35 protein-coding genes and 1 tRNA gene are annotated in these 43,515 nt (G+C 69.8%); 9 read left to right on the forward strand and 27 right to left on the reverse strand.

What is annotated here, in order from left to right; genetic code table 11:
• Positions 1–156: 156 nt before the first annotated feature.
• Positions 157–492, reverse strand: a complete 336-nt coding sequence (locus KHC27_RS19980) for a hypothetical protein (RefSeq protein WP_213341555.1) — start codon at positions 490–492, stop codon at positions 157–159.
• A gap of 202 nt (positions 493–694) precedes the next feature.
• Here KHC27_RS19980 and KHC27_RS19985 point away from each other — a divergent pair.
• Together KHC27_RS19985 and KHC27_RS19990 are read left to right on the forward strand one after the other, a co-directional pair.
• Positions 695–770 (forward strand) — tRNA-Lys (locus KHC27_RS19985).
• A 51-nt stretch (positions 771–821) separates the two neighbouring features.
• Complete coding sequence (locus tag KHC27_RS19990; protein WP_213341557.1) at positions 822–1,505, forward strand: nucleoside triphosphate hydrolase; 684 nt, start codon at positions 822–824, stop codon at positions 1,503–1,505.
• A gap of 30 nt (positions 1,506–1,535) precedes the next feature.
• Here the strand turns inward: KHC27_RS19990 and KHC27_RS19995 are convergent, their stop codons facing one another.
• The 15 genes from KHC27_RS19995 to KHC27_RS20065 all read right to left on the reverse strand — a co-directional run bounded on the left by KHC27_RS19995 (position 1,536) and on the right by KHC27_RS20065 (position 18,447).
• Positions 1,536–3,209 carry an ABC transporter ATP-binding protein gene (locus tag KHC27_RS19995; RefSeq protein ID WP_213341559.1) on the reverse strand — a complete coding sequence of 558 codons (1,674 nt, stop codon included), beginning with the start codon at positions 3,207–3,209 and terminating at the stop codon, positions 1,536–1,538.
• Entirely contained in the window at positions 3,206–4,150 is a 945-nt protein-coding gene (locus KHC27_RS20000; RefSeq protein WP_213341561.1) for an acetamidase/formamidase family protein, read from the reverse strand. Before KHC27_RS20000 ends, KHC27_RS19995 begins: the two co-directional genes overlap by 4 nt.
• A 96-nt stretch (positions 4,151–4,246) precedes the next feature.
• The gene (locus KHC27_RS20005; RefSeq protein WP_425514898.1) at positions 4,247–5,869 is read right to left on the reverse strand and encodes an ABC transporter substrate-binding protein; all 1,623 of its coding nucleotides are present in this window, start codon (positions 5,867–5,869) and stop codon (positions 4,247–4,249) included.
• Positions 5,870–5,929: 60 nt separating this feature from the next.
• Positions 5,930–6,850: an ABC transporter permease gene (locus KHC27_RS20010; protein ID WP_213341565.1), complete on the reverse strand. Its 921-nt coding sequence runs from the start codon at positions 6,848–6,850 to the stop codon at positions 5,930–5,932.
• Positions 6,850–7,707 carry an ABC transporter permease gene (locus KHC27_RS20015; protein ID WP_425514899.1) on the reverse strand — a complete coding sequence of 286 codons (858 nt, stop codon included), beginning with the start codon at positions 7,705–7,707 and terminating at the stop codon, positions 6,850–6,852. The genes KHC27_RS20010 and KHC27_RS20015 overlap by 1 nt, the downstream gene beginning before the upstream one ends.
• On the reverse strand, positions 7,707–8,285 hold the full coding sequence (locus KHC27_RS20020; RefSeq protein WP_213341567.1) for an ANTAR domain-containing response regulator: 579 nt from the start codon (positions 8,283–8,285) through the stop codon (positions 7,707–7,709). Before KHC27_RS20020 ends, KHC27_RS20015 begins: the two co-directional genes overlap by 1 nt.
• Positions 8,282–9,418 carry a transporter substrate-binding domain-containing protein gene (locus tag KHC27_RS20025; protein WP_213341569.1) on the reverse strand — a complete coding sequence of 379 codons (1,137 nt, stop codon included), beginning with the start codon at positions 9,416–9,418 and terminating at the stop codon, positions 8,282–8,284. Before KHC27_RS20025 ends, KHC27_RS20020 begins: the two co-directional genes overlap by 4 nt.
• Before the next feature lie 235 nt (positions 9,419–9,653).
• A complete protein-coding gene (locus KHC27_RS20030; RefSeq protein WP_213341571.1) occupies positions 9,654–10,622 on the reverse strand; it encodes a carbohydrate kinase family protein in 969 nt (322 codons plus the stop codon).
• A 95-nt stretch (positions 10,623–10,717) separates the two neighbouring features.
• The gene (locus tag KHC27_RS20035) at positions 10,718–12,154 is read right to left on the reverse strand and encodes a mannitol dehydrogenase family protein (protein ID WP_213341573.1); all 1,437 of its coding nucleotides are present in this window, start codon (positions 12,152–12,154) and stop codon (positions 10,718–10,720) included.
• A 182-nt stretch (positions 12,155–12,336) separates the two neighbouring features.
• Complete coding sequence (locus KHC27_RS20040; protein WP_213341575.1) at positions 12,337–13,332, reverse strand: ABC transporter ATP-binding protein; 996 nt, start codon at positions 13,330–13,332, stop codon at positions 12,337–12,339.
• Between the two features lie 10 nt (positions 13,333–13,342).
• Complete coding sequence (locus tag KHC27_RS20045; protein WP_213341577.1) at positions 13,343–14,173, reverse strand: carbohydrate ABC transporter permease; 831 nt, start codon at positions 14,171–14,173, stop codon at positions 13,343–13,345.
• Positions 14,174–14,175: 2 nt separating this feature from the next.
• Positions 14,176–15,048 carry a carbohydrate ABC transporter permease gene (locus KHC27_RS20050; protein WP_213341579.1) on the reverse strand — a complete coding sequence of 291 codons (873 nt, stop codon included), beginning with the start codon at positions 15,046–15,048 and terminating at the stop codon, positions 14,176–14,178.
• A 218-nt stretch (positions 15,049–15,266) separates the two neighbouring features.
• A complete protein-coding gene (locus tag KHC27_RS20055; protein WP_213341621.1) occupies positions 15,267–16,580 on the reverse strand; it encodes an ABC transporter substrate-binding protein in 1,314 nt (437 codons plus the stop codon).
• Between the two features lie 221 nt (positions 16,581–16,801).
• Positions 16,802–17,761 (reverse strand): sugar-binding transcriptional regulator, encoded by a 960-nt coding sequence (locus KHC27_RS20060; protein ID WP_213341581.1) that lies wholly within the window; start codon positions 17,759–17,761, stop codon positions 16,802–16,804.
• Positions 17,758–18,447: an HAD family hydrolase gene (locus KHC27_RS20065; protein ID WP_213341583.1), complete on the reverse strand. Its 690-nt coding sequence runs from the start codon at positions 18,445–18,447 to the stop codon at positions 17,758–17,760. The genes KHC27_RS20060 and KHC27_RS20065 overlap by 4 nt, the downstream gene beginning before the upstream one ends.
• 375 nt (positions 18,448–18,822) lie before the next feature.
• On the opposite strand from KHC27_RS20065, the gene KHC27_RS20070 reads away from it, so the two are divergent.
• The gene (locus KHC27_RS20070) at positions 18,823–20,016 is read left to right on the forward strand and encodes an efflux RND transporter periplasmic adaptor subunit (protein WP_213341585.1); all 1,194 of its coding nucleotides are present in this window, start codon (positions 18,823–18,825) and stop codon (positions 20,014–20,016) included.
• Between the two features lie 10 nt (positions 20,017–20,026).
• Positions 20,027–23,158, forward strand: coding sequence for a multidrug efflux RND transporter permease subunit (locus tag KHC27_RS20075; protein WP_213341587.1), 3,132 nt, complete (start codon positions 20,027–20,029; stop codon positions 23,156–23,158).
• Positions 23,159–23,170: 12 nt separating this feature from the next.
• On the opposite strand, the gene KHC27_RS20080 is transcribed toward KHC27_RS20075, so the two are convergent.
• The gene (locus tag KHC27_RS20080) at positions 23,171–25,540 is read right to left on the reverse strand and encodes a PAS domain-containing protein (RefSeq protein WP_343210950.1); all 2,370 of its coding nucleotides are present in this window, start codon (positions 25,538–25,540) and stop codon (positions 23,171–23,173) included.
• Between the two features lie 427 nt (positions 25,541–25,967).
• On the opposite strand from KHC27_RS20080, the gene KHC27_RS20085 reads away from it, so the two are divergent.
• Complete coding sequence (locus KHC27_RS20085; RefSeq protein WP_213341589.1) at positions 25,968–26,516, forward strand: hypothetical protein; 549 nt, start codon at positions 25,968–25,970, stop codon at positions 26,514–26,516.
• Positions 26,517–26,523: 7 nt separating this feature from the next.
• On the opposite strand, the gene KHC27_RS20090 is transcribed toward KHC27_RS20085, so the two are convergent.
• Positions 26,524–28,308 carry a sensor domain-containing diguanylate cyclase gene (locus tag KHC27_RS20090; RefSeq protein ID WP_213341591.1) on the reverse strand — a complete coding sequence of 595 codons (1,785 nt, stop codon included), beginning with the start codon at positions 28,306–28,308 and terminating at the stop codon, positions 26,524–26,526.
• A 311-nt stretch (positions 28,309–28,619) separates the two neighbouring features.
• On the opposite strand from KHC27_RS20090, the gene wrbA reads away from it, so the two are divergent.
• A complete protein-coding gene (wrbA, locus tag KHC27_RS20095) occupies positions 28,620–29,219 on the forward strand; it encodes an NAD(P)H:quinone oxidoreductase (protein WP_213341593.1) in 600 nt (199 codons plus the stop codon).
• Between the two features lie 169 nt (positions 29,220–29,388).
• Here the strand turns inward: wrbA and tgt are convergent, their stop codons facing one another.
• The 8 genes from tgt to gyrA all read right to left on the reverse strand — a co-directional run bounded on the left by tgt (position 29,389) and on the right by gyrA (position 37,349).
• On the reverse strand, positions 29,389–30,522 hold the full coding sequence (gene tgt / locus KHC27_RS20100) for a tRNA guanosine(34) transglycosylase Tgt (RefSeq protein ID WP_213341595.1): 1,134 nt from the start codon (positions 30,520–30,522) through the stop codon (positions 29,389–29,391).
• 9 nt (positions 30,523–30,531) lie between these two features.
• Positions 30,532–31,641 carry a tRNA preQ1(34) S-adenosylmethionine ribosyltransferase-isomerase QueA gene (gene queA / locus KHC27_RS20105; RefSeq protein WP_213341597.1) on the reverse strand — a complete coding sequence of 370 codons (1,110 nt, stop codon included), beginning with the start codon at positions 31,639–31,641 and terminating at the stop codon, positions 30,532–30,534.
• Between the two features lie 128 nt (positions 31,642–31,769).
• Positions 31,770–32,222 (reverse strand): peptidylprolyl isomerase, encoded by a 453-nt coding sequence (locus KHC27_RS20110; protein WP_213341599.1) that lies wholly within the window; start codon positions 32,220–32,222, stop codon positions 31,770–31,772.
• A 57-nt stretch (positions 32,223–32,279) separates the two neighbouring features.
• Entirely contained in the window at positions 32,280–32,852 is a 573-nt protein-coding gene (locus KHC27_RS20115; protein ID WP_213341601.1) for a peptidylprolyl isomerase, read from the reverse strand.
• Positions 32,853–32,899: 47 nt separating this feature from the next.
• Entirely contained in the window at positions 32,900–33,403 is a 504-nt protein-coding gene (gene coaD, locus KHC27_RS20120; protein WP_213341603.1) for a pantetheine-phosphate adenylyltransferase, read from the reverse strand.
• 152 nt (positions 33,404–33,555) lie between these two features.
• Complete coding sequence (locus KHC27_RS20125; protein ID WP_213341605.1) at positions 33,556–33,882, reverse strand: DUF2218 domain-containing protein; 327 nt, start codon at positions 33,880–33,882, stop codon at positions 33,556–33,558.
• Between the two features lie 50 nt (positions 33,883–33,932).
• Complete coding sequence (locus KHC27_RS20130) at positions 33,933–34,514, reverse strand: LOG family protein (protein ID WP_213341607.1); 582 nt, start codon at positions 34,512–34,514, stop codon at positions 33,933–33,935.
• A 90-nt stretch (positions 34,515–34,604) separates the two neighbouring features.
• Positions 34,605–37,349 carry a DNA gyrase subunit A gene (gene gyrA, locus KHC27_RS20135; protein ID WP_213341609.1) on the reverse strand — a complete coding sequence of 915 codons (2,745 nt, stop codon included), beginning with the start codon at positions 37,347–37,349 and terminating at the stop codon, positions 34,605–34,607.
• 1,242 nt (positions 37,350–38,591) lie between these two features.
• Between gyrA and KHC27_RS20140 the strand changes: the two genes are divergently transcribed.
• Positions 38,592–39,218 (forward strand): MarC family protein, encoded by a 627-nt coding sequence (locus tag KHC27_RS20140; protein ID WP_213341611.1) that lies wholly within the window; start codon positions 38,592–38,594, stop codon positions 39,216–39,218.
• Positions 39,219–39,257: 39 nt separating this feature from the next.
• Here the strand turns inward: KHC27_RS20140 and ssb are convergent, their stop codons facing one another.
• On the reverse strand, positions 39,258–39,830 hold the full coding sequence (ssb, locus tag KHC27_RS20145; RefSeq protein WP_213341613.1) for a single-stranded DNA-binding protein: 573 nt from the start codon (positions 39,828–39,830) through the stop codon (positions 39,258–39,260).
• A gap of 282 nt (positions 39,831–40,112) precedes the next feature.
• Here ssb and KHC27_RS20150 point away from each other — a divergent pair, with 282 nt between their 5' ends.
• Both KHC27_RS20150 and uvrA read left to right on the forward strand, forming a co-directional pair.
• Positions 40,113–40,289: a hypothetical protein gene (locus KHC27_RS20150; protein ID WP_213341615.1), complete on the forward strand. Its 177-nt coding sequence runs from the start codon at positions 40,113–40,115 to the stop codon at positions 40,287–40,289.
• Positions 40,290–40,389: 100 nt separating this feature from the next.
• Positions 40,390–43,293, forward strand: a complete 2,904-nt coding sequence (gene uvrA, locus KHC27_RS20155) for an excinuclease ABC subunit UvrA (protein ID WP_213341617.1) — start codon at positions 40,390–40,392, stop codon at positions 43,291–43,293.
• Positions 43,294–43,515 lie beyond the last annotated feature (222 nt).

Genomic DNA, 43,515 nt, shown 5'->3' on the forward strand with positions numbered 1-43,515 from the left:
CTGCGCTTTCACGCCCAACCTATGAAGGTGCCGCCGGGACGACGCTTACGCTGCATGTCTCCCGACGCTTCCATGGGCTCTCCTCCTCTTGTGTGCCGGTCTCTCCCGCGCACTGCGCCGGACAACAGCGGCGGCGTCTTCCCGGTTCCCCCGGCCTCAGCGCTGCATGGTCGGATTGCAGGCCGGATTGGCCCGCGGGCACGGCGGGTCGTCGAGATTCGTGCCGCGCACCGGCGGATTGGCCCTCGACCCCGGCAGGTTGAGCCGCCTTTCCTGGGAATCATGGGGTGGACCGCCCGGTAGGGCGCGCTGCCCCATGCCGCGCAAGGTGGTGGCCGGGCCGGTCGAGAGCGGGCTGCGGGTTTGGGCATACGCGGCATCCACCGCCGGAAACACCGCCAGGCCGGCTGCGACAGCCACCGCCATAGCCCATGCCGCCCGCGCGGAAGGCATCCCCCCCATTCCGCGCGGCCACCTCAGCGCCTCCACCATGTGCCCTCCTCCGCCGCGCCGATCCGGCAACGCCATTCCCCAGAGATAGTGGCCGGACGGCTCTGAAACGAGTCCCCATGGACGGACCGCGCGCGGTTGCGGTCGCTGCGCCCGCTGCAACGAGATGGCGAGCGGCCGCGGGGGGGACGCTGGCGATCCGGCGCTTGCCATCCGCCCGCGAACCCCTTAATTCCCGCCTCGGGAGCCCGTAGCTCAGCCGGTAGAGCACGTGACTTTTAATCATGGGGTCTCGGGTTCGAATCCCGACGGGCTCACCACCTCACCCTCCATGTCGGCGCGTCGGCCGATCCCGGCCGGAGTTACCGGTGATGCCCTCCGACATAGAATGTCCGCAGGCTCATGAAGTGGCCGATCCCGAGGTTGGGGAGCGGCCGATCGCCCTCAGTGAACTGGCCGCCATCCTCGCCCGCCGAGCGCTGGACGCCCGCATCCTGGTCGCCCTGGTCGGTGCGCCGGGTGCCGGCAAGTCCACCCTTGCGGAAGCGCTTGCCCACCAGCTCAACGCCGCGCAGCCGGGCGCTGCCTGCGTCGTCCCGATGGACGGCTTCCACTATGACGACGCCGTTCTCGATGCGCGCGGGCTGCGGGCGGTGAAGGGCGCACCCGAGACCTTCGACGTCGCGGGGCTGCGCCATCTTCTCCAGCGCCTCGGCGGCGCGCAGGAACAGGTCGCGGTGCCGGTGTTCGACCGCGACCTGGAGCTCTCGCGGGCCGGCGCGCGGATTGTCGGCACCGCCGTCCGCTGCGTGATCGTGGAGGGCAACTACCTGCTTCTGCGCCTCCCGCCCTGGTCGGACCTGCGTGCCCTGTTCGATGTCTCGGTGCGGATCGAGGTGCCGGTGGAGGCGCTGCGCCGCCGGCTGGAAGCGCGCTGGCGCCATTACGGCCTGACACCGGAGCGCATCCGCGAGAAGGTCGAGGGCAACGACCTGCCCAACGGGGCGCGGGTGCGCGCGGAAAGCGCACCCGCCGATTTCGTGGTGGAATCCTGAGGTGAGCCGGCGACGCGGTTTCCGGCCGGGTCAGGCCGCATTGGGCGGTCGCGGCGCGCGGCGGGTGGGGTCGGGCACCGGCACCGCCGCCATCAGTTCCCGCGTATAGGCCTCCACCGGGTTTTCGAACACGGCACGCCGGCTTCCCGCCTCGACGATGCGTCCGCCGCGCATCACCGCCACGTCGTGGCACATGCGCTCGATCACCGCCATGTCGTGGGAGATGAAGAGATAGGCGAGCCCCATCGTCTCCTGCAGCTCCAGCATCAGGTCGAGCACACGCGCGCGCACCGAGACGTCGAGCGCCGCCACGCTCTCATCCGCCACGATCAGCTTCGGCTCGAGCGCGAGAGCGCGGGCGATGCAGATGCGCTGGCGCTGGCCGCCGGAGAATTCATGGGGGTAGCGGGCGGCGTGGTCGGGCGACAGGCCGACCCGCCGGAGCAGCTCGGCAGCCCGCTCGCGCCGCTCGGCCGGGGTGCCGATGCGATGGATCGCAAGTGGCTCGGCGATGGCCGCGCCGACCGACATGCGCGGGTCGAGCGAGGCATAGGGGTCCTGGAAGATCATCTGCGCCTTGCGCCGCACCGGGCGCATCTCCCGGGCGGAAAGGCCGGTGATCGCCACGCCGTCCAGCGTGACCTCGCCGGCAAAGGGGACGAGCCCGAGCACCGCCTTGCCGGTGGTCGACTTGCCGGAGCCGCTTTCCCCCACGAGGCCGAGGGTGCGCCCGCGCCTCAGTTCGAACGAAACGCCTTCCACCGCCCGGTGGCCGGGAGCCCGCAGGCCAAGCCAGTTGCGGGGGCCGGGGTAGCTGACCGAGAGATCGCGCGCGAACAGCACCGGCCCTTCCGCGGGCGGCGGCTCGTGCGCCGGCGCCGCGGTGACGCGGGGCGGCCCTTCAAGGCCGGTCCGCGCCCCGAGCCGCGGCACCGCCGCCAGCAGGGTCCGGGTGTATTCCTCGCGCGGCACGGTGAAGAGCGGCACGACGCCGGCGGCCTCCACGATGCGGCCCGCCCGCAGGATGGCGACGCGATCGGCCATTTCCGCCACCACGCCCATGTCGTGGGTGATGAGAATGATCGACGTGCCGAACTCTCCCTTCAGCTCGCGCATCAATGTGAGGATCTGCGCCTGCACGGTCACGTCCAGCGCCGTCGTCGGCTCGTCGGCGATCAGCACCTTGGGGCGGCAGGACAGCGCCATGGCGATCATCACGCGCTGGCGCATGCCGCCGGAGAGCTCATGGGGGTATTGGCCGAGCCGGCGCGCCGGATCGGCGATACGCACGGCATCCAGCATGTCCCGGGCGCGCGCCGCGGCATTCGCCGCCCCCTGATGGGCGCGTATCGCCTCGGTGAGCTGGGCGCCCACGCTCATCACCGGGTTGAGCGAGGTCATCGGCTCCTGAAAGATCATGGCGATGTCGCCGCCGCGCACCCGCCGCATCGCCCGATCCGGCAGAGGCAGCAGGTCGCGGCCCTCCAGACGGATCGACCCCGCCGCGACCCGCAGCGATGCCTTGGGCAGCAGCCGCATGATGGCCAGCGAGGTGACGGACTTGCCGGAGCCGGATTCGCCCGCGAGGCAGAGCGTCTCGCCGGCCCCGAGGTGGAAGCTCACCTCGTGCAGCACACGGTGCGCGCCGGAGGGCGTGCGCGCATCCACGCACAGGCCTTCGACCGAAAGGACGGGTGCGGTCACGAAAACACGATCCGCGGGAAGTAGAAGGAGACCACCCAGTTCGGCATGTCGACGATCTCGCTGATGCGCAGGTCGCCGCACACTGAGCAGAGCATGTAGGCATCCACCGGGTTCAGCCCGTGCTCGGCGGCCAGCAGGTCGACCATCCGCGTCACGGCCTCCCGGGCCCCGGTCATGAGGTCCGGCCCGATGCCGGTCGTCACCTCGTAGCCGGCGGCGTCGAGATGGCGCGTTACCGGGCCCGGCGTGGTGAAGCGCGGCGCTGCCAGCCGCGCGTCCTTCACCAGTTCGAGTGTGGCTTCCACCTCCATCCGGCTTTCGATGGCGGTGCCGCAGACCTCGCCGTCGCCCTGCGCCGCGTGGGTGTCGCCGATCGAGAACAGCGCGCCCGGCACGTCGACGGGCAGATAGAGCGTCACCCCCTCGCCGATGTCGCGAATGTCGAGATTGCCGCCGACGCGGCGTGGCGGAACGATGGAGTGCAGGCCCGGCTCCGCCGGAGCGACGCCGATGGTGCCGGCAAAGGGCTTCAGCGGCACGCGGCCGCCGGGGCCATAAAGCGCCGGGGCGAGAGCGGCGCCGTCATAGGTCCATACATGCAGCGCCGGTTCGGTGAACTGGTCGGCGAGCAGGCCGAAGCCGGGGATGTTCGCGGTCCAGCCGATGCCGGAGGGCACGAAGCGGCGGATCGTCACCTTGAGCGCGTCGCCCGGCTCGGCGCCCTCGACGAAGACCGGCCCGGAGACGGGGTTGATACGGCTGAAATCGAGCGTCCGCACATTGTCCACGGTCGATCCCGCGCCGAGCTGCCCCGCGGAAGAGTCCATGCATTCGAAATGGATGGTCTCGCCGGGCCGGGCGGTGAGCACGGGAGCGAAGTCCCGGTTCCAGCCGAAATGGTGGCTGGTGCGGTGGATGGTGTGGTTGCAGGCCACGCACATGGTCGTTCTCGCGAATGGACGGGCGGGGGACCGGCGCCACGGTGTACCCATGGCGCCGGCGGTCAGACGCGCGTGAAAGCGGCCTCGGCCGGGGCGTCAGTTCTTCACGAAGATGGCGTCGTAATTGATGACGCGGGTCGGATCGATGTAGATGTTCGGCTCGCCGCCCATGCGCTTCGACTTCGCCACGACGCGGCGTTCGTTGAAGATCGGGATCCACGGGGCGTCGGCCATCACGTCGATGAAGACCTTCTTCCACGCCTCGACGCGCTCGGCGGACTTCGCGGGGTCGGACATGGAGTCGGCCGCGACCGCGCGCTTCTGAAGCTCCTCATTGCAGTACCACGACCAGTTCCAGCCGCCCTGCACCGCGCCGGCACAGCCGAGGATGGGGCCGTAGAAGTTGGAGGGATCGGGGAAATCGGCGATCCACGCCATGCCGCCCGACCAGATCATCGGCGCCTCGCCCTCGGTGCCGCCGGCGGCGATGACGTTGGACTGCGCCAGCGCCTTGATCTCGGCCTTCACACCCACCGCCGCGAGGTCCTGCTGGATCGCCTGGGCGATGCGCGGCTGGGGGTCGGTGTTGGTGGAATAAAGAACCGTCGAGAAGCCATCGGGATAGCCGGCTTCCTTCAGAAGTTCCTTTGCCTTGGCGACATCGTAGGCGTAGCCCTTGTAGGCGGTGTCGTAGCCCGGCATCAGCGGCGGCAGCGGCTGGTTGGCGGGAGTGGCGCGCCCGTTGACGATGCGCACGATGCGATCCTTGTTGATCGCCATGTTCAGCGCCTGACGCACCTTCACATTGTCGAGCGGCTTGATGTGGGTGTTGAGCGTGACATAGCCGGTGTTGAGCTGCTGCCCGTCGACGATCATCTCCTTGGCGTCGGGGCCCTTGCTCATCTCGAGGAACTTGGCCGGAGGAATGCCGTCGCCGGCGATGTCGACCTCGCCCTTCTGCAGCCGCAGCAGCGCCACCAGCGGCTCCTGGCCGATCTCGATGGTGAAGCTGTCGATATGGGGCACGCCCTTGACGAAATAGTCGGGGTTGCGGGCGAACACCAGCTTCTGGCCGATCACCCACTCCTTCAGCACGAAGGTGCCGGAGCCGACCGGCTTCTTGCCGAAGTCGCCGGCAGCGGCCTCGACGGCTTCCTTCGGCACGATGGAGGAGAAGTTGATCGCCAGCACGTGCAGGAAGGTGGCATCGGGACGGGAGAGCTTGAACACCACCGTGTCGGCGTCGGGCGTCTCGATGCCGGCGAGGCCGGTCGCCTTGCCCGCGGTGAAGTCGTCGAAGCCGGCGATCGCGCCGAAGAAGCCGGCGCCGGGACCCTGGGTCTTGGGGTCCACCGCGCGCTCGATGGAGTACTTCACGTCGGCGGGCACCACCTCGCGCCCGTTGGTGAACTTCACGCCCTTGCGCAGCTTGAAGGTGTAGGTCAGCCCGTCCGGCGAGACGGTGAAGCTTTCGGCCAGCGAGGGCACCAGGTCCGGCGTGCCGGGGGTGTAGTCCATCAGCCGCGAGAACAGGCTCTTGATGATCGACCAGTTCTGCCAGTCATAGCCGATGGCGGGATCGAGCGTGGCGATGTCGTCCTTGTAGGTCACCACGATGTCGCCGCCCTGCGCCTGGGCGGCGGCCGGGGTCGGCAGCGCCACGCTCAGCGCGGCCGCGGGGGCAAGGGCGAGGGCGGCCGCAAGGGCCGTCGATCGCATCAAGGTCTTCAGCATGGCGTTGGAACCCTCTGTACGGTTGGTCTTACGCGTTTGGAGACATCAGGCCGCGCGGATGCGCGGATCGATCAGTGGCGCCGCAAGGTCGGCGACGAGGTTGCCGAGGACGATGGCGAAGGCCGACACCAGCGTCACGCCCATGATGATGGGGATGTCGACCTGCTGGATCGCCTGCCAGGCGAGCTGGCCGATGCCCGGCCAGCCATACACCGCCTCGACCACCACGGTGCCGCTCATGAACTGGCCGATGTCGATGCCGATCATGGCGATCACCGGCAGAAGGGCATTGGGCAGGGCGTGGCGCAGCACGACCCGCGGCGCGGAAAGCCCCTTGGCGTTCGCGGTGCGGACATAGTCCTGTCCCAGCACCTCGATCATCGCCGAGCGCACGACCCGGGCGTACCAGCCGGCGCCGAGGATGCCGAGCGTGAAGGCTGGCAGCACCAGATGCGCCGGCGTGCCGTAGCCCGACATCGGGAACCAGCCCAGCGTCGCCGCGAAGATGTAGAGCAGCAACAGGGCGACGAGGAACTGCGGGGTCGACACCCCGACGAAGGAAAGCGTCATCACCAGCCGGTCGACCACGCCGTCGCGCCGCAACGCCGCGATCACGCCGAGCGTCAGCCCGATCGCGACTTCGATCGCGATGCCGGCCGCCATCAGCGTCAGCGTCGCCGGCAGCCGGGCGAGGATGAGCGGCGCGACCGCCGTCTTCTGGTTGAAGGAGCGGCCGAGATCGCCGTGCAGTAGATTGACGAGGTAGTTCCAGAACTGCACCGGCAGCGGCAGGTCCAGCCCGAGCTGGTGGCGGATGCTGGCGACGGTGGCGGGCGTCGCGTTGCGCCCCGCCAGCAGCACCGCCGGGTCGGCGGGCAGGGCGTAGAGCAGCACGAAGGTGATGGCGGCGACGCCGAGCAGGATGAGCGCCGCCTGCACGGCCCGGCGGGCGAACAGCGCGAGCATCAGTCCCTCCCCCGCTGGGTCGGGTCGAGCAGGTCGCGCAGCGCGTCACCGACCAGATTGAAGGAAAGCGCCGTGGCGAGGATCGCCGCACCGGGGAAGAAGACCAGCCAGGGCGCGGACTGGAAGTAGCTCTGGCTCTCGAACACGATGTTGCCCCAGGAGGGCTCCGGCGGCTGCACGCCGATGCCGAGGAAGGACAGCGTCGCTTCCAGCAGCACCGTGGTGGCGATGCCGAGCGTGCCCCACACGATGGCGGTGGGCACGAGGTGCGGCAGGATATGCCGGCCGAGAATGCGCAGGTGCCCCGCCCCCATCGCCCGCTCGGCGAGGATGAAGTCGCGCTCCGCCAGCGAGCGGGTCTCGGTGTAGGCGATGCGCGCGACCTGCACCCAGTTCACCATGGCGATGACCATGGCGACGATCCAGAGGCTCGGCTTCAGCAGCGCCGCCAGCACGATGGCCAGCAGCAGGGCGGGAAAGGCGGTCATCAGGTCGGTGAAGCGCATCAGCAGGCCGCCGGGCAGGCCGCCGAAATAGCCGGCGAACACCCCCACGGTCAGCCCGATCAGCACCGCCGTGCCGTTCGCCACCAGCCCGATCAGCAGCGAGGTCCGGGCGCCGTAGATGAGGCGCGAAAGCAGATCGCGGCCGAGCGTGTCGGTGCCGAGCAGGAACTCATGCGACGGCGGCAGCGGCGCGCCTTCCAGCGAGAGCCCGTCATAGATCTGGTTGTCGGGCGCATAGGGCGCCAGCCACGGCGCGAACAGCGCGGCGGCGGCGACGGTCGCGATGACAAGCAACCCGGCCACCAGCACGGGGCGGCGCGCCAGCGCGCGGAAGGTGTTCAATGCCGCCATCACCCCGCCTCCGGCAGGGCGAGCTGGCGCGCCAGCAGCGCCGCGGCCGCCTGTTCCAGCGTCATCCGGCGCCGCATCGCCACCTCGCGCAGCTGGCGATAGGCGGCTTCCTCGTCGATCTGCCGGGCCACTGCGATGGCTTCCACCGCCTTGAGCACCAGCCCGCGCAGCCGCAGCCGCGCCGTCAGGCCGGCAATCTGGTCCCGCGCCGCGCGGCGCTCTTCAAAGGCATGAACGGCCAGCACGAGGGCGGGATAGACCGCCGCCGGCACGACCGGCTTGGCGATGATGGCGCCGGCGCCCTGCTCGATCGCCCAGGCGATGCGCCCGGGCGCTTCCGAGCCGAGCAGCGCCACCACCGGCAGCCGGGCGGCGCCGGGCTCCCACGGCAGCAGCCCGGCCCAGCCCTGGTCGGCGTCCACCAGCACGATGTCGCAGGAATCGTCCGCGGCCAGCGGCGACCATTGGCGCTCGACGGCGAGACCCAGCAGGCCGAGCTGGCGCGCCAGCCGGTCGATGCTCTCCTCGGGACGGTGCAGGATCACGGCGCGGCGGCCGACGAAGCTGGGCGTGCTCATGAGACCACCCGCAGATGGGGACGGGCGCGCCCGTCGCGCAGGCCCGTCAGATAAGGGTCGGCCGCGATGGCCGGGCGCGAGGCGACGATGTCGAAGCCCCCCTCCGCGTTGATGCGGCCGAGATGGAACGGCAGCGCCGCGTGATTGGTCCGTGGATCGATGCGGATCGTGCCCTGCACGGTCGCGTGCGGGCGGCCCAGCAGCGCCTGGCGCACCGCGCCGGGCTCGTCCGTCCCCGCCGCGACGATGGCGCGGGCGCAGAGATCGACCGCGGCATGGGCGGCGGCGAAGAACGTGGAGGCCCGGCGCTCCCGGCCCCAGCGGGCGGCGATATCGGCCTTGAACGCCCGGTTCTCGGCGGTGTCGAGGCTGTCGAAATAGCAGGCGGCCGCGAGCTGGCCGACGGCGACGCCCGGCTCGATCTCGCCCAGCTCGCATTCGGTGAGGTCGCAGCTCACGACCGGGCACACCTCCGGCCGGAAGGCGGGGTCGCGCGCCGCCAGCCGGCTCATCGCCGCGAGAAAGGCGTAGCTCGAAGGGCCGATGAGGTTGTTGAGGATGAAGGAGGGGCGCTGCGCCTCGATTTCCGCCACCAGCCGCTCGATCTCCGTCTCGTCGATCGGCAGGAAGCGCTCGCCCACCACCTCCCCGCCCCCGGCGAGCAGAAGCTCGCGGGCGAGACGGTTCATCTCCCAGCCCCAGACATAGTTCGCGCCGAGCAGGAAGGCGCGGCCGCCATGGCGGGGAATGAGATACTCGAACAGCGGCAGCAGGTGCTGGTTCGGGCAGGCGCCGGTGTAGATCACGCTCTCATTGGCCTCGAACCCCTCATAGGGGCAGACGTACCAGAGAAGACCGTCGTGCTTTTCCACCAGCGGAATCACGTCCTTGCGGCCGGCGGAGAGGATGGTGCCGACGATGTGGCGGCAGCCCCGCTCGCGCAGCAGCTCACGGGCGAGCGTGACATAGCGCGGCCCCTCCCCGCCGGGATCGGCATAGACCGGCTCCACCGCGATGCCGGCGGCGGCGAGATGCTCGATCGCCAGCGCGGCGCCGTCGTGGCAATCCCGCCCCATGGCGCCGTAGGGCCCCTGGGTCGAATAGAGAATGCCGATGCGAAGGGGCGTGACCATGAAGCTCCGGGGACGAAATCCAGAAGCCGAACGCAAAAAACCCCACGAAACCGACTCCGCCGGGCGGCGGGGTTTCGCGGGGCGCTGTTGCCCTCGGCTTCTTCAGCCAATGTCTGCCCCGCCGCAATGACTACGGTATGGGCATGGCTACGATATGGGCTCCCGCGTCGAAGTCAATGCCTCGATGACCTCCGGCCGACAAATCCAGCGCCGCCGTCGCTACCCCGCGGCGCGGTCAGGCCTCCCCCGCCATGTCCTTTCGCCATGGCGGGTCGGCCCCGACCCGCGTGACCGAGAGCGCCGCCGCCCGGGCGGCGAAGTCGAGCGCCGCGCGCAGCGTGTCGGCTCCGATGTCGGCGAGCGCGTCCGCGCTCAGCAGGTCGCGGTCCGCCAGCGCCGTGAGAAAGCCGGCATTGAAGGTGTCGCCGGCTCCCACCGTGTCGGCAACCTTCACTGCCGGCGCCGCGACCTCTACATCGAGCCCGCGGCCGAAGGCGCGGGCGCCACGGGCGCCGAGCGTCACCAGCACGAGCCGCGGCCCCTGCGCCTGCACCGCCCGGGCCTGGGTCGCGAGGTCGCCGGGGCCCATGAGCCAGAACAAATCCTCGTCCGACAGCTTGACGACATGGCTGAGGCCGACCAGCCGGCGGATGCGGCCGCGATAGGCCGCCTCGTCCCGGATGAAGCCGGGCCGGACATTGGGGTCGAGCATGATGAGGCGGCCGTTGCCGTCACCGGCCACGCGCACCGCCAGCGCCTCCATCGTGGAACCCACCGGCTCCCCGACCAGACTGATTCCGCCGAGGAACAGCGCCGCCACCTCCGCCGGGACATCGGGCAGGTCGGTCGGAGCGAGCATGCGCCCGGCGGTGTTCTCATCCAGGAAGAGATAGCGGGCCTGCCCTTCGACCAATGTCACGAAAGCGAGCGTGGTCGGCCGATCCAGCGGCCGGCAAAGCCGGGCATCGACCCCCGCGGCCGCCAGCGCGGCGCGGAGCTGGTCGCCGAACAGATCGGTGGAGAGGCCGTACCAGAACAGGGTCCGGGTGCCGAGCCGGGCGGCGGCGATGGCGGTGTTGAACACGGCGCCGCCGGGCAGCGGCAGGAAGGCCTGCCCTTCCGGCGTCGCCCGCGGCACCATGTCGATCAGGGCCTCGCCGGCGCAGAGCAGAACCGGAGACGAAGGCGGAGCGTGGTCGGTCATCTCTCATGTCCTCGCGGCGACACCCGGCACGTTCCCGCCCGAGCCCGCACGTCCTTTATGCCGGCCTGTCGCACGCGGGAAGACCCGCGAGCGCCTCAGCCGTGCAGATAGTCGGTCAGCACGGCGCGGGCGCCACGGCGCCACAGGTCGTCCAGCGCGGCGGCGAAGGCGGCCACCACCTCGGCGTCGCTGCCGAGGTCGCCATACACCTCTTCCATTGCAAGCCAGAGCGCGGGATTGTCCTTCGCGGCCCGCGCCCGCGCGGTCAGCTCGTCCCAGTTGGGGTCGTTCGGCGCGATCTCGGCGCCGCTGTCGGTCACCCCGGCGCAGTAGCGGCACCACAGCGCCGATTCGAGGATCAGCCCGAGCGGGAGTCGACCGGCGGCGCGATTGTCGCGGATCGACGGGACGATGAATTTCGGCTGGCGGTTGGAACCGTCGAGGCACAACCGGCGGACGGTATCCGCCACGTCGGGGTTGGCGAAGCGCTCGCGGATGATGGCGAGGTAGTCCGCGAGGTCGGTGTCGGGCACCGGTGGCACGATCGGCAGGATTTCCTCGCGCTCGACCTTGTCGAGGAAGCCAGCGATCAGCGGCTCGGCCATCGCCTCGTGCACGAGAGCGATATCCATCAGCCCGCCGGGATAGGCGATGATGGCATGGCCGCCATTGAGGATGCGGATCTTCATCGTCTCATAGGCATGGACATGCTCGGTGAAGGTGACGCCGACCTTCTCCAGCGCCGGCCGGCCCGCCGGGAAATGATCTTCGAGCACCCACTGGCGGAACGGCTCGCAGGTCACCGGAACGGGATCGTCGAGGCCGAAGGCGGCCGCCATCGCCCGCTCCCGCTCGCCGGTGGCGGGGGTGATGCGGTCCACCATCCCGTTTGGGAAAGCCACATTCGCGTCGACCCAGGCGGCGAAGTCCGGGTCCGCGAGCCGTGCCAGCCCCACCACCACCTGCCGGGTGACATGGCCGTTGCCCGGCAGGTTGTCGCAGGACATCACGGTGAACGGCGGGACACCGGCCACCCGGCGGGCGGCAAGCGCGGCGAGGATGGCGCCGAAGGCGGTCTGCGGCGCCGCCGGGTTGGCCGCGTCGGCGCGGATATCGGCCGCCTCGGTGTCGAGCTTTCCCGCCGGGTCGAGGAAATAGCCGCCCTCCGTCACGGTAAGGCTGACGATGCGGATGTCCGGCCGCGACATGGCGGCGATAAGGGCGGCATTGCCGTCCTCCACCGGAATGAAGCCGATCATCGCGCCGACGCGGCGGGCGCTGTGGCCGGTGGGATCGAGCTCGATGACGGTGGACAGGCAGCCCTGCGCCAGCAGGGCCTCGCGCATGCGCCCGTCCGCCGGCCGCACGCCGGCCCCGAGGATCGCCCAGTCGTGGTCCCCGCCGAGGGCGAAGAGATCGTCGAGATAGACCGCCTGATGCGCGCGGTGGAAATTGCCGAGCCCGATATGGACGATGCCGGGCGTCAGGCGGGCGCGGTCATAGGCGGGAAGCGATATGGCGGGCAGGGTCATCTCGGGTCATCCGGTTGTCGTCGCCCCGGGCTGCGGAGGGGCGAAGTCTGTGCGCGGCGGCGGCAGGCACTGCGAGGGGCCCCTGACCACCGGCGGCATCGTGGGGTCGTTCAGAAGAAGGGCTCCGGCGTCGGGTCGGCGGATGCAGGGGTCTGGCCGCCGGTCCCGCGCCGTGGAGCCGTTCAGAGTGCCTTTCCGGTGGCGTCGAAGCGGTGGAACTTGTCGGCCTGCGGCGCCAGCGCGACGGCATCGCCGTAGCGCAGCGCCACCTCGCCGCCGGCCCGCACATTCACCGTGCCGACGCCGGCGACCTCCACCTTCAGGAAGGTGTCGGAGCCGAGATGCTCGGAAATGCCGACCACCCCCTTCCAGGGACCCCCCTCCGCCACGGCAATGTGCTCGGGCCGGATGCCGAGGGTGTGGGCGCCGTGCCGCGCCGCCTCGGCGCCCTCGATGAAGTTCATCTTCGGGCTGCCGATGAAGCCGGCGACGAAGAGATTGACCGGAGAGCGGTAAAGGTCGATCGGGCTGCCGACCTGCTCGATCCGCCCGGCATTCAGCACCACGATCTTGTCGGCCATGGTCATGGCCTCGACCTGGTCGTGGGTGACGTAGATCATGGTGGTCTTGAGCGTCTGGTGCAGCTCGGAGATTTCCTGCCGCATCGACACGCGCAGCGCGGCGTCGAGGTTCGAGAGCGGCTCGTCGAACAGGAAGGCCGCCGGCTCCCGCACGATCGCCCGGCCGATGGCCACGCGCTGGCGCTGGCCGCCGGAGAGCTGGCCGGGCCGCCGGTCGAGATAGGGCACGAGGTTGAGGATCTTCGCCGCCGCCTCGACCTTGCGCTCCTGCTCCGCCTTGGGCACCCCCGCCATGCGCAGGGGAAAGGCGATGTTCTTGCGCACGCTCATGTGGGGGTAGAGCGCATAGCTCTGGAACACCATGGCGAGGCCGCGCCGCGCCGGCGGCAGCCGGGTGGCGTCGCGCCCGTCGATCGCGATCGTGCCGGAGCTGGCATCCTCCAGCCCCGCGATCAGCCGCAGCAAAGTGGACTTGCCGCAGCCGGACGGGCCGACGAACACGACGAACTCGCCATCCGCGATGGTGAGGTCGATGCCCTGGATGATGGACACGCCGCCGAAGGACTTCTTCACCTGGGAAAGGGCAATCTCACCCATGGGTCACTTCCTATTTCACAGCGCCGAAGGTCAGCCCGCGCACGAGCTGCTTCTGGCTGAACCAGCCGAGGATGAGGATGGGCGCGATCGCCATGGTGCTGGCGGCCGAGAGCTTGGCGTAGAAGAGGCCTTCGGGGCTTGAATAGCTGGCGATGAAGGCGGTGAGCGGGGCCGCGTTCGCGGCCGTGAGATTGAGGGTCCAGAAGCTCTCGTTCCACGCCAGGATGACGTTGAGCAGCAGCGTCGAGGCAATGCCCGGCACCGCCATCGGCGTGAGGACATAGAGGATCTCCGAGCCCAGCGACGCGCCGTCCATGCGCGCGGCCTCGAGGATCTCGCCCGGTATCTCCTTGAAGTAGGTGTAGAGCATCCAGACGATGATCGGCAGGTTGACCAGGGTGAGCACCGCCACGAGGCCGACCCGGGTGTCGAGCAGCCCGGTGTCGCGGGCGAGCAGATAGATCGGCACCAGCACGCCGACCGCCGGCATCATCTTGGTGGAGAGCATCCACATCAGCAGGTCCTTGGTCCGCCGGCCCGGCACGAAGGCCATGGACCACGCCGCCGGGATCGCGATGAGAAGCCCCACGAGCGTCGAGCCGAGCGCGATGACCACCGAGTTCCAGAAATGCAGGAGGTAGTCCGACCGCGCGTTCACCGTCTCGTAGTTCTCGAGCGTCCAGTCGAAGAACAGGAAGGAGGGGTGAGGCGCGACGGCCTCGCCCTCGGTCTTGAAGGAGGTGAGCACCGTCCAGAGTATGGGGAAGAAGATCAGCAGCCCGATCCCCCAGGCCACGGCCGTGACGAGCGCCTTGCGTCCCGTCGAAACCTCGCGCGCCATCTTCAGCCCTCCAGGTTCTTGCCGATCATCCGCATCAGGAAGACCGCGACGATGTTGGCGAGGATCACCGCGACGATGCCGCCCGCCGACCCCAGCCCGACGTCGAACTGCAGCATGGACTGCATGTAGACGAGGAAGGTGAGCGTGGTGGAAGCCGTGCCCGGCCCGCCATTGGTGGTGACGAGGATCTCGGCGAAGACCGAGAGCAGGAAGATGGTCTGGATCAGCACCACTACGGTGATGGCCCGCGTCAGGTGCGGCAGCGTGAGGTGCAGGAAGCGCCAGAACCAGCCGGCGCCATCCATCTCCGCCGCCTCCATCTGCTCCTGATCGAGGCTCTGCATCGCCGTGAGCAGGATGAGGGTGGCGAAAGGCAGCCACTGCCACGCCACGATCACGATGATCGAGGCGAGCGGCACGTCCGCGAAGAAGTCCACCGGCGTCAGCCCGAGCCCCCGCGCCAGCGCGGCGAACAGCCCGTTGACCGGGTTCATCAGCATGTTCTTCCAGACCAGCGCCGAGACGCTGGGCATCACGAAGAACGGGGCGATGACGAGGATGCGCACGATCCCCTGCCCCCACATCGGCTGGTCGAGCAGAACCGCCAGTCCGATGCCGCCGACCACGGTGATCGCCAGCACGCCGAGCAGCAGCGTCAGCGTGTTGGCCAGTGCCGGCCAGAAGGACGGATCGGTGAAGAAGTACTGGTAGTTCTCGAAACCCGCGAACGCTTCGGTACCCGGCATCAGCAGGTTGAAGCGCAGCAGCGAGAAATAGATGGTCATGGCCAGCGGCACGATCATCCAGAGCAGCAGCAGGATGACCGCCGGCGAGAGCATGAGCCGGCCCGTGATGCGTGAGGCTTGCGTCGCCATGGGCGGACACCTTGGCTGGAGCGGGCGCCGGGCGGGCGCTCCGGTGAGAGCGGAGGGTCGCATCGGTGCCGCCCCTCCCATGGATCGGGAGGGCGGCGCCGGTGCCGGCCGAAGCCGGCGTCTGCCGTCAGGCTCCCGTCCCGCACGGGTTGTCGCGGGACGGTTCTGCCGGCGGGCTCAGCCGGCGCGGCCCGACGGCCGCGCCTCGGCTGCATGGCTCACTTGGGATAGCCGGCCCGGGTCATCTCGCGCGCGGTGAGGGTCTGCGCCGCGGCAAGGGCCTGGTCGACCGTCGCCTTCCCCGCCAGGGCGGCGGAGAACTGCTGACCGACCGCCGTGCCGATGGCCTGGAACTCCGGGATCGCGACGAACTGGCCGCCGGTATAGGGCACCGGCTTGTCCGAGGGGTGCGCCGTGTTGGCGGACTGGATCGCGGTCAGCGTCATCTTGGCGAAGGGCGCGACCTTGAGATACTCGGGGTTCTCATAGAGCGAGGTGCGGGTGCCGGGCGGCACGTTGGCGATGCCCTCCTTCTCCGCCACCAGCTTGAGATAGGCCGGCGAGGTCGCCCAGGCGACGAAGGTGCGGGCGGCGTCCGCCTTCTTGGTGCTGGCGGGAATGCCGAGGTTCCACGACCACAGCCAGTTGCCGTGGTTGGAGCCGCCGGCGCGGGTCGGGGTCGGGGCGAAGCCGACCTTGTCGGCGACCTTCGACTCCTTGGGGTCCGAGATGAAGGAGGCGGCCACCGTCGCGTCGATCCACATGCCGCACTTGCCGGTCTGGAACAGGGCGAGGTTCTCGTTGAAGCCGTTGGACGAGGCGCCGGGCGGGCCGTACTTGCCCATCAGGTCGAGATAGGTGGAAAGGGTCTTCTTCCACTCCGCGCCGTCGAACTGCGGCTTCCACTGCATGTCGAACCAGCTGCCGCCCATGGTGTTGTTCATCGTGGTGATGAACGCCATGTTCTCGCCCCAGCCCGCCTTGCCGCGCAGGCAGATGCCGTACACCCCGGCGGCCTTGTCGGTCATCTTCGCCGCGGCGGTGGTGATGAAGTCCCAGTCGGGATTCTCGGGCATCTTCAGCCCGGCCTTCTCCAGAAGGTCGGTGCGGTACATCAGCATGGAGCTTTCGGCGTAGAACGGGACGGCATAGAGCTTGCTGTCGACCGTGAGCGCCGCGGCCACCTGCGGCAGCAGGTCGGCCTGTTTGTAGTCCGCGCCGAGATTGTCGAGCGCCAGCAGCCAGCCCTGCTTGGCCCAGATCGGCACTTCGTAGTTGCCGATGGTCAGCACGTCGTACTGGCCGCCCTTGGAGGCGATGTCGGTGGTCACGCGCTGGCGCAGCACGTTCTCCTCGAGGGTCACCCAGTTCACCTTGATGTCGGGATGCTGGGCGTAGAAGTCCGGCATGAGCCGCTGCATGCGGATCATGTCGCCATTGTTCACGGTGGCGACGGTGATGGTCGTCTCGGCCGAGGCCGCGCCCGTAAGCGCGAGCACGAGCGACGCTCCCACGAGGGTGCGAATGGTCACGGTCATCAAAAACCTCCCTTACGGCGAAGTGAGCAATTTCTCGCCTTGTGGGCAAATATTCACGGGAGTTCCCCGCCCGTCAATCCCCCCGTCATGCTGCGGCTGCGAGATGAGACGGCACGCGCGGCCGCGCACGCGGCGCGCACCACGCCGCGACGATCAACGCATCGGGGAAGGGAAGGTTGCGGACGTCGGCCGGGATACCGCCCGCCGTCTGCCCGCTAGAGACCGAGCACGCCGCGGGCGGTCGGCTCGTCGGTCACGAGGCCGTTGATGATGCCGCCGCGCAGGGCCGCGGCGATCGCGACCACTTTGGAAGGTCCGGCGGCAATGCCGATCACCGGGCGCTTCGGGCCGGCCGAGGGCGCGTGCAGGCCGCCGAGCCGGTGGTTGATGGCGAGGTCGAGGTAGCGGCCATTCGCGTCGAAGATGCGGCCCGCCACCTCGCCGACGGCCCCGGCCTCCTGCACCTCGTGCAGTTCGGCCGGCCGAAGGAATCCGTCGGTCAGCAGCGGGGCATCGTCGCTCATCTGGCCGACGCCGACGAAGCTGACATCCGCGGCCCGCGCCAGCTCGCGCACCTTGCGCACCGGCCCCAGCGAGTGGAAGGTGGCGTTTTCCTCCGCCGTCTCGCAGACCACCGGCACCGGCATCGGGTAATGCGCCGCGCGCACCTTCTCGGCGAGCCGCATGATGACCTCGAAATAGGAGGCCGACCCGTCGGGCGCGATGTTGCCGATCAGCGAGACCAGCCGGTGCTGCGGCGCCTCCATCGGGCTCAGCGCCTCGACCATGGCCCTCAGCGCGCGCCCGGTGCCGAGCGCGATGACCAGCGACCGGGGCTCCCGCAGGACCCGCTCCATCTCGGTCGCCGCGGCGGGTGCGATGGCCCGCACCGGGTCGCGGTCCGCCCCGAGGCCGGGCATCACCCGGCAGCGCACCAGCCGGAACCGGTCGCGCAGGGCGGCCTCCAGCTCGTGGCAGCTCGCAAGGTGGTGATTGAGCCGCACATGGATCAGCCCCGCCGCGACGGCACGGCTCACCAGGCGCTGGGCGCGCTGGCGCGACACCCCCATCTCGCCGGCGATCTGGTCCTGGGTCAGGCCGCCGACATAATACAGCCACGCCGCGCGGGCGGCCTGGTCGTCGGTCGAAGGCTCGGCATCGCTGGGGAGGCTCATGCGGGGTCTACAGCTGCGATCTGACGGAAAAGGTCGGGCATGGCGCCGCGAAGCTCGGCGACGCTGGCGAAACGGCGGTCCGGCACGAGTGCGTCGGGCGCCGGCAGCTCCATCACCGCGAAGTGGCTGCCCCCCGTAAAATGCCACACCTCCATGCCCGCCGCGCGGGCGGCGAGAAGGCCGGCGGTGCTGTCTTCCACAACGGCGCACTGGTCGGGCGGCACGCCCATGCTGGCCGCGGCATGAAGAAAGAGATCGGGTGCCGGCTTGCCCCTTTTCACCTCGCTCGCCGTGAAGGCGCGCCCGGAAAAGAACCGCTCAAGGCCGGTGATCCTGAGAGAGGCCGCCAGCCGGGTGGGACTGGAGGAAGTGGCGAGGCAATAGGGAACGTCCAGCGCCTCGAGCGCGTCCTCGATCCCCACCATGGACGTCAGGCCGGTCTCGAACGCCGCGAGCAGCCGGGCGCGATAGTCGAGCTCGCACTGGGCCGGCAGCCGGACGCCCCGCTCCCGCTCCACCGCCTCGACCACGGTGGGGTAGGAGCGGCCGATGCAATGGCGCGCGATGAAGGCAAGGTCGATATCGGCGCCGTAACACGCCAGCTCGTCGATGAGCGCGCGGGCGCTGATGAGCTCGCTGTCGATCAACACGCCGTCGCAGTCGAAAATGATGAGGGAAGGACGCATCAAAGCGGTCTAGTCTTCCTCCGGTCCCTCGTAAAGTGACGCCGCGCACGCGCCCATCCTCCGCCGGGAAGATGGCGGCTGCGGTCGGCGCGCGCCGACGCGACGGCACCCTTCTCCCCTCCGGGCGACGGCGGCCGGCATGCATGGCCGGCGGCGAGGGCCATGCGGGCCGCGACCAAGCCGCCGATTGATCTGGCGGGCGCTCGCCAGCCGCCGCGCCGACCCTCCCGAACCGCCGCCCGGCGTCACGGAACCGTGATGGAGGGCGTCACAAACACCTTCCCTAAGGTATTGTTTCTGAACAATATTTAATACCCTTCACCGCTCATGTCCGGGCATAATACCGGCGACACGACCCAGGTGGCGGAGCTCGACATGACGGAATCGGCAAGTGCGCGACCGCGCCGCAGGGGGGCTGCCATCGTCGGCATCGTCGCCCTGCTTCTGGCGGGAGGCGCGGGCTATGTCTTGTGGAACCGGGCCGATGCCGCGGCACCGCCAGCCGCGGGCGCCGCCAAGGTTCCATCCGTGCGCGTGGCGGTGGCGCCGGTCGCGCGGCGCGACGTGCCGGTGGTGCTGGACGGGCTCGGCACCGTGCAGGCCTCCCAGACCATCAACATCCACGCCCGGGTCGACGGCACGCTGGAATCGGTGAGCTTCACCGAGGGACAGAACGTGAAGGCCGGCGACGTGCTCGCCCGGCTGGATCCCCGTCTCGCCCAGGCCGCCCTTGACCAGGCGCGCGCGGCCCGGACCCGCGACGAGGCCCAGCTTCGCAGCGCCGAGGCCGACCTCGCCCGCTTCTCGGAGCTGCAGCAGAAGGACTATGCCAGCCGCCAGTCGGTCGACCAGCAGCAAGCGAGCGTCGACCAGCTCAAGGCGACGCTGACCGCCGACGCCGCCGCCATCGCAACCGCGCAAACCAATCTCGACTACACCGTCGTCACCGCGCCGGTGAATGGCCGCATGGGCATCCGCCAGCTCGACGCCGGCAATCTCGTCCACACCAGCGACACCACGCCCATCGCGGTGCTCACCTCGCTGCAGCCTGTCTCGGTCATCTTCTCGCTGCCCGAAAAGGACCTCGACGACGTTCAGAAGGCCGCCGCGCGCGGCTCGGTTGCGGCGGTGGCGACCCGCGACGACGGCACGGTGCTCGGCACCGGCACGCTCGCGGTGATCGACAACCAGATTGACGCCAGCACGGCGACGCTGAAGCTGAAGGCCACGTTTCCCAATGAGAATGAACGGCTCTGGCCTGGCGCGTTCGTCCATGTGCGGCTGTCCGTGGATACGATGAAGGGCGCGCTCACCGTGCCGAACGCGGCGGTGCAGCGCGGGCAGGACGGGCTGTTCGCCTGGGTGATCGGCAGCGACGACACCGCATCGGTCCGCCCGATCGAGACCGCGCAGGTTCTCGACGGCTTCACCGTGGTGACGAAAGGACTGGAGGAAGGCGAGCGCGTGGTTGTCGACGGCCAGTACCGCTTGCGCGCCAAGGCGCGGGTCACGGTCCGTGCCGCCGGCGGCGGCGAGGTGGCCGACGGCAACACCCGGTCCGGTTCGTGAGGGACAGACCGTGAATCTCTCAGCCCCGTTCATCGAACGTCCGGTCGCAACCTCGCTGCTGATGGCGGCGCTGGCGCTCCTCGGCATCATTGCCTATCCGCTGCTGCCGGTGGCGCCGCTGCCGCAGGTGGATTTCCCCACGGTCCAGGTTTCGGCCAGCCTGCCGGGCGCGAGCCCCGACACCATGGCCGCGGCGGTCGCCTCGCCGCTCGAGCGGCGGTTCGGCCAGATTGCCGGCGTCGAGCAGATGACCTCGCTCAGCACGCTCGGTACAACCTCGATCACGCTGCAGTTCGCGCTCGACCGCAACATCGACGCCGCCGCCCAGGACGTTCAGGCCGCGATCACCGCGGCGCAGCGGCAATTGCCCGACGACCTCACCTCGCCGCCGAGCTACCGCAAGGTCAATCCGGCCGACAGCCCGATCATGATTCTCGCCGCGCGCTCGGACACCATGCCGATCACCGCGGTCGACGATTTCGCCGACAATGTGCTGGCGCAAAGGCTGTCGCAGATTCAGGGCGTGGCGCAGGTGGTGATCGGCGGCGAGCAGAAGCCGGCGATCCGGGTGCAGGTCGATCCGGCCCGGCTCGCCTCCACCGGGCTCACCTTCGAGGATGTGCGCTCCACCCTCGCCTCCTCCACCGCGGAAGCGGCCAAGGGCGCGATCAATGGCGGCAACCGCAGCTTCACCCTTGCCGCCAATGACCAGATCGTCGACCCCGAGGCCTATGGCAACGTCATCCTGGCCTATCGCAACGGCGCGGCGATCCGGGTGCACGACGTGGGTACCGTCGTGGAGGGGCCCGAGAACGTCAACATAGCAGCCTGGAGCACCGACAAGCCTTCCGTCATTCTGCTGGTGTTCAAGCAGCCCGGCGCCAACGTCATCGCCACCGTCGACGCCATCAAGGCCGCGCTGCCGAAGCTGGACAACGTGATTCCCGCCGGCATCACGCTGGAGACCCTGGTCGATCGCACCACCACGATCCGCGCCTCGGTGGAGGATGTCGAGTTCACGCTGGTCCTCACCATCGGCCTCGTGGTGCTGGTCATCCTGCTGTTCCTGCGCAATGTGCGGGCGACGTTCATTCCGGCGGTGGTGGTGCCGCTCTCGCTGGCCGGCAGCGCCGCGGTGATGTACGCGCTCGGTTTCAGCCTCGACAATCTCTCGCTGATGGCGCTCACCATCGCGGTCGGCTTCGTCGTGGACGACGCCATCGTCGTCGTCGAGAACATCGTCCGCCACATCGAGGAAGGCCAGGCGCCCTATCAGGCGGCGCTCAAGGGTGCGCGCGAGATCGGCTTCACCGTGCTCTCGATCAGCATCTCGCTGGTGGCGGTGTTCATCCCGCTGCTGCTGATGGGCGGCATCGTCGGCAGGCTGTTCCGCGAATTCGCGCTCACCGTCACGGCCGCCATCGCGGTCTCGGCGCTGGTGTCGCTGACCCTGACGCCGATGCTCTGCTCGCGTTTCCTCACGGCGGAGCACGGCCAGCACGGCCGTCTGTACCGGCTGGTGGAAAGCGGGCTGGAGGGCATCGCCGGCTTCTACATGCGCACGCTCGACATCGCGTTGCGCTGGCGCTTCGTGACGCTGCTGGTGTTCTTCGCGACCGTGGCCCTGACCGGCTGGCTGTTCGTCGCCATTCCGAAGGGCTTCTTCCCAACCCAGGACATCGGCATCATCAGCGGCGTTTCCGACGCGCCGCAGGACGTCTCGCCCGAGCAGATGCGCCGGCTGCAGCTGGAGCTCGGCGCCATCCTGGCCCGCGACCCCGCCATCGCGTCGTTCAGCTCGATGCTCGGCTCGGGTGGCGCCACGACCACGAATTCCGGCCGCTTCTACATCGCGCTGAAGCCGCGCGACCAGCGCGATGCCAGCGCCGCCGAGGTGATCGAGCGGCTGCGCCCGCAGCTCGCGCGGGTCACCGGCGGGGCCGCGTTCCTGCAGCCCGTGCAGGACATCACGGTCGGAGGACGAACCTCGCGCGCCCAGTTCCAGTACACGCTGACCGACGTCGACGTCGACGAACTGAACCACTGGGCCGGGGAACTGCTGAACCGGCTGCGCACCGTGCCGGAGCTGGCCGACGTCAGCAGCGACCAGCAGGGCGACGCTCCCCAGGTGAAGATCACCATCGACCGCGACCGCGCCGCCCGTTTCGGCATCCAGCCGGCGCTGATCGACGCAACGCTGAACGACGCCTTCGGCCAGCGCCAGGTGGCGCAGTACTTTACCCAGCTCTCGTCGTACTCCGTCGTTCTCGAGGCGACGCCCGACCTGCAGAAGCACATCGCCACGCTCGACCAGATCTACCTGAAGTCGCCGGCCTCCGGCGAGGCGATCCCGCTCTCGACACTGGTGACGCTCGACACCAAGGCGGTGGGGCCGCTGTCGGTGGCGCACCAGTCGCAGCTTCCGGCCATCACCATTTCCTTCAACCTGAAGCCGGGCGTGCCGCTGAGCGCCGCCGTCGCCGCGATCAACAGGTCCTTCGCCGATCTCGGCGTGCCCTCGAGCGTCTCCGGCTCCTTCCAGGGCACCGCGCAGGTGTTCCAGAGCGCGCTCTCCAGCGAGCCGGCGCTGATCGCGGCGGCGCTGTTCGCGGTCTATGTGCTGCTCGGGGTGCTCTATGAGAGCTATGTGCACCCCCTCACCATCCTCTCCACCCTGCCCTCTGCCGGTGTCGGGGCCCTGCTGGCGCTCTGGGCCGGCGGGTTCGACCTCTCCGTCATCGGCATCATCGGCATCATCCTGCTCATCGGCATCGTGAAGAAGAACGGGATCATGATGGTCGACGTCGCCATTGCCGGCGAGCGCGACCACGGGCTGAGCCCGCAGGCGGCCATTCGCGAGGCGTGCCGGCTGCGTTTCCGCCCGATCCTGATGACGACCATGGCGGCGCTGCTGGCCGGCGTTCCGCTCATGCTCGGCCACGGCACCGGCGCCGAGCTGCGCCAGCCGCTGGGCTATGCCATGGTCGGCGGCCTCGCCCTCAGCCAGATCCTGACGCTCTATACGACGCCGGTGGTCTATCTCTACCTCGCCCGGCTGCAGCGCTGGCTCGCCGGCCCGGCGGGCCGGTCCGCGGCGCCCATCGCTCCGGCCGCCCCGCCCCACCCTGCCCCGGCGGAGTGAGGCGGGGCCGCGTCAGCGGCCGGGTTCCAGGATTTGCCGGATGCGGCCGGCGAAATCCTCCATGGTGAACGGCTTCGTCACCACCTGCATGCCCGGCGCCACCTGGCCATTGCCGATGATCGCGTTCTCGGCATAGCCGGTGATGAACAGCACCTTGAGATCCGGGCGCGTGATCCGGGCGGCGTCGGCGAGCTGGCGGCCGTTCATGCCGCCCGGCAGCCCGACATCGCTGACGAGAAGATCGATCCGGGTGTCGGACTGGAGAATCTTCAGCCCGGACGGGCCGTCTTCGGCCTCGATCACGCCATAGCCCAGCTCCTGCAGCACATCGGCGGCGAGCATGCGGATCATGGGTTCGTCATCCACCACCAGCACGGTCTCGTTGGCCCGGGCGTGGGGCAGGCTGGCGGCGGCGTCGACAGCGGCCTGAGCGTCGGCGGCGCCGTAGTACCGGGGAAGATAGAGGCACATATTGGTGCCCTGCCCGACCTCGGAATAGATCCGCACCTGCCCGCCGGACTGGCGCACGAAGCCATAGACCATGGAGAGGCCGAGCCCGGTGCCCTGCCCGGTCGGCTTGGTGGTGAAGAACGGATCGAACGCGCGGGCGGCCACCTCGGGCGGCATCCCCACCCCGGTATCGGTGACGCAGATCGAGAGATACTGCCCCGGCGGCACGTCCCGCTCCGCCGCGGCACGCTCGTCCAGCCAGCGATTGGCGGTCTCGATGGTGATGCGACCGCCGTCCGGCATCGCGTCGCGCGCGTTGATGCACAGGTTGAGCAGGGCGTTCTCGAGCTGGGGCGGGTCGACGAAGGTCGGCCACAGCCCGCCGGCCGTGACCACCTCGAGCGCGACCTGCGGCCCCACCGTGCGGCGGATCATCTCCTCCATGCCCATCACCAGCCGGTTGACGTCCGTGGGCTTGGGGTCGAGGGTCTGGCGGCGGGAAAAGGCCAGCAGGCGGTGGGTGAGAGAGGCGGCGCGGCGCGAGGCGTTCTGCGCGGCGGAGATGTATTTCTCGACCTCCGCCAGCCGGCCCTGGTGCAGCCGGGACTGCAGGAGCTCCAGCGCGCCGGTAACCCCGGTGAGCAGGTTGTTGAAGTCGTGCGCGATGCCCCCCGTGAGCTGGCCCACCGCCTCCATCTTCTGGGCCTGCCGCAGGGCCGCCTCGGTCTCGGACAGGCGAACCTGCGCCTCGATGCGCTCGGTCACGTCGTAGACAAAGTGGAACGCGGCGGTCAGCACGCCGGAGATGTCGCGCAGCGGGCTGAAATGCATCTCGTAATGCCGCGTGACGCCTGTGCCGTCGGCGAAGGCGGCGACCTCGACGAAATCCTCGCCGGCCAGCGCCCGGTCCCACAGGGCCAGCATCCGGCTGCGTTCGGACGCGTGGTCCTTCAGCAGTTCCGGCAGGCGGTCTCCGACCCGGGGTCGAAGGCCGACGAGGCGCTCGAACTCCTGCCGGGCGGCCCGGTTGATGGCCAGCCAGCGGTAGTTGAGGTCCAGCACCTGAACGAAGGCGCCGGTTCCCTCGACGATATCGGCCAGCACCTTGCGCTCGGCGATCGCCTCGCCGATCCGCTGCTCCAGCGTCTCATTGAGGCGCTGAAGCGCGGCTTCCGCCTTCCTGCGGGCGGTGACGTCCTGAAACAGCACCGCCACCTGCCGCAGCTCCGGCGGATCGACCCGGAAGGCCGCCAGTTCCAGATGACGGCCGGTCGCGACCAGCTCGCGCTCGAAGCGGATCGGCCGGCCGCTGCGCAGCACGCCGCCATACAGCTCCACCCACCCCGCCGCCTCGGCGGGAACCATGTCCCTCACCTTCTGCCCCACCACATCGGTGATGCCGGCATGGTGGGCATAGGCCGGATTGGCCTCGACATGGATGTAGTCGCTGAGCGGCCCGAACGGGCCGTCGAGAAACTCGATGATGCAGAAGCCCTCATCGATACTGTTGAACAGCGTGCGGTAGCGCTTTTCGCTGGCCGAAAGCGCCTCCGCGGACAGCCGCTGCTCGGTGATGTCGCGGGAGACGACCAGCAGCCGCTCCGGCCGGCCGGCGGCGTCGAGAACCGGCTTGACCTTCACGTCCCACCATTTGGGCGTGCCCGCCAGCGTGCTGGCCAATCCCTGGAACTGGGCGGTTCCGCCCGCCTTCGCGGCGGCAACGGCCGCCAGCGCCTCGGCATTGCCCTGCCCGCACCAGAAGGCCGGCCAGTGCCGCCCTTCTATGGCAGCGAAGTCGCCGACCTCCATGACCCGCAATCCCCCCTCGCTCATGAAGACGAGATTGCCGTCGAGATCGAGCAGCTTGATGCAGTCGTCCGAGAGGGCCAGCAGGCTCCGGAGGAAATGCGGGTCTCGTTCCAGGTTCTGCACGGCTCGCCCTTTGCCCGAAGCTGCGCATGCCGGGCGCTGAAGGCGCACGAACACGGCCAATCGGCCGGCTGACCACCGTCACACCCGGCTGTGAACCCCAGAGCGCGACCGACCGGACGGGACCGCCCCGATCGTGAATCGCGCTCTGACGTCAGGATAAGGCACGCTTCGACCGGCCTGGCGCGCCACCCCGATCGGCACGTGCTCATGGAGGCTTTAGCGTGATGCTCTCCCGCAGGCGCAAACGCGGCACGTTCGAGACATCGAACATATACGCGAGCAATGGCGCACCGGACCACTGGTCACGGTCTGAATGGCGGGTCACGGACCCGCGCCATCGACCACTCTCCGGTGACCCCGATGCAACTTTCCGCCCGGCTTCGTCGTTGACGGCGAAAACGGCACACGCAAGTGGGAGACGGTATCTATGGACCTCTGGTGGTCGGCGGCGGCAGCAGCGGCGATCCTTGTCATCATGCTGCCAATCGGGGAGTGGGTGCGCCGCCGTCGCACGCAGGCCGCCGGCATCGCCGCCCGTGCCCAAGCCAGGCCGGCAGCCGCGGAGGGATGGTGGACGCTCCAGCTCGAGCTGGAGAATCAGACCGATGCCCGCTGGGATGTGCTGGCCGTCGAAGTGGTGGAACCGGACGAGGCGCGGCTGATTCCCCGCCGCGCGGCCCTTGCCGCCCGGCCCGACGAGCATGCCGGGGCTTCCCTGTTTTCGGAGGCCGACGTCGACATCCTGCCGCGCCGCAGCAGCGACCCCATCGCCATTCCTCCGGCGTCCGGCCGCGGCCCCAGCAAGACGGCGCAGCGGGACCGCACGGTCCTCGAGACCTATCTTCTCTTCGCGCCCCCCAGCGACACCACCCGGCGGCTCGATCTGCGGCTCAGCATGCGTTCGGCGGCGGTGGGCGAGCGCTCCATCCGCGTCAGCGGCCGGCTGTCGCCCGACCAGCGACCCGACTGGCACTAGGCTCTATTCACGCGACCGCGCTGCCGGCACGTGCCGCGCCATACAGCACGGCCGCGTTGCGGCCGCGGCTCTTGGCGGCATAGAGGGCACCGTCGGCGCGCTGCACCACGTCCTCGAAATCGCGGTCGCCCGGGGCGATGGCGGCGACGCCGATGCTGGCGGTGATCTCCAGCAGGGCGCCCTCCACCCGGATGGGGGTTGCCGCGATGCGCTGCCGGACGCGCTCGGCCGTCACGAGCGCGGTTCCCTCGTCGGCCCCACCGAGCAGCACGATGAACTCCTCGCCGCCGAACCGGGCGACGTGGTCCTCCTCCCGCACTTCGCTCGGGATCAGCGCGGCCACGGCGCGGATCACCCTGTCGCCGGCGGCATGGCCGTGGCCGTCATTCACCCGCTTGAAGTGGTCGATGTCGATCATCAGCACCCCGGCGCCTTCCCCCGTCGCGGCATACCGTTCCATGGCCGCCGCGCCGAGGGGCACAAAGCCACGCCGGTTGAGAAGCCCGCTCAGCGGATCGGTGTCGGCCAGCCGCCGGAGTTCGGAGACATCCTCCAGCCGCGCCCGGTGCTCGGCGGCGCGGCGGGTGGCTTCTGCCACCCTCTCTTCCGCGTCGGCCGCCGCGGCCCGCGCCTGACGTTCGGCGTCCTCGGCGTGGCCGATGCGCCGCAGCAGCGACCGGATGGCCGACGAGATGTGGAGCACGTCGCGGGAGCCGCGCTGCCAGGCGACGCCCGAGGCTTCGCCGCCGCGCCCGATGAGGTCGATGTTGCGGCTGAGCCGCTCCAGCGGGCGCATGGCACGGTCGGCGAGGATATTGGCGAGCAGGGCGGCGGCCACGGCAGCGAACGCCCCCGCCAGCAGGATCGCGAAAAACAGGCGGTTGGCCGGCGCCAGCGCCGTGTCCACCGGGCTGCGCGCGATCACCTGCCAGCCGAGGCCGGGATAGCTGCCGAGCCCCCGTGTCGGCACGACCGCGGTAAGCATCGCCTCGCGGCCGCTGCCGTCGACAAAGGTGACGCCGTCGGCGTGTTGCGCCGGCGCCGGCCCGGCGGTCTCGGGGCCGGCGGCCTGCATCGCCGCAAGCTGCATCTGCAGGCCGGTGCTGGCCGGCCCGATCAGCGCCTCGCCGTCGCGGGAAAGGACCAGCAGCTCCGGCCGCAGGCCGGCGCGATGGTCGGCGAGGACGGTCTCGCGCACCTCGTCGGCCCATCGCCAGCTCAAATGCGCCCCGACCACCCCCGCCGGCACGCCCGCGGCATCGAACACGGGCACGGCGATGTCGACAAAGCGGAACGGCGCCTCGTCCGGCGAGGTCCGCAGCAGCTTGTCGAGCAGCTTCGCGTCGTGCACATCCTCCACCGTGGTGCCGCGGAGCCCGTGGATGAACCATGGCCGCTGCGCCACGGAGACGCCCTCCAGCATGCCACGGGTCGCGGCGCGCACCGTGCCGTCGGGCGTCGCGAAGCCGATCCAGGCATATTCGGGCAGCGACTCCTGCACCTGGGCGAGCACGCTGCGGACCTCGGCGGCGTCGCCGCGCCAGATCGTCCGCAGCGGCGCCAGCTCGGCGATGTTCGTCATTTCGCGGTAGCGCTCGAACATGTGCTGGTCGAGCCGATCCGCCATGGTCCGCGCGAGGCTCTGGAGCGAAGCCTCCGCTTCCCGCACCGCTTCGCGGCGGGCGAGCATCGCCGCGGTCAACGCCACGGCGGCGGCGGTCAGGACGCACAGCAGGCCGGCGAGCAGGGCGGTCTGCTGGCGCAACGACATGCGGTCGCGCAAATGCTTCACAGTTGGCTCCGAAGCTTGCCGCCATGTCGCAAGCCCTGAAGCGCCCGCGATGTTCGCTACCGGTATAAATCAGCCCAAGGCACGAGAGCCGGTCGCCGGCCACCGCTTCCCACAATTCTGTCGCGCCGCAGCATATGCCGCACCGGCAGCCGGGAACGTGCGCCACGTCCGGCAGCCCGGCGAACCGATTGCAGTTCCGCAAACCTAATCTGCCAAACTCACCGCTTCCGGTATCGGGCTGGCCCGACTAGCTTCCAGCCAACCCCAAGGGCGACGCCGGACGGCGCGCCGGAAAACCAGGAGTCAGGGCAATGGCGAAAGTTCTCGTTCTCTACTACTCGACCTACGGCCACATCGAGACCATGGCGAACGCCGTTGCGGAAGGCGCCCGCGAAGCCGGTGCCACCGTCGACGTCAAGCGCGTGCCGGAGACCGTGCCGGAAGAGGTGGCGAAGGCCAACCACTTCAAGCTGGACCAGGCGGCGCCGGTTGCCACCGTCGACGACCTGAAGAACTACGACGCCATCATCTTCGGCTCGGGGACCCGCTTCGGCACCGTCGCCTCGCAGATGCGCAGCTTCATCGACCAGACCGGCGGCCTCTGGTTCACCGGCGCGCTGGTGGGCAAGGTCGGCTCGGTGTTCACCTCTTCCGCCACCCAGCATGGCGGCCAGGAGTCGACGATCCTCGGCTTCATCCCGACCCTGCTTCACCACGGCATGGTCGTCGTCGGCCTGCCCTATGCCTTCCAGGGCCAGATGGGCCTGGACGAGATCAAGGGCGGCTCGCCCTATGGCGCCTCCACCCTCACCGACGGCGACGGCTCCCGGCAGCCTTCCGAGGTCGAGCTGGCGGCCGCCCGCTTCCAGGGCAAGCATGTCGCGACCGTGGCGGGCAAGCTCGCCGCCTGAGGCAGGGCTCTCCGCCTGAGGCGGGGCCCCACATTCAAGCGTCCGCTGCGCGGGTCGGCCTGGACCACCGGGCCGCACGGCGGGCGCCCTGGACACGCGGCCGGGGAAACCCGGCCGTCTGCGGGACACGCGGCCGGGGAAACCCGGCCGTCTGCGTTCTGGCGCGGCGTCAGCGGGGCGGAAGATCGCCGCGCGTCCAGCCTTCCCTCACCTGCGCCCGGTAGGCCTCGAAGCGCCCCTCGGCGATGGCCGCGCGGATGCCGGCCATCAGGCTCTGGTAATAGGCGAGGTTCACCCAGGTCAGCAGCATCGACCCCAGCATCTCCTCGCAGCGCACGAGATGGTGGAGATAGGCGCGGGAATAGTCCCGTGCCGCCGGGCAGTCGCTTTCCGCATCGAGCGGCCGCGGATCGTCGGCGTGGCGCGCGTTCTTCAGGTTGATCTTGCCGAACCGGGTGAAGGCCTGGGCGTGGCGCCCGGCACGGGTCGGCATCACGCAGTCGAACATGTCGATGCCCCGCGCCACGCTTTCCAGAATGTCGTCGGGCGTGCCGACCCCCATGAGGTAGCGCGGCTTGTCGGCCGGCAGCACCGGCCCCACGGTCTCGATCATGCGCAGCATGACGTCCTGCGGCTCGCCCACCGCCAGCCCGCCGATGGAATAGCCGGGAAAGCCGATATCGACGAGGCCGCGGGCGGATTCGATCCGCAGTTCGGGGTCGTCGCCGCCCTGCACGATGCCGAACAGCGCCCGCCCCTCCGGCTGGCTCTCGAAGGCCCGCTTGCTGCGCTCCGCCCAGCGCAGGGACAGCCTCAGCGCCCGGGCGATTTCGTCCTTCGGGGCGGGCAGGCGCACGCATTCGTCGAGCTGCATCTGGATGTCGGCGCCGAGCAGCCCCTGGATCTCGATGGAGCGCTCCGGCGTCAGCTCGAAATAGGCGCCGTCGACATGGGAGCGGAACGTCACCCCCTTCTCGCTCATCTTCCTGAGGCTCGCCAGCGACATCACCTGAAAGCCGCCGGAATCGGTGAGGATCGGGTGCGGCCAGCGGGCGAATTCATGCAGCCCGCCCAGCGCCGCCACCCGCTCCGCCCCCGGCCGCAGCATGAGGTGGTAGGTGTTGCCGAGGATGATGTCGGCGCCGAGCTCCCTCACCTGCGCGGGATACATGCCCTTCACCGTGCCGGCGGTGCCCACCGGCATGAAGGCCGGGGTGCGGATGACGCCGCGCGGCGTTTCGATCTCGCCGAGGCGGGCGGCGCCGTCGGTGGCCTTCAGGGTGTAGCGGAAAGGTTGGGTCATGGCAGGCTTTCAGGGCAGCAGCAGGCAGGCGTCGCCATAGGAATAGAAGCGATAGCCCTCGGCGATGGCATGGGCATAGGCCTGCTTCTGTGCCTCATGGCCGATGAAGGCGGCGACCAGCATCACCAGCGTCGAGCGTGGCAGGTGGAAATTGGTGAGCATGCCGCCGACGCAGCGGAAGCGGGTGCCCGGCGTTATGAAGATGTCGGTCTCGCCGCGCCAGGCGGAGAGCTGGCCGTCCTCGGCCGCCGCGCTCTCCAGCAGCCGCGTCGCCGTGGTGCCGACCGCGACCACCCGGCCGCCCGCGGCCCGGGCCGCGTTCAATGCCGCGGCCGTCTGCGCGGAAATCTCGCCCCACTCGGCGTGCATCCGGTGGGCGGCGGTGTCCTCCGCCTTGACCGGCAGGAAGGTGCCGGCGCCGACATGGAGCGTCACCCGGTGGGTGGCGATGCCGCGCGCGGCCAGCCGGTCGATCAGCTCCGGCGTGAAGTGCAGGCCCGCCGTCGGCGCGGCGACCGAGCCTTCGGCGCGGGCGAACATGGTCTGGTAATCCGCCCGGTCCTGCGCATCGTCGGGCCGCCTGGCGGCGATGTAGGGCGGCAGCGGGATATGCCCGATCGCGGCGATGGCGGCATCGAGCGCCGCGCCGGCCAGCGCGAAGCGCAGCGTGATCTCGCCACCCTCGCCCTTGCCGACGATGTCGGCGTCGAGCCCGGCGCCCTCGGCGCCGCTGAAATGGATATGGTCGCCGGGAGCGAGCCGCTTGCCCGGGCGCGCCAGCGCCAGCCAGCTATCGGGTCCGAGCCGCTTGTGCAGCATGGCCTCGACCGCGACGCCCTCGCCCTGCGAGGCCGCACGGCGGCGCACGCCGTCGAGCCGGGCGGGAACGACGCGGGTGTCGTTGACGACCAGCACGTCGCGCGGACCGAGCCAGTCGGGCAGATCGCGCACGTGAGCGTCGGTCAGTCCGGCCTGGGTCGGCGCCGCCGGCTGCGATGCGCCAGCTCCGCCTCGGGGGGCGGGGCGGACGACCAGCAGACGCGCGGCATCACGCGGGGATACCGGGCGCAGCGCGATCCGCTCGGGCGGAAGCTCGAAATCGAACAGGTCGACGCGCATCTGGCTGGGGGTCCGGTACCGAAAGAACGATCCCGGAGACGGCGCAGGGCCGCTCCGGGAGGCTCGCAATGTTCAGGGCAGGCCCCGCGACGCGCGGCGTCCGCAGGGCCACCGACGTTGGGCCGCCATCACGCGGCGGTCTTGGCCGAGACGATCTTGTCGGGGTTGCTGACCGGCTCGCCGCGCTTGATCTTGTCGACATTCTCCATGCCCTCGATCACCTCGCCCCACACGGTGTACTGGCCGTCGAGGAAGGAGGCGTCGGCGAAGACGATGAAGAACTGGCTGTCGGCCGAATCCGGGTGCTGGGCGCGGGCCATGGAGACGGCGCCGCGCACGTGGCGGCCCTTGTTGAACTCCGCCTTCAGGTTCTTGCCCGAGCCGCCGCGGCCGGTGCCGGTGGGGTCGCCGGTCTGGGCCATGAAGCCTTCGATGACACGGTGGAAGACCACGCCGTCATAAAAGCCGCTATTGGCCAACTCGGTGATCCGCGCCACGTGGTTGGGGGCGAGGTCGGGACGCAGGCGGATCTTCACCGGGCCCTGGGTGGTCTCGAGCAGCAGGATGCTCTGATCGCTCATCGTGGTCTCCTTACATAAACGTCGGGAACGGGGTCGGCGCCGCGAGGCGGCACCGGCTCACTTGTCGGCGGCCACCTTCATGGTGACGATCTTGTCGGGGTTGCGGACCGGCTCGCCGCGCTTCAGCTTGTCGACATTCTCCATGCCCGACACCACTTCGCCGACCACCGTGTACTGGCCGTTGAGGAAGGAGGCGTCGCCGAAGCAGATGAAGAACTGCGAATTGGCGCTGTCCGGCGAGGAGGCCCGGGCCATGCCCACCGTGCCGCGCTTGAACGGCACCTTGGAGAACTCGGCCGGAAGGTCGGGATATTTCGAGCCGCCGGTGCCGTTGCCGAATTCGCCGTCACCGGTCTGGGCCATGAAGCCCTCGATCACCCGGTGGAACGGCACGTTGTTGTAGAAGCCCTCGCGGGAGAGCTGCTTGATGCGCTCGGCATGCTTGGGGGCAATGTCCGGGCGCAGCACGATCGTCACGGGTCCCTTGGTGGTCTCCATGATGATGGTGTTCTGCGGGTCGGGCTTGGCCGACTGGGCCAGCGTCGGGCCGGCCTGGAACAGCGCCACGGCAGCGAACACCGCGACGGCGGCTGCCGTCGTGGCGAAGGCGGGGATGAGGCGTCGGAACATCGGGGCTTCACTCCGGTGTGGAAGAAGACGGAACAGGCGCCGCGGGCTCAGCCGCGACGGAGCCGGGTGGCGAGTTTCTCCCGCACGACGGCCGGCACGAAGGCGGAGACATCCCCGCCCATCGCCGCGATCTGCCGCACGAGCGTGGCGGTGATGGGGCGGGCGATCGGGGAAGCGGGCAGGAACACGGTCTGGATGTCGGGTGCCAGCACGGCGTTCATGCCGGCCATCTGCATTTCATAGTCGAGGTCGGTGCCGTCGCGCAGGCCCCGGATGAGCAGGCTCGCCCCGTTCCGGCGCGCCGCGTCGACCACCAGGTCGTCGAAGGTCACGCAGTCCAGCACCGCGCCTTCGGCCTCGGCGATGGGCGCGAACACCGCACGCAGCATTTCCAGCCGCTCCGCGGCCGGGAACAGCGGGGTCTTGCCGGGATGCACACCGACCGCCACGATCAGCCGGTCCGACAGCCGGGCGGCCGCGCGCGCGACTTCGACATGGCCGTTGGTCGGCGGGTCGAACGAACCGGGGTAGAAGGCAATGCGGGCGCTCAATGGCGGTTCCCTGATCTGCTGGGCAAAGGCCAGACGGCACGAAAGCAAGGCGGCGCCTGCCTTCGTCGATGCGCGGGATGGTTAGCCGTGTCCGCCGTCCGGCGCAAGCGCGCTCACAACCGCATGGCGGCGGCCCGCGCGGCGGCGGCCGCTCAGGCGGCGGGGGTCCAGCGGAAAGCGAGCGGCGCCTCGCGGAAGGCGAGGCGGTCCAGATGTCGCTCGACCACGCCCTTCATCGGCTCCAGCGCCGTCTCGGACGCGGCTTCGAGCCGCAGCCCCAGCGTCCCGGCACCCACCCGCAGCTCCAGCCTGACGCTCTCCGGCAGTTCCACCGTTCCCTCTTCCGGGGTGAAGGAGACGGCGAACCTGTGGCTCCAGTGCTTGCAGAGCTGCTGGAGGTAGCGGCTGGCGTGGGCGGTCGGCACGTTGCAAACGGCCGCCACAATGGCGGGGCGGTTGGTCGGGACGGTTTCGGTCATGACCCTGTTCCTTCGGTTTGCCCCCCGAAGCGCGGCCCGTGGCGGGCCGCTCAGCGCTCGTCCCGGCCGATCCATTTGGTGACGCTGGGGGCCTCGTAGGCCCGCAGCGCCGCGAAGAGGGCGGCGGGGTCGCGTGCCTCGATCAGCATGCGGCGATGCTGCGGCCGCATGAAGGCTTCCGCCTCGGCGTGGTCGAGGAACGCCAGCAGCCCGTCGTAATAGCCGGCGACGTTCATGACGGCGCACGGCTTGGTGTGGTTGCCGAGCTGGGCCCAGGTCCACACCTCGAACAGCTCTTCCAGCGTCCCAGCGCCGCCGGGCAGCGCGACGAAGCCATCGGAGAGCTCCGCCATCAACGCCTTGCGCTCGTGCATCGAGCGCACCACGCGAAGGTCGGCGAGCCCGCGATGGGCGACTTCCTTCTCCACCAGCCGCTGGGGGATGATGCCGATGACCTCGCCCCCGGCCGCGAGCGCGGCATCGGCGAGCGCCCCCATCAGCCCGACCGACGAACCGCCATAGACAAGGCCGATGCCCTCCCGGGCGAGGGCGCCGCCGAGTTCCCGCGCCGCGGCCAGATAGTCCGGCCGGAGCCCGGGATTGGAACCGAGGAAGACACACAGACGGCGCATGGGCGGACATCCAGCAGCATGAGGCAGACAGGCGCGGAGACGGCAGGTCTCCCCGCGCCCGGTGTCGGGATGATGACGGGCGGCCCGCCGCTAGGCCCCGCCCTCCAGCCCGGCCTCCTCGTCCTCTTCCGTCACCCGCTCGACCGAGACCACCTTTTCGTCCTCGGCGGTGTCGAACACGATCACTCCCTGGCTGCCGCGCCCGACGATGCGGATGCCGTTGACCGGGCAGCGGATGAGCTGGCCGCCATCGGTCACCAGCATGATCTGGTCGCCCTCCTCCACCGGGAACGACGCCACCAGCGGGCCGTTGCGCTCGTTCACCGCCATGGCGACGATGCCTTTGCCGCCGCGCCGGGTGGTGCGGTACTCATAGGACGAGGTGCGCTTGCCGTAGCCGTTTTCCGACAGGGTGAGGATGAACTGTTCGGCCGCGCTCATCATGGCGTAGTCGATCTGGCCGACATCGCCCCCGGCGGCGGCTTCCGTCGCCTCCTCGGCCTCGGCCTCGATCATCTCCTCGGCGCCGTTCTCGGCACCGTTCTGCCCGCGACGCACCGCGTTGGCCTGGCGGATATATTCCGCCCGCTGCTCCGCGGTCGCCTCGACATGACGAATGATCGCCATGGAGATGAGACGGTCGCCCTCCTCGAGCTGGATGCCGCGCACGCCCATGGAATCGCGCCCCTTGAAGACGCGCACTTCCGTGGTGGGGAAGCGGATGCACTGGCCGCGCGCCGTCGTCAGCAGCACGTCGTCGCCCTCGGTGCAGAGCTGGACGCCGGCGATGGCCTCGCCCTCCTCCAGCTTCATCGCGATCTTGCCGTTGCGGTTCACATTGGTGAAGTCCGACAGCTCGTTGCGCCGGATCGTGCCGCCGGTGGTGGCGAACATGATCTGCAGGCGGTCCCAGGCCGCCTCGTCCGGCAGGGCCATGATCGAGGTGATGCGCTCATCGGGCGCCAGCGGCAGGATGTTGACCAGCGCCTTGCCGCGGGCCTGCGGCGCGGCGATCGGCAACCGCCAGACCTTGAGCTTGTAGACCTGCCCCTTGGAGGAGAAGAACAGCACCGGGGCGTGGGTGGAGGCCACGAAGAGGCGGGTGACGAAGTCCTCGTCCCGCGTCTGCATCGCCGAACGCCCCTTGCCGCCGCGGCGCTGCGCCCGGTAGGTCGACAGCGGCACGCGCTTGACATAGCCGGCGTGGGACACGGTGACGACCATGTCCTCGCGCGCGATGAGGTCCTCGTCGTCGAAATCGCCTTCGGCCTCGACGATCTCGGTGCGGCGCGGGGTGCCGAATTCGGTGCGGATCGCGACCAGCTCTTCCTTGACGATCTCGCGGACCCGGGCGCGGCTTTCGAGGATGCCGAGATATTCCTTGATCTCGGCGGCGATGGTGTCGAGCTCGTCGGCGATCTCGTCGCGGCCCAGCGCGGTGAGACGCTGCAGCCGCAGGTCGAGAATGGCGCGCGCCTGCTCGGCGGAAAGCCGGTAGGTGCCGTCGTCCTGCAGGCGGTGGCGCGGGTCGTCGATCAGGGCAATGAGGGGCGCGACATCCATCGCCGGCCAGTTGCGCGCCATCAGCAGGTCGCGCGCGGTCTGCGGGTCGGGCGAGGTGCGGATGGTGCGGATCACCTCGTCGATGTTCGCCACCGCGATGGCGAGGCCGACCAGCACATGGGCGCGATCGCGCGCCTTGCGCAGCAGGAACTTGGTGCGCCGGGTGATGACCTCTTCCCGGAAGGCGATGAAGGCGGTGAGCAGGTCGTGCAGCGTCATCACCGCCGGCTTGCCGCCGTTCAGCGCCACCATATTGGCGCCGAAGGAGGTCTGCAGCGCAGTCATGCGGTAGAGATTGTTGAGGACGACGTCGGCCTGGGCGTCGCGCTTGATCTCGAACACGACCCGCAGGCCCTCGCGGGAGGATTCGTCGCGGATTTCGGCGATGCCTTCCAGCCGCTTTTCCCGCACCAGCTCGGCGATGCGCTCGATCATCGTCGCCTTGTTCACCTGATAGGGAATCTCGGTGACGATGATGGCGTCGCGGTCCTTGCGGATCTCCTCGATCGTGGCGCGGGCGCGCATCACGATGGAGCCGCGGCCGGTGAGATAGGCCTGGCGGATGCCGGCGCGGCCGAGGATGAGCGCGCCGGTGGGGAAATCCGGGCCGGGGAGGAGGTCGAGCAGCCGCTCCGCCTCCATGTCGGGCTCGTCCATCAGCGCGACGCAGGTGTCGATCACCTCGCCGAGATTATGCGGGGGAATGTTGGTGGCCATGCCCACGGCGATGCCGCCGGCCCCGTTCACCAGCAGGTTCGGGAACCGGGCGGGGAGCACGGTCGGCTCCTGCTCGCGGCCGTCGTAATTGTCCTGGAAGTCGACCGTGTCCTTGTCGAGATCGTCGAGCAGCGGCATCGCCGGGCGGGCGAGGCGCACCTCGGTGTAGCGCTCGGCCGCGGGCGGGTCGCCGTCGATGGAACCGAAATTGCCCTGCCCGTCGATGAGCGGCAGGCGCATCGAGAAGTCCTGGGCGAGGCGCACCAGCGCGTCGTAGATCGCCTGGTTGCCGTGCGGGTGATACTTGCCCATCGTGTCGCCGGTGACGCGGGCCGACTTGTTGTAGGCGCGGTCGGGCGTGTAATTGTTCTCCCGCATCGAGAACAGGATGCGGCGGTGCACCGGCTTCAGCCCGTCGCGCACATCCGGCAGCGCGCGGGAAACGATGACGCTCATGGCGTAATCGAGATAGCTGCGCGAAAGCTCGTCGGTGATGTTGACGGGCCGCACGTCCGAGGGAGAGCTGTCGCCGGGCTTTTTATCGGAATCGGACAAGGATCAGTCTTTTCTTTCGTGACGCGAAAGAACTCAATACCCGATTCCGCGGCGCGGCGCCAGTTTCGCGCGCTTTGGCGGCAGGCTAAAACGCATTTGAATTCAATGCCTTAGAATGCGTTGTGGACGCCTTTGCGCAAAGATGTCCGAAGCATGGCGCGGCAGGTCTTCCAATACCTCCCGAAAGGTGAGACCGGCTCCCCGCCCGAGCGTCGGCCGATGAGCGGGAGGCACCGGCATGCGGTGGAGGGCGACGATCGGCTGGGGCGTGTCGCTGGGGGGCGGCATCGGCGGCTTCCGCGACGCAATCCCGCTGCACCCGCTCCTGCCGTTGCGCCATCCGTTCGGCCTCGTGCCCGGAACGGCCGGCCCGCGGCCGCAGGTGCCGCGGGACGGCGTCTTCACCTCGCCATGTACGCGCTCTGGCGCTGGCGGGAGGAATTCGGGCTGTGGCGCAACCGGCGGGCGGCCGAAGGGCGACGCCGCGCCGCGGCGGTGATGCTGGGCTTCGGGCTCTCGCACCTGCTCGACGCGGTGCTGTCGACAAGCTGCCTCGACGCGGTGCTGTCGACAAGCTGCCCGGCCTCCATCGCCTCCGGCTCGACACCACCTGTCCGTCGGCATGGGACCTCGGCCGGCTGGCCCGCTTCGGCCTCGTGCCGATGGCGCCGGGCGCCAAGCTGCTCGCCGGCCGGAGCGGGCCCGGCGGCGGCCCGGTGCGCCGCGCTCGCGCAGCTCCTGCTGGCACGACCGCCACGGCCGGCCCCGCGACGTGGCGCCCGGCGCCGCCATGCATGCGCCGGGCGCGGCCGGCGCAACGCCGGTGTGGAGCGATTCCGCCATGGCGGTCGTCGTGCCGGACCTGCCGCCGGGCGGCCGCTGGCGGCTCTACCGCGCCGGGGCGCTGCTGGTGACCGGCGGCGTCGTTCCCGCCGGATGCCTGCGCTGGAGCCGGCCGGCCCGAGCCGCCTCCGCCGTGGCACCGGCCATGGCGCCCGGCGCCACGCATGGGGGAAGGCCGGGCACGGGCCGCCGGGAGCGCGTGTTCCGCAGACGGCCCGCCACACGGTCCGCCGCCCCGCCCGGCCGGCCCGGAGCCCGGAGCCCGGGTGGGGCTCTGGGCGAATAGAAGCGCCGGGCGGCCATCGCGCCCCGCCCGCCACGGCGGCGGACGTCTTCCCGTTACCGGGGAATCCGGTCAGGATCGCCGCGCGGCGTGGCGCCGCGGGGGCGGCGCACGCGATGTTCGACTATTTCGTCTCGGCGGCGATAACGATGCTGGTGGTGCTCGATCCGATCGGGCTGGCGCCGCTGTTCCTCGGCGTGACCGGCGGCCTCTCGACCGAGGAGCGCCGCAAGGTGGCGTTGCGCGCCACCGCTATCGCGCTTGCCATCCTCGCCACCTTCGGCGCCATCGGCGCGCCGCTGCTTCATGCGCTGGGCATCACCCTGCCCGCCTTCCGCATCGCCGGCGGCCTGCTGCTGTTCGCCATCTCCTTCGAGATGGTCTTCGCCCGCCGCACCGAGCGGGCGCCGGACGAAGTCGAGAATTCGGCGCGCGAACACCGGCTGCACAATCTCGCGGTGTTCCCCCTCGCCATCCCGCTGATGGCGGGGCCCGGCGCCATCACCGCGATGATGCTGCTGGCGGGCGAAGCCAGGGGCGACCCGATCCGACTCGCCGGCCTCTTCGCCATCACCGCCGTGGTGGTCGGTCTCTGCCTCGCGGTCTATCTCGCCGCCGACCGCACCAACCGCCTGCTCGGCGTGACCGGCAACGCCATCCTCACCCGGCTGCTCGGCGTGGTGCTGACCGCCCTCGCCGTTCAGTTCGTCATCGACGGCATACGCGGCGCGTTCTTCGCCTGAGGCCCGCGCCTTACCTGCGGCCGCGCGGCGTGGTCGCGCTCAGAACGGAATCTCGTCGTCGAGATCGCCGCCGCGCCCGCCACCGAAGCCGCCGCCCGCGCCCCCGCCGGAGCCGCCCGAGCCGAAGCCGCCCGCCGGGGCCGGCTTGCGCTCGCCGCCACCGCGCCCGCTGAAGCTGCCGCCGCCGAAGCCGGTGCCCCCGGAGCCGAAATCGGAACCGCTGGAGCCGAAATCGTCACCCGCGCCTTCGGAACCGCCGCCACGGCTGTCCAGCAGGGTCAGTTCCCCACGGAACGGACGCAGCACCACTTCGGTGAAATAGCGCTCGGCGCCGCCCTGGTCGGTCGCCTTGCGGGTTTCGAGCTGGCCTTCGATATAGACCTTGGAGCCCTTGCGCAGATACTGTTCCGCCACCCGCAGCAGGTTCTCGTTGAAGATCACGACGCTGTGCCATTCGGTGCGCTCCTTGCGCTCGCCCGAGGCCTTGTCGCGCCAGGTCTCCGAGGTCGCGATGCGCAGGTTGCACACCCGTCCGCCGTTCTGGAAGGTCCGCACTTCCGGGTCGCGGCCGAGATTGCCGACCAGGATCACCTTGTTGACGCTGCCCGCCATTCCCGTTCTCCGTCCCATCGCGCCGGTGGCGGCGCCCTGTCTGGCCGCATCCTAGCCGACCTGCCCCTCGGGGTCAGTCGGCGCGGCGCCTTGTCCACATATGGTGGGGTCGCCGCGGACCGACCGCAACGAACCCCAACCGCGTTCAATCGAGTTCTTGTTTTGTTCCTAACATTGCCCTAGCTTTTGCGCAAGCGCAGATACGAGGCTGCGATTCCGGCGTAGAAGCAGGGACGGGCGGCTGGCGCCGGGCCGGCGCATCACTATCTTGGAGCCATGATGATGAGGAACACCGATACCTCGCCGCCGCGCGCCCGTCCGTCGCGGCCCGCCGCCACACGTGCCCTCGCGCTGCGCGCCGAGGCCTCCCGCCGCGACGCCGCCGGCTGGCTCATGCTCGTCGTGGCCGCCGGCCTCGCCGCGCTGAGCTGTCTCCACCTGATCGGCGCCCTGCCCTGAGGCGCGGCGGCCCCGGCCGCCCGCCCCACCGATCGCCTGAACGCCGCCGTGCCCGTGAGCACGGCGTGCCCCTGAACGCCGCAATGCCCGGAAGGCCAGAATGAAGGACCGCGTGGAGAGCCCCCGCCGCGACGCCCGGACGATCTCGATCCGCGGCGCCCGCGAGCACAACCTCAAGAACGTGGACCTCGAGATTCCGCGCGACAGCCTGGTGGTGTTCACCGGCCTGTCCGGCTCCGGCAAATCCTCGCTCGCCTTCGACACCATCTATGCCGAGGGCCAGCGCCGCTATGTCGAGAGCCTCTCGGCCTATGCCCGGCAGTTTCTGGAGATGATGCAGAAGCCGGATGTCGACCAGATCGACGGGCTGTCGCCGGCCATCTCCATCGAGCAGAAGACCACGTCCAAGAACCCGCGCTCGACCGTGGGCACCGTCACCGAGATCTATGACTATATGCGCCTGCTGTGGGCGCGGGTGGGCGTGCCCTATTCGCCCGCCACCGGCCTGCCGATCGAGAGCCAGACCGTGAGCCAGATGGTGGACCGCACCCTGGCGCTGCCGGAGAAGACGCGGCTCTACCTCCTCGCCCCGGTCGTGCGCGGCCGCAAGGGCGAATACCGCAAGGAACTGGCCGACTTCCAGAAGAAGGGGTTCCAGCGGGTCAAGATCGACGGCACCTTCCACGAGATCGCCGAGGCGCCGGCGCTCGACAAGAAGCTGAAGCACGACATCGACGTGGTGGTGGACCGCCTGGTGGTGCGCCCGGACATTGCCGGGCGGCTGGCGGATTCGCTGGAAACCGCGCTCGGCCTCGCCGACGGCATCGCCGTGCTGGAATATGCCGACGCGCAGGAGGAGGACGGCTCGCCGCGCCGGATCATCTTCTCGGAGAAGTTCGCCTGCCCCGTCTCCGGCTTCACCATTCCAGAGATCGAGCCCCGGCTGTTCTCCTTCAACAACCCGTTCGGCGCCTGCCCGGTGTGCGACGGGCTCGGCCATGAGAGCAAGATCGACCCGGACCTCGTGGTGCCGGACAAGACCCGCACCCTCAAGCAGGGCGCGCTGGCGCCCTGGGCGAAGTCGTCCTCGCCCTATTACGGCCAGACCCTCGACGCCCTCGCCCGCCATTACGGCGTCAAGCTCACCACGCCGTGGGCGGAGCTGCCGGAAAAGGTGCGCAACGTCATCCTGCACGGCTCGGCCGGCGAGGTGATCCGCTTCGTCTATGACGACGGCTCCCGCGCCTATGAGACCTCCAAGGCGTTCGAGGGCATCGTCACCAATCTGGAGCGGCGCTGGCGCGAGACCGACAGCGAATGGGCCCGCGAGGAGATCGGCAAGTATTTCTCGCCGGTGCCCTGCGCCGCCTGCCATGGCTTCCGGCTGAAGCCCGAGGCGCTGGCGGTGAAGATCCATGGCCGCCACATCGGCGAGGCGGCGGAGCTTTCGGTGCGGGCCGCGCTGGGCTGGTTCGAGGAACTGCCGGCCACCCTCAGCGACAAGCAGAACGAGATCGCCGTGCGCATCCTGAAGGAGATCCGCGAGCGGCTCGCCTTCCTGCTGGATGTGGGGCTCGATTATCTCACCCTGTCCCGTGCCTCGGGCACGCTGTCGGGCGGGGAAAGCCAGCGCATCCGCCTCGCCTCGCAGATCGGCTCGGGCCTCACCGGCGTGCTCTATGTGCTGGACGAGCCCTCGATCGGCCTGCACCAGCGCGACAATGAGCGCCTGCTCGGCACGCTGCGGCGGCTCCGCGACCTCGGCAATACCGTGATCGTGGTCGAGCATGACGAGGACGCCATACTGGCGGCGGACTATGTGGTGGATGTCGGCCCCGGCGCCGGCGTGCATGGCGGCCGGATCGTGGCGCAGGGCACGCCCGCCCAGATCCTCGCCGACCCCAACTCCCTGACCGGCAAATATCTCACCGGTGCCCTCGCCGTGCCGGTGCCGAAGCGCCGCAAGCCGAACCCGAAGCGCCTGCTCCGGCTGGTCGGCGCCCATGGCAACAACCTGAAGAACGTCACGGCCGAGGTGCCGCTCGGCCTGTTCACCGCGGTCACCGGCGTCTCCGGCGGCGGCAAGTCCACCCTGCTGGTCGACACGCTGTACAAGGCGGTGGCGCGGCGGCTGAACGGCGCGTTCGATCCGCCGGCGCCGCACGACCGGCTGGAGGGGCTGGAGCATCTCGACAAGGTCATCGACATCGACCAGTCGCCGATCGGGCGCACCCCCCGCTCGAATCCCGCGACCTATACCGGCGCCTTCACCCCGATCCGCGAGTGGTTCGCCGGCCTGCCGGAAGCCAAGGCCCGCGGCTACGGCCCCGGCCGCTTCTCCTTCAACGTGAAGGGCGGGCGCTGCGAGGCCTGCCAGGGCGACGGCGTCATCAAGATCGAAATGCACTTCCTGCCCGACGTCTATGTCACCTGCGACGTCTGCAAGGGCAAGCGCTACAACCGCGAGACGCTGGAGGTCGCCTTCCGCAACAAGTCGATCGCCGACGTGCTGGACATGACGGTGGATGAGGGCGCCGAGTTCTTCAAGGCGGTGCCGGCGGTGCGGGAGAAGCTGGAGACGCTGGCGCGGGTCGGGCTCGGCTACATCAAGGTCGGGCAGCAGGCCAACACCCTGTCCGGCGGCGAGGCGCAGCGCGTCAAGCTCTCCAAGGAACTGTCGCGCCGGGCCACCGGCCGCACGCTCTACATCCTCGACGAGCCCACCACCGGGCTGCATTTCCACGACGTCGCCAAGCTGATGGAAGTGCTGCACGAGCTGGTCGAGCAGGGCAACACCGTGGTGGTGATCGAGCACAATCTGGAGGTCATCAAGACCGCCGACTGGGTCATCGATCTCGGGCCGGAGGGTGGCGACGGCGGTGGCGAGATCGTCGCCGCCGGCACGCCGGAACAGGTGACCCGGGAAAAGCGCAGCCACACCGGCCGTTTCCTCGCCGAGGTGCTGGCCCGCCGCCCGATCAAGGCCCGCAGCGCCGCCGAATAGGGCGGCAGCGGGCGCCGCGCCGGGCCGGGCGCCCCGTGCCGACCCCCCGGCCGGAATCAGAAGAGGGTGGCCTTCTATCTGGCGTGGCCCGCGATCAGAAAATAATCCTAGACAATCGTCCTATCATCTGGGATTCTTGGCTCATCTGTCCCCGCCGAAGGGACGTGCCGGAGCGACCGGGGCGTGGGACGGGTGCGGTGGCCGTGGCGGAGGGAGTAACGC

The organism is Ancylobacter lacus, assembly GCF_018390635.1.
GTDB classification, from domain to species: domain Bacteria; phylum Pseudomonadota; class Alphaproteobacteria; order Rhizobiales; family Xanthobacteraceae; genus Ancylobacter; species Ancylobacter lacus.

What these genes read in the sequence shown, in the direction of transcription:
- KHC27_RS20035 (WP_213341573.1), bottom strand. Translation starts at nt 12,154, where the DNA reads ATGACCCTGCCCGCCATATCGCTTCCCGCCTATGACCGCGCCCGCCTG.
- KHC27_RS20040 (WP_213341575.1), bottom strand. Translation starts at nt 13,332, where the DNA reads ATGGGTGAGATTGCCCTTTCCCAGGTGAAGAAGTCCTTCGGCGGCGTG.
- KHC27_RS20125 (WP_213341605.1), bottom strand. Translation starts at nt 33,882, where the DNA reads ATGACCGAAACCGTCCCGACCAACCGCCCCGCCATTGTGGCGGCCGTT.
- KHC27_RS20050 (WP_213341579.1), bottom strand. Translation starts at nt 15,048, where the DNA reads ATGGCGACGCAAGCCTCACGCATCACGGGCCGGCTCATGCTCTCGCCG.
- queA (WP_213341597.1), bottom strand. Translation starts at nt 31,641, where the DNA reads ATGCGCGTCGACCTGTTCGATTTCGAGCTTCCGCCCGAGCGGATCGCG.
- KHC27_RS20030 (WP_213341571.1), bottom strand. Translation starts at nt 10,622, where the DNA reads ATGACCGACCACGCTCCGCCTTCGTCTCCGGTTCTGCTCTGCGCCGGC.
- tgt (WP_213341595.1), bottom strand. Translation starts at nt 30,522, where the DNA reads ATGACCCAACCTTTCCGCTACACCCTGAAGGCCACCGACGGCGCCGCC.
- KHC27_RS20140 (WP_213341611.1), top strand. Translation starts at nt 38,592, where the DNA reads ATGTTCGACTATTTCGTCTCGGCGGCGATAACGATGCTGGTGGTGCTC.
- KHC27_RS20110 (WP_213341599.1), bottom strand. Translation starts at nt 32,222, where the DNA reads ATGAGCGATCAGAGCATCCTGCTGCTCGAGACCACCCAGGGCCCGGTG.
- KHC27_RS20015 (WP_425514899.1), bottom strand. Translation starts at nt 7,707, where the DNA reads ATGGCGGCATTGAACACCTTCCGCGCGCTGGCGCGCCGCCCCGTGCTG.
- KHC27_RS20085 (WP_213341589.1), top strand. Translation starts at nt 25,968, where the DNA reads ATGGACCTCTGGTGGTCGGCGGCGGCAGCAGCGGCGATCCTTGTCATC.
- KHC27_RS20150 (WP_213341615.1), top strand. Translation starts at nt 40,113, where the DNA reads ATGAGGAACACCGATACCTCGCCGCCGCGCGCCCGTCCGTCGCGGCCC.
- ssb (WP_213341613.1), bottom strand. Translation starts at nt 39,830, where the DNA reads ATGGCGGGCAGCGTCAACAAGGTGATCCTGGTCGGCAATCTCGGCCGC.
- KHC27_RS20070 (WP_213341585.1), top strand. Translation starts at nt 18,823, where the DNA reads ATGACGGAATCGGCAAGTGCGCGACCGCGCCGCAGGGGGGCTGCCATC.
- KHC27_RS20020 (WP_213341567.1), bottom strand. Translation starts at nt 8,285, where the DNA reads ATGAGCACGCCCAGCTTCGTCGGCCGCCGCGCCGTGATCCTGCACCGT.
- KHC27_RS20000 (WP_213341561.1), bottom strand. Translation starts at nt 4,150, where the DNA reads ATGTGCGTGGCCTGCAACCACACCATCCACCGCACCAGCCACCATTTC.
- KHC27_RS20130 (WP_213341607.1), bottom strand. Translation starts at nt 34,514, where the DNA reads ATGCGCCGTCTGTGTGTCTTCCTCGGTTCCAATCCCGGGCTCCGGCCG.
- KHC27_RS20045 (WP_213341577.1), bottom strand. Translation starts at nt 14,173, where the DNA reads ATGGCGCGCGAGGTTTCGACGGGACGCAAGGCGCTCGTCACGGCCGTG.
- KHC27_RS20010 (WP_213341565.1), bottom strand. Translation starts at nt 6,850, where the DNA reads ATGCTCGCGCTGTTCGCCCGCCGGGCCGTGCAGGCGGCGCTCATCCTG.
- KHC27_RS20025 (WP_213341569.1), bottom strand. Translation starts at nt 9,418, where the DNA reads ATGGTCACGCCCCTTCGCATCGGCATTCTCTATTCGACCCAGGGGCCC.
- KHC27_RS20005 (WP_425514898.1), bottom strand. Translation starts at nt 5,869, where the DNA reads ATGCGATCGACGGCCCTTGCGGCCGCCCTCGCCCTTGCCCCCGCGGCC.
- KHC27_RS19980 (WP_213341555.1), bottom strand. Translation starts at nt 492, where the DNA reads ATGGTGGAGGCGCTGAGGTGGCCGCGCGGAATGGGGGGGATGCCTTCC.
- uvrA (WP_213341617.1), top strand. Translation starts at nt 40,390, where the DNA reads ATGAAGGACCGCGTGGAGAGCCCCCGCCGCGACGCCCGGACGATCTCG.
- KHC27_RS20060 (WP_213341581.1), bottom strand. Translation starts at nt 17,761, where the DNA reads ATGAGCCTCCCCAGCGATGCCGAGCCTTCGACCGACGACCAGGCCGCC.
- KHC27_RS20115 (WP_213341601.1), bottom strand. Translation starts at nt 32,852, where the DNA reads ATGTTCCGACGCCTCATCCCCGCCTTCGCCACGACGGCAGCCGCCGTC.
- KHC27_RS19990 (WP_213341557.1), top strand. Translation starts at nt 822, where the DNA reads ATGCCCTCCGACATAGAATGTCCGCAGGCTCATGAAGTGGCCGATCCC.
- KHC27_RS20065 (WP_213341583.1), bottom strand. Translation starts at nt 18,447, where the DNA reads ATGCGTCCTTCCCTCATCATTTTCGACTGCGACGGCGTGTTGATCGAC.
- wrbA (WP_213341593.1), top strand. Translation starts at nt 28,620, where the DNA reads ATGGCGAAAGTTCTCGTTCTCTACTACTCGACCTACGGCCACATCGAG.